The 55,343-nt window shown below is 63.7% G+C and carries 54 protein-coding genes, 2 tRNA genes and 1 riboswitch (2 of these 57 only partly in view); of the genes, 19 read left to right on the forward strand and 37 right to left on the reverse strand.

Features of this window, described 5'->3' with window-relative positions; all coding sequences use genetic code 11:
- Together C2I19_RS09895 and C2I19_RS09900 are read left to right on the forward strand one after the other, a co-directional pair.
- Positions 1-540, forward strand: the 3' portion of a protein-coding gene (locus tag C2I19_RS09895; RefSeq protein WP_103902531.1) for a cation diffusion facilitator family transporter. 399 nt of this gene lie to the left of the window's left edge; the window shows 540 of its 939 coding nt (coding positions 400-939); its start codon lies off the left edge, out of view; the stop codon is at positions 538-540.
- 65 nt (positions 541-605) lie between these two features.
- A complete protein-coding gene (locus C2I19_RS09900) occupies positions 606-890 on the forward strand; it encodes a hypothetical protein (RefSeq protein ID WP_146056774.1) in 285 nt (94 codons plus the stop codon).
- 7 nt (positions 891-897) lie between these two features.
- Here C2I19_RS09900 and C2I19_RS09905 read toward each other — a convergent pair whose 3' ends face one another.
- From C2I19_RS09905 to flgA, 6 genes are all read right to left on the reverse strand, one after another.
- Positions 898-1,167: a hypothetical protein gene (locus C2I19_RS09905; protein ID WP_103902533.1), complete on the reverse strand. Its 270-nt coding sequence runs from the start codon at positions 1,165-1,167 to the stop codon at positions 898-900.
- Positions 1,168-1,261: 94 nt separating this feature from the next.
- On the reverse strand, positions 1,262-2,623 hold the full coding sequence (locus C2I19_RS09910) for a DEAD/DEAH box helicase (protein WP_103902534.1): 1,362 nt from the start codon (positions 2,621-2,623) through the stop codon (positions 1,262-1,264).
- 120 nt (positions 2,624-2,743) lie between these two features.
- Complete coding sequence (locus tag C2I19_RS09915; RefSeq protein ID WP_103902535.1) at positions 2,744-3,664, reverse strand: CobD/CbiB family protein; 921 nt, start codon at positions 3,662-3,664, stop codon at positions 2,744-2,746.
- 144 nt (positions 3,665-3,808) lie between these two features.
- Entirely contained in the window at positions 3,809-4,264 is a 456-nt protein-coding gene (locus C2I19_RS09920) for a flagella synthesis protein FlgN (protein WP_158253683.1), read from the reverse strand.
- A gap of 52 nt (positions 4,265-4,316) precedes the next feature.
- Positions 4,317-4,613, reverse strand: coding sequence for a flagellar biosynthesis anti-sigma factor FlgM (flgM, locus tag C2I19_RS09925; protein ID WP_103902537.1), 297 nt, complete (start codon positions 4,611-4,613; stop codon positions 4,317-4,319).
- An 85-nt stretch (positions 4,614-4,698) separates the two neighbouring features.
- Positions 4,699-5,376 (reverse strand): flagellar basal body P-ring formation chaperone FlgA, encoded by a 678-nt coding sequence (gene flgA, locus C2I19_RS09930; RefSeq protein ID WP_103902538.1) that lies wholly within the window; start codon positions 5,374-5,376, stop codon positions 4,699-4,701.
- Positions 5,377-5,516: 140 nt separating this feature from the next.
- Here flgA and C2I19_RS09935 point away from each other — a divergent pair, with 140 nt between their 5' ends.
- Positions 5,517-7,643 carry an autotransporter outer membrane beta-barrel domain-containing protein gene (locus C2I19_RS09935; protein ID WP_103902539.1) on the forward strand — a complete coding sequence of 709 codons (2,127 nt, stop codon included), beginning with the start codon at positions 5,517-5,519 and terminating at the stop codon, positions 7,641-7,643.
- 270 nt (positions 7,644-7,913) lie between these two features.
- Here the strand turns inward: C2I19_RS09935 and thrC are convergent, their stop codons facing one another.
- The 4 genes from thrC to C2I19_RS09960 all read right to left on the reverse strand — a co-directional run bounded on the left by thrC (position 7,914) and on the right by C2I19_RS09960 (position 12,306).
- Positions 7,914-9,323, reverse strand: a complete 1,410-nt coding sequence (thrC, locus tag C2I19_RS09945; protein WP_103902541.1) for a threonine synthase — start codon at positions 9,321-9,323, stop codon at positions 7,914-7,916.
- Positions 9,320-9,655, reverse strand: a complete 336-nt coding sequence (locus C2I19_RS09950; RefSeq protein ID WP_103902542.1) for a hypothetical protein — start codon at positions 9,653-9,655, stop codon at positions 9,320-9,322. Before C2I19_RS09950 ends, thrC begins: the two co-directional genes overlap by 4 nt.
- Positions 9,648-10,958: a homoserine dehydrogenase gene (locus C2I19_RS09955; RefSeq protein ID WP_103902543.1), complete on the reverse strand. Its 1,311-nt coding sequence runs from the start codon at positions 10,956-10,958 to the stop codon at positions 9,648-9,650. Before C2I19_RS09955 ends, C2I19_RS09950 begins: the two co-directional genes overlap by 8 nt.
- A 115-nt stretch (positions 10,959-11,073) precedes the next feature.
- Positions 11,074-12,306, reverse strand: coding sequence for a pyridoxal phosphate-dependent aminotransferase (locus C2I19_RS09960; RefSeq protein ID WP_103902606.1), 1,233 nt, complete (start codon positions 12,304-12,306; stop codon positions 11,074-11,076).
- 236 nt (positions 12,307-12,542) lie between these two features.
- Here C2I19_RS09960 and C2I19_RS09965 point away from each other — a divergent pair, with 236 nt between their 5' ends.
- Positions 12,543-12,911, forward strand: a complete 369-nt coding sequence (locus C2I19_RS09965) for an Mth938-like domain-containing protein (protein ID WP_103902544.1) — start codon at positions 12,543-12,545, stop codon at positions 12,909-12,911.
- Here C2I19_RS09965 and C2I19_RS09970 read toward each other — a convergent pair.
- The 8 genes from C2I19_RS09970 to queA all read right to left on the reverse strand — a co-directional run bounded on the left by C2I19_RS09970 (position 12,908) and on the right by queA (position 21,347).
- Positions 12,908-14,221 carry an MFS transporter gene (locus C2I19_RS09970; protein WP_103902545.1) on the reverse strand — a complete coding sequence of 438 codons (1,314 nt, stop codon included), beginning with the start codon at positions 14,219-14,221 and terminating at the stop codon, positions 12,908-12,910. The genes C2I19_RS09965 and C2I19_RS09970 overlap by 4 nt on opposite strands.
- 560 nt (positions 14,222-14,781) lie before the next feature.
- Complete coding sequence (locus C2I19_RS09975) at positions 14,782-16,098, reverse strand: NAD(P)/FAD-dependent oxidoreductase (protein WP_103902546.1); 1,317 nt, start codon at positions 16,096-16,098, stop codon at positions 14,782-14,784.
- A gap of 424 nt (positions 16,099-16,522) precedes the next feature.
- Positions 16,523-18,049 (reverse strand): ubiquinone biosynthesis regulatory protein kinase UbiB, encoded by a 1,527-nt coding sequence (gene ubiB, locus C2I19_RS09980; RefSeq protein ID WP_103902547.1) that lies wholly within the window; start codon positions 18,047-18,049, stop codon positions 16,523-16,525.
- An 8-nt stretch (positions 18,050-18,057) separates the two neighbouring features.
- Positions 18,058-18,645, reverse strand: coding sequence for a ubiquinone biosynthesis accessory factor UbiJ (locus tag C2I19_RS09985; RefSeq protein WP_103902548.1), 588 nt, complete (start codon positions 18,643-18,645; stop codon positions 18,058-18,060).
- A gap of 13 nt (positions 18,646-18,658) precedes the next feature.
- Complete coding sequence (locus tag C2I19_RS09990) at positions 18,659-19,174, reverse strand: M15 family metallopeptidase (RefSeq protein WP_103902549.1); 516 nt, start codon at positions 19,172-19,174, stop codon at positions 18,659-18,661.
- Positions 19,174-19,911: a bifunctional demethylmenaquinone methyltransferase/2-methoxy-6-polyprenyl-1,4-benzoquinol methylase UbiE gene (ubiE, locus tag C2I19_RS09995; protein ID WP_103902550.1), complete on the reverse strand. Its 738-nt coding sequence runs from the start codon at positions 19,909-19,911 to the stop codon at positions 19,174-19,176. The genes C2I19_RS09990 and ubiE overlap by 1 nt, the downstream gene beginning before the upstream one ends.
- The gene (locus C2I19_RS10000) at positions 19,911-20,282 is read right to left on the reverse strand and encodes a gamma-butyrobetaine hydroxylase family protein (RefSeq protein ID WP_103902607.1); all 372 of its coding nucleotides are present in this window, start codon (positions 20,280-20,282) and stop codon (positions 19,911-19,913) included. Before C2I19_RS10000 ends, ubiE begins: the two co-directional genes overlap by 1 nt.
- Positions 20,283-20,324: 42 nt before the next feature.
- The gene (gene queA, locus C2I19_RS10005) at positions 20,325-21,347 is read right to left on the reverse strand and encodes a tRNA preQ1(34) S-adenosylmethionine ribosyltransferase-isomerase QueA (RefSeq protein WP_103902551.1); all 1,023 of its coding nucleotides are present in this window, start codon (positions 21,345-21,347) and stop codon (positions 20,325-20,327) included.
- A gap of 271 nt (positions 21,348-21,618) precedes the next feature.
- Between queA and aroQ the strand changes: the two genes are divergently transcribed.
- From aroQ to C2I19_RS10030, 5 genes are all read left to right on the forward strand, one after another.
- Positions 21,619-22,089, forward strand: a complete 471-nt coding sequence (gene aroQ / locus C2I19_RS10010) for a type II 3-dehydroquinate dehydratase (protein ID WP_199181129.1) — start codon at positions 21,619-21,621, stop codon at positions 22,087-22,089.
- 37 nt (positions 22,090-22,126) lie between these two features.
- A complete protein-coding gene (gene accB, locus C2I19_RS10015; protein WP_103902553.1) occupies positions 22,127-22,588 on the forward strand; it encodes an acetyl-CoA carboxylase biotin carboxyl carrier protein in 462 nt (153 codons plus the stop codon).
- A 106-nt stretch (positions 22,589-22,694) separates the two neighbouring features.
- Positions 22,695-24,053 (forward strand): acetyl-CoA carboxylase biotin carboxylase subunit, encoded by a 1,359-nt coding sequence (gene accC / locus C2I19_RS10020; RefSeq protein WP_103902554.1) that lies wholly within the window; start codon positions 22,695-22,697, stop codon positions 24,051-24,053.
- A complete protein-coding gene (prmA, locus tag C2I19_RS10025) occupies positions 24,053-24,949 on the forward strand; it encodes a 50S ribosomal protein L11 methyltransferase (RefSeq protein ID WP_103902555.1) in 897 nt (298 codons plus the stop codon). Before accC ends, prmA begins: the two co-directional genes overlap by 1 nt.
- Positions 24,946-26,055 (forward strand): DUF3426 domain-containing protein, encoded by a 1,110-nt coding sequence (locus C2I19_RS10030; RefSeq protein WP_103902556.1) that lies wholly within the window; start codon positions 24,946-24,948, stop codon positions 26,053-26,055. Before prmA ends, C2I19_RS10030 begins: the two co-directional genes overlap by 4 nt.
- A gap of 379 nt (positions 26,056-26,434) precedes the next feature.
- Here the strand turns inward: C2I19_RS10030 and C2I19_RS10040 are convergent, their stop codons facing one another.
- A complete protein-coding gene (locus tag C2I19_RS10040) occupies positions 26,435-27,322 on the reverse strand; it encodes a LysR family transcriptional regulator (protein ID WP_103902558.1) in 888 nt (295 codons plus the stop codon).
- 103 nt (positions 27,323-27,425) lie between these two features.
- On the opposite strand from C2I19_RS10040, the gene C2I19_RS10045 reads away from it, so the two are divergent.
- The 3 genes from C2I19_RS10045 (at position 27,426) to ptsG (ending at position 32,715) form a co-directional block, all read left to right on the forward strand.
- Positions 27,426-27,815: a DoxX family protein gene (locus C2I19_RS10045; protein ID WP_103902559.1), complete on the forward strand. Its 390-nt coding sequence runs from the start codon at positions 27,426-27,428 to the stop codon at positions 27,813-27,815.
- A gap of 451 nt (positions 27,816-28,266) precedes the next feature.
- On the forward strand, positions 28,267-30,780 hold the full coding sequence (ptsP, locus tag C2I19_RS10050; protein WP_103902560.1) for a phosphoenolpyruvate--protein phosphotransferase: 2,514 nt from the start codon (positions 28,267-28,269) through the stop codon (positions 30,778-30,780).
- Between the two features lie 171 nt (positions 30,781-30,951).
- A complete protein-coding gene (gene ptsG, locus C2I19_RS10055; RefSeq protein ID WP_103902561.1) occupies positions 30,952-32,715 on the forward strand; it encodes a PTS glucose transporter subunit IIBC in 1,764 nt (587 codons plus the stop codon).
- Positions 32,716-32,869: 154 nt separating this feature from the next.
- Here the strand turns inward: ptsG and C2I19_RS10060 are convergent, their stop codons facing one another.
- On the reverse strand, positions 32,870-33,667 hold the full coding sequence (locus C2I19_RS10060) for a Cof-type HAD-IIB family hydrolase (RefSeq protein ID WP_103902562.1): 798 nt from the start codon (positions 33,665-33,667) through the stop codon (positions 32,870-32,872).
- A gap of 138 nt (positions 33,668-33,805) precedes the next feature.
- Here C2I19_RS10060 and C2I19_RS10065 point away from each other — a divergent pair, with 138 nt between their 5' ends.
- Positions 33,806-34,999, forward strand: a complete 1,194-nt coding sequence (locus tag C2I19_RS10065; protein WP_103902563.1) for an MFS transporter — start codon at positions 33,806-33,808, stop codon at positions 34,997-34,999.
- 63 nt (positions 35,000-35,062) lie between these two features.
- On the opposite strand, the gene C2I19_RS10070 is transcribed toward C2I19_RS10065, so the two are convergent.
- From C2I19_RS10070 to hppD, 6 genes are all read right to left on the reverse strand, one after another.
- Positions 35,063-35,138: transfer RNA gene (locus tag C2I19_RS10070), tRNA-Phe, on the reverse strand.
- A 6-nt stretch (positions 35,139-35,144) separates the two neighbouring features.
- Positions 35,145-35,220: transfer RNA gene (locus tag C2I19_RS10075), tRNA-Phe, on the reverse strand.
- 157 nt (positions 35,221-35,377) lie between these two features.
- A complete protein-coding gene (gene maiA / locus C2I19_RS10080; protein ID WP_103902564.1) occupies positions 35,378-36,022 on the reverse strand; it encodes a maleylacetoacetate isomerase in 645 nt (214 codons plus the stop codon).
- Positions 36,015-36,992 (reverse strand): fumarylacetoacetate hydrolase family protein, encoded by a 978-nt coding sequence (locus C2I19_RS10085; RefSeq protein ID WP_103902565.1) that lies wholly within the window; start codon positions 36,990-36,992, stop codon positions 36,015-36,017. The genes maiA and C2I19_RS10085 overlap by 8 nt, the downstream gene beginning before the upstream one ends.
- 175 nt (positions 36,993-37,167) lie before the next feature.
- Complete coding sequence (locus C2I19_RS10090) at positions 37,168-38,301, reverse strand: homogentisate 1,2-dioxygenase (protein ID WP_103902566.1); 1,134 nt, start codon at positions 38,299-38,301, stop codon at positions 37,168-37,170.
- A 128-nt stretch (positions 38,302-38,429) separates the two neighbouring features.
- The gene (gene hppD / locus C2I19_RS10095; RefSeq protein WP_103902567.1) at positions 38,430-39,506 is read right to left on the reverse strand and encodes a 4-hydroxyphenylpyruvate dioxygenase; all 1,077 of its coding nucleotides are present in this window, start codon (positions 39,504-39,506) and stop codon (positions 38,430-38,432) included.
- A gap of 419 nt (positions 39,507-39,925) precedes the next feature.
- Here hppD and C2I19_RS10100 point away from each other — a divergent pair, with 419 nt between their 5' ends.
- Positions 39,926-40,411 (forward strand): Lrp/AsnC family transcriptional regulator, encoded by a 486-nt coding sequence (locus C2I19_RS10100; RefSeq protein WP_103902568.1) that lies wholly within the window; start codon positions 39,926-39,928, stop codon positions 40,409-40,411.
- 51 nt (positions 40,412-40,462) lie between these two features.
- Here C2I19_RS10100 and C2I19_RS10105 read toward each other — a convergent pair whose 3' ends face one another.
- From C2I19_RS10105 to metK, 4 genes are all read right to left on the reverse strand, one after another.
- Positions 40,463-41,008 (reverse strand): TIGR00645 family protein, encoded by a 546-nt coding sequence (locus C2I19_RS10105; protein ID WP_103902569.1) that lies wholly within the window; start codon positions 41,006-41,008, stop codon positions 40,463-40,465.
- A 52-nt stretch (positions 41,009-41,060) separates the two neighbouring features.
- Positions 41,061-41,894: a methylenetetrahydrofolate reductase [NAD(P)H] gene (gene metF, locus C2I19_RS10110; RefSeq protein ID WP_103902570.1), complete on the reverse strand. Its 834-nt coding sequence runs from the start codon at positions 41,892-41,894 to the stop codon at positions 41,061-41,063.
- A 104-nt stretch (positions 41,895-41,998) separates the two neighbouring features.
- Positions 41,999-43,399, reverse strand: coding sequence for an adenosylhomocysteinase (gene ahcY, locus C2I19_RS10115; RefSeq protein ID WP_103902571.1), 1,401 nt, complete (start codon positions 43,397-43,399; stop codon positions 41,999-42,001).
- Between the two features lie 73 nt (positions 43,400-43,472).
- Positions 43,473-43,559: riboswitch (S-adenosyl-L-homocysteine riboswitch) on the reverse strand.
- Positions 43,560-43,680: 121 nt separating this feature from the next.
- A complete protein-coding gene (gene metK / locus C2I19_RS10120) occupies positions 43,681-44,850 on the reverse strand; it encodes a methionine adenosyltransferase (protein WP_103902572.1) in 1,170 nt (389 codons plus the stop codon).
- A gap of 76 nt (positions 44,851-44,926) precedes the next feature.
- Between metK and C2I19_RS10125 the strand changes: the two genes are divergently transcribed.
- The 5 genes from C2I19_RS10125 (at position 44,927) to C2I19_RS10145 (ending at position 48,551) form a co-directional block, all read left to right on the forward strand.
- The gene (locus tag C2I19_RS10125; protein WP_103902573.1) at positions 44,927-45,811 is read left to right on the forward strand and encodes a lysophospholipid acyltransferase family protein; all 885 of its coding nucleotides are present in this window, start codon (positions 44,927-44,929) and stop codon (positions 45,809-45,811) included.
- An 8-nt stretch (positions 45,812-45,819) separates the two neighbouring features.
- A complete protein-coding gene (locus C2I19_RS10130; protein ID WP_103902574.1) occupies positions 45,820-46,686 on the forward strand; it encodes a lipid A biosynthesis lauroyl acyltransferase in 867 nt (288 codons plus the stop codon).
- A gap of 134 nt (positions 46,687-46,820) precedes the next feature.
- The gene (locus C2I19_RS10135) at positions 46,821-47,501 is read left to right on the forward strand and encodes a CsgG/HfaB family protein (protein WP_199181130.1); all 681 of its coding nucleotides are present in this window, start codon (positions 46,821-46,823) and stop codon (positions 47,499-47,501) included.
- A gap of 20 nt (positions 47,502-47,521) precedes the next feature.
- Positions 47,522-47,884, forward strand: coding sequence for a DUF4810 domain-containing protein (locus tag C2I19_RS10140; protein ID WP_199181131.1), 363 nt, complete (start codon positions 47,522-47,524; stop codon positions 47,882-47,884).
- Between the two features lie 10 nt (positions 47,885-47,894).
- Positions 47,895-48,551 (forward strand): DUF799 domain-containing protein, encoded by a 657-nt coding sequence (locus C2I19_RS10145; RefSeq protein WP_103902577.1) that lies wholly within the window; start codon positions 47,895-47,897, stop codon positions 48,549-48,551.
- A gap of 59 nt (positions 48,552-48,610) precedes the next feature.
- Here the strand turns inward: C2I19_RS10145 and C2I19_RS10150 are convergent, their stop codons facing one another.
- The 7 genes from C2I19_RS10150 to C2I19_RS10180 all read right to left on the reverse strand — a co-directional run.
- Entirely contained in the window at positions 48,611-49,345 is a 735-nt protein-coding gene (locus tag C2I19_RS10150; protein WP_158253684.1) for a ribonuclease T2 family protein, read from the reverse strand.
- Positions 49,346-49,496: 151 nt separating this feature from the next.
- Complete coding sequence (locus C2I19_RS10155; RefSeq protein ID WP_103902579.1) at positions 49,497-49,793, reverse strand: DUF2818 family protein; 297 nt, start codon at positions 49,791-49,793, stop codon at positions 49,497-49,499.
- 10 nt (positions 49,794-49,803) lie between these two features.
- Complete coding sequence (gene nuoN / locus C2I19_RS10160; protein WP_103902580.1) at positions 49,804-51,258, reverse strand: NADH-quinone oxidoreductase subunit NuoN; 1,455 nt, start codon at positions 51,256-51,258, stop codon at positions 49,804-49,806.
- Positions 51,259-51,279: 21 nt separating this feature from the next.
- On the reverse strand, positions 51,280-52,779 hold the full coding sequence (locus C2I19_RS10165) for an NADH-quinone oxidoreductase subunit M (RefSeq protein WP_103902608.1): 1,500 nt from the start codon (positions 52,777-52,779) through the stop codon (positions 51,280-51,282).
- A 37-nt stretch (positions 52,780-52,816) separates the two neighbouring features.
- Positions 52,817-54,868: an NADH-quinone oxidoreductase subunit L gene (gene nuoL / locus C2I19_RS10170; RefSeq protein ID WP_103902581.1), complete on the reverse strand. Its 2,052-nt coding sequence runs from the start codon at positions 54,866-54,868 to the stop codon at positions 52,817-52,819.
- Between the two features lie 33 nt (positions 54,869-54,901).
- On the reverse strand, positions 54,902-55,207 hold the full coding sequence (gene nuoK / locus C2I19_RS10175) for an NADH-quinone oxidoreductase subunit NuoK (protein WP_011134506.1): 306 nt from the start codon (positions 55,205-55,207) through the stop codon (positions 54,902-54,904).
- Between the two features lie 28 nt (positions 55,208-55,235).
- Positions 55,236-55,343, reverse strand: the end of a protein-coding gene (locus C2I19_RS10180; protein WP_103902582.1) for an NADH-quinone oxidoreductase subunit J. The gene runs 537 nt beyond the window's last position; the window shows 108 of its 645 coding nt (coding positions 538-645); its start codon lies beyond the right edge, outside the window; the stop codon is at positions 55,236-55,238.

Below are 55,343 nucleotides of genomic sequence, written 5' to 3' on the forward strand. Positions count from 1 at the left end.
GCCGCGCTGGCGCTGATCGCCAAGGAGAGCCTGTTCCGCTACATGCTGGCGGTGGCCAAGCGCGTGCGCTCCGGCATGCTGGTGGCCAATGCCTGGCATGCCCGCTCCGACGCGGCTTCCTCTCTGGTGGTGGCCGCCGGCGTCGCCGGCAATCTGCTGGGTTATCCGATACTGGACCCCGTGGCCGCGCTAGTGGTTGGCCTGCTGGTGGGCAAGATGGGTTGGCGCTTTTCCTGGGACGCGCTGCACGATCTGATGGACCGCGCGGCCAGCGAAGAAGACGTGGCAGCCATCCGCGCCACGCTGCTGGAAACGCCCGGCATTGTCGGCGTGCACGATCTGCGCACGCGCAAAATGGGGGACTTGATCCTGGTGGACGTGCATCTGGAGGTGGATGGCAGCATCAATGTCTACCAGGCGCACGCCATTACCGAAGAAGCCCGGCGCCGGGTGCTGAACGGTCACCCCGTGCTGGACGTGATGACGCACATCGATCCAGCCGAACACTACCGCGCTGGCGGCATGCCCTTGCCCGGCTGAGGTTTTTGTTCTGTATTGACAATTTCAGTGCAACTTTTCGCGTGTCGGCGTAGTCTATACAAACCATGACGACAACATTGCACTTCACTCCGCGCTGGCTGCTGGCGCCGCTGCTTCTGCTGTCCCTGCTCTGGCAATTCGAAGCCCGCGCCATCGGCCACGCCGAACTCGCGCCGGCCGCTGCCGCCCCCGCTATCAGCACCTGGAGCGAACAGCTGCCGGTGGACACGCCCTTCCTGCTGGTGCAAGAGGTGCGCGACAACTTCCGCCGCGCCGACGCCAAACGCGATGCCGGCACCCCGGTGCGCGACATCGCCGCGCTGCCTCCCCGCCCCAACGACGCCGGCTAAGCACTGGCTACAGCGTCGCAGCCGGCAGGCGCTGCGGATGGCAGAGCGGGCAGTTTGGATCGCTGCAATGAATCGAACCGCCATGCACCCATGCCCGCAATTGAGCCAGCCTGCGCTCTTCGCTCAGGCCGCTTCGCTTGTCCTGCGACAAGACGGCGCTACCCTGGCTGGCCAGAGTCGGTTCCGTCGCCAGGAACATGGGTTCCGCTTGGCTGGCCGCCGCCGCGCCCAACATCACTCCGCTTGCGCTCAATACGAAAACCAGACGCTTGCTCATGTTTGACCTCTCATTCGATTCCATCCTGATTCCATCATAGCGCTACCCGGCGTCGCGGACATGACAAACCCCGCCGCAGCGGGGTTTTTCTATATCAGCGTATGATTTCCACTTTGTAGCGTGGCGGCAGCAGCAGGGCCGGTATTTCGCGCTTGCCCTTGCGGCTGCGGCGCGCGCCCTGGCGCGGCTGCTTCAAGCCCTCGCCCTTGCCCGACGAAAACGCCGGAACGGACGGCTCGCGCCGCATGGGTTCGCGCGGCATAGGTTCGCGCTGCATCGGTTCGCGCTGCGCCGACTTCGGCCGCGGCTGCCAGGACGGCCAGAAGCCATCCACGCTCTGCGGCGTCAGCGTCTGCTTGGTCAGTTTCTCGATCGCCTCGTGCTGCTTGCCCTCTTCCGGGCACATCAGCGAAATCGCCACGCCCTTGGCGCCGGCGCGGCCGGTACGGCCAATGCGGTGCACATAGTCTTCCGGCGAAGTCGGCAGTTCGAAGTTCACCACATAGGGCAGCTCGGAAATATCCAGGCCGCGCGCGGCCACATCGGTGGCCACCAGCACGCGCAAGCTGCCTTCCTTGAACGCGGCCAGCGTTTCCAGCCGCGTGCCCTGAGTCTTGTCGCCGTGGATGGCTTCGGCGTCCAGGCCCTCGCGCTTCAGATCGCGCGACAATTGGTCCGCGCTGATCTTGGTCTTGCAGAATACGATGACCTGGCTCATCTCGCGCGAGCGGATCAAGTGGGCCAGCAGCTGACGCTTCTTGAAGCTGTCCACTTGATATACAAGCTGCTCCACCTGGTCGTTAGTCGCGTTTTGACGCGCCACTTCCACCGTTTGCGGCGAGCGCATGAAATCAGAGGCCAAGCGCTTGATCTCCGGCGCGAAGGTGGCCGAGAACAGCAGCGTCTGACGCTCCTTGGGCAACATGCCCATGATCTTGCGGATATCCTGGATGAAGCCCATGTCCAGCATGCGGTCGCCTTCGTCCAGCACCAGCACTTCCACCTTGTTCAGCTGAACGGTCTTCTGCTGGATGTGGTCCAGCAGGCGGCCCGGCGTCGCGATCAGGATTTCCACGCCGCGGCGCAATTCCTGAGTTTGCGGGTCCATATTGACGCCGCCGAAAACGGTGGTGGCGCGCAGCGGCAGATACTTGGTGTAAGTCTGCACATTGACGCCGATCTGGTCAGCCAACTCGCGAGTCGGCGACAACACCAGCGCGCGGATGGGATGCATGGCCGGCGAAACGCTGGTATTGGCGAACTTCTTCAAACGCTCCAATATCGGCAGCATGAAAGCCGCGGTCTTGCCGGTGCCGGTTTGCGCCGCGGCCAGCAAATCGCGGCCGGACAGCACCAGCGGAATCGCCTTTTCCTGGATCGGCGTCGGCTGGCTGTAGCCTTGCTCCTCGATCGCGCGCAGGATCTCAGGCGACAGGCCCAGTTCCGAAAACAACATTTAACACACTCCTGCAATACGGAGGGGCACGTTGCGCCATCGCGCCAACGCGCCCCGATGTTCATCAATCGACCGGCGGCGAAAAAGCAAAAGCCGCCCCCCAGGGGCGGCAACCCGCCGTCAGCCCATATGGCTGGCCACGCTGACCAGCAAAATCACCGCCAACCATAACAAGGCGGTGCGCCACACCAGGCCTACGGCGCTCTTCAAATAGCTGGGGTCGGCCTCGTCGCCCAGGCCCAGCTCCGGCCGGTACTTCATAGAATAATCCTGCCGCAGCGGATCGCCCAAGCGCACGCCCAGCGCGCCGGCGGCAGAAGCCAACAAGATGCCGTTGGCGTAGTTGCCCCAAGTTCGGGCCTGGGAGCGCCAGCAATACACGGCGTCCTCGAAATCGCCCATCACCGCAAAGGCCGCGGCGGTCAAGCGCACCGGCAACCAATCCAGCCAACCGGCCACCCTGGCCGCGAACAGGCCAAAAGCGTCGTCGCCCGCGCTGCGGCTGCCCCACTTATGGTTCAGCATGGAGCACAGCCGATACAGCAACGCCCCGGACGGTCCCGGCAACAACACGAACCAGAACATGGTGCCGAACACATGGCGGTAACTGTCCACCACCCCTTGCTCTATCGCCAGCCGGGAGATTTCCTCCACCGACAATTCAGCGGTCGGCTGGCCGGTCCAGTTGGCCAAGGCAATCCGCGCGTCCAGATCGCGGCCTTCGCCCAGCGCCTGCGATATCTCGGAAAACGCGCTGGAGAAATGGCGGAAACCCATGGTCAGATACAGGATCAACACATTGAAAGCCAGGGCCAACAGCGGGCTGACCGCCTTCAGCGAGTAGAACAGCAGCAGGCTCAACACCATGGCGGGCGCGATGGCGGCCAGCCAAGCCATCACCCCGTGACGTTCAGCCCCGGCGTTCAGGTTGCGCTCGAGATGATTCGCGTAGCGCGTGAACAGCAGCCATACACGGTTGCGGTTGCCAAGCGGTCGCAATTGCTCCAAGGCCAAGGCCAAAATCAGGGAAATCAGGGTCATGGGTTCTGAATGCGCTTTACACGGGACCGCTGGGGAAGATACCACAAAGGAAGCGCCCTCGCCCAGCCGCGATGCGGCGAAGCCCGCTTGCGCGAAAGGCGCCGCGAGGGCGCCTTTCTGTTCGCCGCGGCAGATGGGCGGGACTCAAGCAGAACCCAGCAGGCGACGGCCGGTCACCACATCGGGACGATTGCCCTCCCTATCGTAGCCCAGCGTGGAGACGGCGGCCGCGCGCAAGGATGTCAGCGCGCCCTCCACCTCGGTCAGCCGTTCGGAGACAAAGCCGCCATTGAGCTGGTTGATCCCCTGCGCGCGGCCCACCATATCCTCCAGCGCCAGCCATGCCTGGCAAGCCTCCGGCTTGTCGGCCAGCCAGATGTACAAAGTGTCTTTATCCTGCACGCCCAATCCGACCAGCAACTTGCCGCGCAGCGCGGACTGCTGCGCCAGCTGGTCCAGCACCGCGCTTTTTTCATCCGCCAACGCTTCCAGCTTGTTTTCCTGCCGCTGGATCAACCACTGTTGTTCCTGCTCCAACAACGCAACCAGCCGGGTCGCGAGATCGGTCTCGGCCCGGCACAATGCGGCAAATTCTTCCATTACAGACATTCCGTCGCCTCTTCACGCTACTGGCGATTCACTCCATGCAGCCTCAGCCGTTCAACAACTCTCGCGCAGACGTGATCAAACCATCGGCGATCTTGTCGGGATTGATGTTGAAGCTGCCGTTGGCGATGGCGGACTTGATCGACTCCACCTTGGCGGCATCGAACGAAGGCTGCTGGGTGCTCGGATCATTGCCGATGGCGCTGAGACGGCTGGCCACCGAATTGATCTGCACATTGTCGCTGCTGGCGCTGCTGCTGCTGGAACTGGACGGCGCACGGGCTGTGGTCTTGCCCTGGGTGCTGTACGTGCCCGTCAGCTTGCCCGAATTGTCGATTTTCATGGCCTGGCCTTCCCGTTGCTAAACTCAACTGACTCTATTATCGACCGAAAAAACAATCTCTTGAACAAATTTTAGGACTCTGCGATCAAAAAACCACCGCCACGCTGCCATCCTCCTGCACCGTGCCGCGCACCACCCGGCCATTGGCCAAACGGACGTTCACTTGCTCGCCCCGCGCCGCGTTGCTCATCGCCATGCCCTCCGCCTCTGCGGAAAAGCCATCGCCCTGCGCCAGCACCTTGACCTGCTGGTTGACGCGAACCAGATACGGCGCGCGCACCATGAAGCCGCGCAGCCAGGCGCCGGCCGGCGCGCCGGAACGCATGACCTGCCCCACCGCCTGGCTGGCGTCGGTCAGCACATTGCTGGCCAGCGCCGGATTGCTGATCTCCACCATCCGTATATCGGCCGCGTTCAGCTGTTCTCCAGGCGCCACCGCGCGGCTCAACGCCACGCCCAAGCGCTTCTCGTCGACCATCACCGGCAAACGCAAGGCCCAGCCCAGCTCCGGGCAGGACAGGGAAACCGCCGTCGCCCCGGTTGTTTCGGACGGATTCGCCCACTCGGCCTTGGGCTTGTCGCAGGCCGGCACCACCAATCGCCTATCCAGCCGCCCCAGCTTCCAGCTTGCCTCGCGCAAACCCAGCTCGCGCTTCAGAAACAGCCCCGCCAGTTTTTCCAGCTGCCCCAAATCCTGATTTCCGCCCGCCCAGGCCGGCAGCGCCAACAGCAGGCACAGGCAACTCAAAAATAATCTTCGCATGGCCGCATTTTAGCGCAAGCGCTTGCCGGCATGGGATGTCGTTGACAAGACGGGCGCATATTCGAATAATCGTTTGAATAGAGCTTAGACTCTTAATTCAAATACAACACCAACATGCTCGTTTCAACGAGGAGGAAACAATGTCCAAACGCCTGACCGCTATCGCCCTGGCCACCGCGCTGGCTCTGCCCGCCGCGGCTAACGCCTACAGCAACCTCTATTTCTTCGGCGACAGTCTGTCCGACGTCGGCGCCTTTGGCGGCTTGAGCACCACGGGCGGCGGCACCTTGCAGCCGGGCGCCCGCTGGACCACCGGCTACCAGAACAACTGGACCAATATCCTGGCCGGCTACTATGGTTTGAATTCGGTCGCCAACAATCCCAGCAACAGCAAGACCAGCGGCAGCGGCAATAACTTCGCCCAGGGCGGCGCCATCGCCCTGGACTATACCCATGCCACAACCACGCCCGCCTATGCCGGCGCCACCATTGAAAAAACCGGCGTGGACAACGCCACCAGCACCGCCATCTTGGAATTGCCCACCCAGCTTGGCAATTACCTGGCGGCGACCGGCGGCAAAGCGGACCCCAATGCCGTTTACTCGGTCTGGATAGGCGGCAATGACGTGATCGCCGCCTTGGGCATTGCCGGCGCAAACGTCAATAAACAGGGCTCGCAAAATGCCCAAGCCTTCCTGGCCGACTCGGCGGCCACCGCGGCCGGCCTGGTGCAAAAGCTGCAGGCGGCCGGCGCCCGCACCATCATCGTGCCCAATCTGCCCGACATGTCCGCGGCGCCGCTAGCCGTTTTAGCATCGCTGCAGGCTGTGCAACAACAAATCAAAACCACGGTAGTCACCGATGCCCAAGTAGGCTTGGCCTGGGTCGCAGCCTGGAAAGTCCTGGCGCAACCATCATCGGCCTCAAACTCCAACGCCATCGTCACCGCAGCCCTCAGCGCAGCCGATGCCGCGCTGACACAGCAGAACGCCAAGGTTCCTTTAGGCAGCGTCAGCCAAGCCTATAACGCCGGGGGCATAGCTTCGGGCCTTCAGCAGCTCTCAACCGGCTACAATCAGCTGCAGGACATCAGCCTGCAAGCTGCGGGCGTGCAACATAACATCGTCCGCGCCAACATCAATCTGCTGTTCCAGGAAATCCTGGCCAATCCGGGCAAATACGGCTTCACCAGCGTAACCGGCTCCGATTGCTACACCAGCGCCATCCAATGCTCGTCCGCGCAGAACAGCCAAAAGAATGTGTTCAGCGACTATCTGCATCCGACGCCGGCCGCCCACCAGATCATGGGCGACTACGTCTACGGCCTGCTGCAAGCGCCGCAATTCGCCGCCGCCCTGCCGGATTCCGCGCTGAACAACGCCCGCCAGCTGGGCGGCGCGCTGGACGCCCGCTACCAATCCATCCGCTCGCAACAGCGCGCAGTCGGCACGGTCAGCGCCTTTGTCGATGGCGCGTTCAACCAGGACAAGAACAACTACAACGGCCTGCAAGACAAGCCCAAGGGCCAGCTGTACACGCTGGGCCTGGACTTCCAAGCCACGCAGGCGCTGAGCGTCGGCCTTTCCATGTCGCAGCAGCAGGGCAAGACCGATGTCAGCGACGCCGGCGCCCCGGGCAGCATCAATGACCGCAGCACCCTGATGGCCGGCTTCGTCAGCTACAACCAGGACAAGTTCTGGGTGGATGGCGACGCGCATGTCGGCGTGGGCGACGTCGACACCAACCGCGTCACCACTCTGGGTCCGACCAGCGTCAGCAACGGCGGCACCACCCGCCAGACCCAATACGGCCTGCGCGTAAGCGGCGGTTACCGTCTGCAGTACCGCGGCGTGACCACCGGCCCGGTGGCCGGCCTGGACTACGCCCGCGCCAAGGTGCAGGGTTTCACCGAGCAAGGCGGCAACAGCAGCAGCATGTACTACGGCTCGCAGAACCAGAGCGCGCTGATCGGCCGCGTGGGCTGGCAACTGGACGCCACCGTCGGCCAGTTCAGCCCCTACGCCAAGGTCAGCTACGCCCACGCCTTCCAGCAGGACGACCGCACGGTGACCTCCGGCCTCGCCACCGCCCAGGGCGACTGGACCACCAATCTGGGCAAGCCTTCCAGCAACTGGGTGGAATGGACCGCCGGCGTCAGCGCCAACTTCAACAAGAGCGTCAGCGTCTTCGGCCAGCTGACCGCAAGCAGCGGCAAGAGCAGCGGCAACCAAACCGGCGGCAATATCGGCGTGGCTGTGTCGTTCTGATAGTCTCGCGCCAAATGAAACAGGCTCCGCGAGCGGAGCCTGTTTTTCATTCCTATGGCCGTCTAGCGACGGCGTTTACGCAACACCAGCCAGACGAGCAGAATGGGGACGGCAGTCACGAAGGTGTTCCTCAACCAGGGCTCAAGCCCTGACAGCCAAGGCTGCCAGCGCTGCCTGGTATCCGCCAGCGCCAGCACGGCAAGAAACACCAGCAGCCAGCCTAGCGCCACTCGCCACAGCTCTCCCCGCATGTCTCGCCCCTTCGCTGGATCAGGCCAGCGCGTTCTCGATATAAGCCTTCACCTCGCCGGCATCCGCCGGCAGCGCCGTCACGCGCTGCGGCAGCGCCTCCAGATGCTCGAAACCGGCCGGGCGCGGCGGTTCGCGATGCAGCGCCTCGCGTATGGTTTCGGCGAACTTGGCCGGCAGCGCGGTTTCCAGGCAGATGACGGTCTCGCCGCCGCGGCGCAGCTCGCGCGCCACCTTGATGCCGTCGGCAGTGTGGGTGTCCACCACCACGCCGTCCTCAGCATCCACCTGGCGGATGGTGGCGATGCGGTCCGCGTGCGCGCTCTTGCCGGAGACGAAGCCGAAGTCGTCGCGCACGCTACGCATGGCCTCGGCATCCAGTTGGAAGCCGCCGCCGGCGTCCACTTCGGACCATAGCCGCTTCACCTCGGCGCCGTCGCGGCCGACCAAGTCGAACACGAAACGCTCGAAGTTTGACGCCTTGGAGATGTCCATGGACGGGCTGGAAGTGACGTAAGTGCGCTCGCTGCCGCGCGGCGCGTAGCGGCCGCTGCGGAAGAACTCGTCCAGCACGTCGTTTTCATTGGTGGCGACGATCAGGCGCGCCACCGGCAAGCCCATCTGCCGCGCCACGTGGCCGGCGCAAACGTTGCCGAAGTTGCCGGACGGCACGCAGAAGCTGACCTTTTCGTCATTGCTCGCCGTGGCGCGGAAATAACCGTGGAAGTAATACACCACCTGGGCGACGACGCGGGCCCAGTTGATCGAGTTGACGGTGCCTATTTTGTAGCGCGCCTTGAAGGCGTGGTCGTTCTGCACCGCCTTCACGATGTCCTGGCAGTCGTCGAACATGCCCTGAACCGCGATATTGTGGATGTTTTCGTCCTGCAGGCTGTACATCTGCGCGCGCTGGAAGGCGCTCATCTTGCCGTCCGGGCTCAGCATGAACACATTGACGCCGCGCTTGCCGCGCATCGCGTACTCGGCGGCGGAGCCGGTATCACCGGAGGTGGCGCCCAGAATGTTCAGCGTCTCGCCGCGCTTATCCAGCACGTATTCGAACAACTGGCCGAGGAACTGCATCGCCATGTCCTTGAAGGCCAGCGTCGGACCGTTGGACAGTTCCAGGATGGCCAGGCCGTCATGCAGGCGCTTGATCGGCGTGATGGCTTCGCTGCCGAACACTTCGGCGCGGTAGGCGCGCGCGGCGATGCCCCGCAGATCGTCCGCCGGAATGTCGTCGGCGAATAGCTGGATGATCTCGAACGCCAGCTCGGCGTAGCTCAGGGTGCGCCAGGCATCCAGCGTGGCGCGGTCGATTTTGGGGTAGCGCTCCGGCAGCAGCAGGCCGCCATCCGGCGCCAGGCCCATCAATACGGTGTCGCAAAACGGCAGCGGCGCCATGCCGCCGCGGGTACTGACATATTTCATTGCGATGTTTCCAGATATTGGCCGCAAGCGGCCGAGGCTTCTTTCAGCCGCTTCTTGCCGCGCGGATCGTCTTTCTTGATCTGGCCGGACAGCACGCCCATCACTTCCTCGGTGCTGAAGGTGCCGGCCAGCTTCTCGCTGGCGCACTGGCAGTAGCGCTGCACCTGTTCGTTGCCGGGCAGGCCCACGCCGTCTGACGCCGGCGTGCGCTTCAGGCAGCCGCGCATCAGAAAGCCCTGCAGCAGCTGGTGCTGGCCCGGACTGAGCGGCGTGGCCGCGGCCACGCCGGTAAACAGCGCGGCGTACAGGCCTGCTTGCAGCGACTTAGTCATTCAACTCTTCCATGCGCAAACGCACCACCTTGCCGGCCACGCTGTCCAGCGCCTCGATGCCGGCGATGGCGCGGTTGATCGCCTTTTCCTGCACGCGGTGGGTCAGGATCACCACCTCGGCGGTGCCGTCGGATACCGAGCCCTTCTGGATGAGCGCCTCGATCGAGATGCCGTTCTCCGCCAGCAAGCGCGTGATATTGGCCAGCACGCCGGCGCGGTCCACCGCGCCGATGCGCAGATAATAAGAGCTGACCACCTCCTCCATCGACAGGATGGTCAAATCCTGCAGCTGGTCCGGCTGGAAGGCCAGATGCGGCACGCGGTGTTCCGGGTCCGAAGTCAGCAGCCGGGTCACGTCGACAATGTCCGCCACCACGGCCGAGGCGGTGGGCAAGGCGCCTGCGCCAGCGCCGTAATACAGCGTCGGCCCCAGCACGTCGCCCTTCACCAGCACGGCGTTCATCACGCCGTTGACGTTGGCGATCAGCCGGCCTTCCGGAATCAGCGTCGGGTGCACGCGCAGCTCCACGCCGGCGTCGGTGCGGCGGGTCAGGCCCAGCAGCTTGACGCGATAGCCCAGTTCCTCGGCGTAGCGGATGTCGCGGCCGTCCAGCTTGCTGATGCCTTCCAGATAGCACTTGTCGAACTGCATGGGGATGCCGAAGGCCAGCGCCGCCATGATGGTCAGCTTGTGGCCGGCGTCATGGCCTTCGATGTCGAACGTGGGGTCCGCCTCGGCGTAGCCCAGTTGTTGCGCCTCGGCCAGCACTTCGGCGAAGCTGGCGCCCTTTTCGCGCATCTCGGTCAGAATGAAATTGGAGGTGCCGTTGATGATGCCGGCTATCCACTCGATGCGGTTGGCCGCCAGGCCCTCGCGCAAGGTCTTGATGATGGGGATGCCGCCGGCCACCGCCGCCTCGAACGCCACCATCACGCCCTTTTCCTGGGCGCGCGCGAAAATCTCGGTGCCGTGCAGCGCCAGCAGCTTCTTGTTGGCGGTGACTACATGCTTGCCGTTTTCAATGGCCTTGAGCACCAGCTCCTTGGCCACGGTGTCGCCGCCGATCAGTTCAACCACGATGTCGACGTCCGGGTTGTTGACGATCTGCATGGCGTCGTCCACTACCGACACATCCGGCCCCAGCGCGGCCCGGGCCTTGGCCACGTCGCGGTTGGCCGCCTGGATCAGGCGGATTTCGCGGCCGGCGCGGCGGGTGATCTCGCCGGCGTTCCGTTTCAACACGGTGGCGGTGCCGCCGCCGACAGTGCCTACGCCCATCAGGCCGATATTGATCGGTTTCATATATATCTCCATTCAGTCCCTGGTTTTTATTTCGGCTCAAGGCCGTCTGGACAGCGTGGGCTATCCGCACGGTCCTGCCGGCGGCGGATGTCTCCGCCGCCTCTTCAAACTACGATCAAACCTCGCTGCCGTGACGCTTGCGGTAGCGCTCCAGGAAGCGGGCGACACGGCCAATGGCCTCGATCAGATCGTCCGAGTTGGGAAGGAATACCACGCGGAAGTGATCCGGCGCAATCCAGTTGAAACCGCTGCCCTGCACCAGCAGCACCTTCTCCTGCTGCAGCAGTTCCAGGATGAATTGCTGGTCGTCGGCGATCGGGTAAACCTTGGGATCCAGCTTGGGGAACAGATACAGCGCGCCCTGCGGCTTGACGCAGGAGACCCCCGGGATCTCGGTCAACAGCTTGTGCGCCAGATCGCGCTGGCGCGCCAGCCGGCCGCTAGGCGCCACCAAGTCGTCTATGCTCTGGTAGCCGCCCAGCGCGGTCTGGATGGCGTACTGGGAAGGCACGTTGGCGCACAAGCGCATCGAGGCCAGCATGTTCAGGCCCTCGATATAATCCTTGGCGTGCGTCTTCTCGCCGGACAGCACCATCCAGCCGGCGCGGTAGCCGCAGGCGCGGTAGTTCTTGGACAGGCCGTTCAGGGTCACCACGAACAGGTCCGGCGCCAAAGACGCGATGGATGTGTGCTTGACCTCGTCGTACAGCACCTTGTCGTAGATTTCGTCGGCGTAGATGATCAGCTGGTGCTGGCGCGCCACTTCGACGATCTGCTTGAGCAGCGCCGGCGGATACACCGCGCCGGTGGGATTGTTCGGGTTGATGATGACGATGGCGCGCGTGGAAGGCGTGATCTTGGCGCGGATGTCGTCGATGCTGGGGAACCAGCCTTGCTCCTCGTCGCATACGTAGTGCACCGCGCGGCCGCCGGCCAGGCTCACCGCGGCCGTCCACAGCGGATAGTCCGGCGCCGGCACCAGCACTTCGTCGCCATTGTCCAGCAAGGCCTGCATCGCCATCACGATCAGCTCGGACACGCCGTTGCCGATGATGATGTCGTCCATCGCCACATTGGGCAGACTCTTCTGCTGCGCGTAATGCATGATGGCCTTGCGCGCGGCGAACAGGCCCTTGGAGTCCGAATAACCCGACGCCGCCGGCAGGTTGACGATCACATCCTCGATGATCTCGTCCGGCGCGAAGAAGCCGAACGGCGCCGGATTGCCGATGTTCAGCTTGATGATGCGGTGGCCTTCGTCTTCCATCTTCTTGGCGTGCTCGAGCACCGGGCCGCGGATGTCGTAACAGACGTTGGCGAGTTTCTGCGATTTATGGACTGGCTGCATGGCGGCGGCGACTTCCGTTTCAGGCCGCCCGCCGGACGGAGCGGCCTTGCGTTGGCGGTGTGGTTTCATAGGATCTCTTGTTCTATACCGGCCGGCGGGGCGAAAACCGCGCGCACTGCAGGGTCGCGCCGGTCCGGGGTCTGGGTATAATCCTATCCCAATCTTTGGTGCACTGCACGAGGGCCGCCGCACGCCCGCGCAGTGCCGTCCAATCGCCGCTTCTTGGAGTGATTCCGATGAAAATGCATCAGGCCTCGGGCCAAGGCAAAAACCTGTTCACCGGCTATGGCGAAGGCCATGTGCTGATCAATGCCCAACGCCACGACGGCAATCTGATCGTCAGCGCCGACAAGATCGTCGCCTGGGCCCCGCCCGACTTCTCCAGCCTGGCCGTAGAGCACTTCGAGGCGCTGTTGGCCTATAAGCCGGAAGTGGTGCTGTTCGGCTCCGGCAAGAACCAGCGCTTCGCCCATCCGCGGCTGTACGCGGCGCTGACCCAAGCCGGCATAGGCATGGAGTGCATGGACACCCAGGCCGCCTGCCGCACCTTCAATATCCTGCTGGCGGAAGACCGCCGCGTGCTCGCCGCGCTGCTGGCGATCTAAGCCGCCTCTTCGGCCGGGCGTCGCCGCGGCTCGCGGTGATAGGCCCACACCACGGCGGCGGAGCCCAAGGCCAGCAGCGCCAGCAAGGCGAACAAGGCTGCCTGGCTCCACGCCAGGCCGATCAACACGCCGCCCAGCCACGGCCCCAGCACCGAGCCGATGCGGCCGATGCCCAGACTCCAGCCCACGCCGGTGGCGCGCAGACTGGTGGGATAGGCGCTGGCCGCCAGCGCGTTGACCGCCGGCTGGACGCCGATGACGCAGAAGCCGGCGCAGAACAGCAGGACATACAGCCACACCGCTTCGCCCCGCATGCCGCCCAAAGCCCACAGCCCCAGAGCCGCCAATAGAAAGCAGCTCAGCAGGACATTGCGAAACCCCGCGCGATCTATCCAGCGGCCGAAGGACAGCGTTCCCACCACGCCCCCCAGCTGCAGCATGCTGCCCGCCAGCAAAGCATGCCGCATGTCCAGGCCCTGCGCGCGCAATAGCGAGGGCATCCAGTTGGACAGGAAATACAGCACGATCAGGTTGAGGAAGCTCAGCAGCCACAACAGCAGCGTGCGCCGGGCCAGTCCGCGGCGGAATAACTCGGCCACTGGATTGTTTTGAGACGGCCGCTCGGCCAGATGGAAACGCGCGCCGGCCGGCAAGGACGGCTCCATGCGGCGCAGCCAGAGCAAGGCCTGCTCCGCCTTGCCGCGCAGCAGCAGGAATTTGGCCGACTCCGGCAAACCGCGCAGCATGGGCAGCCACAGCAGCAAGGGCGCGACGCCGCCCAGCAGGAATACCGAACGCCAGCCGTGGGCCGGAATCAGCCAGGCCGCCAGCAGGCCGCCCAGCAAGGCCCCGGCGGTAAAGCCGCAGGAGATGAGCATCATCAGGCTGGCGCGCCGCCGCGCCGGGCTGTACTCGCCGGCCAGCGCCATCGCGTTGGGCATGATGCCGCCCAGGCCCACGCCGGTGAAGAAGCGCAGCGCGATCAGCTGCGGCAGCGTGGCCGCGCCAGCCGTCGCCAGCATGCCGGCGGAAAACAGCAGCGTGCAGGCCAGCAGCACTGGGCGGCGGCCTATCCGGTCCGCCAGCGCGCCGAACAATAAGGCCCCCAGCATCAGCCCCAGCAAGCCCGCGCCGAACACCGGCCCCAGGGCCGACTTGGCGATGCCCCAATCCTCCAGCAAGGCCGGCGCGACATAGCCCATGGCCTGCACGTCGAAACCGTCCAGTATCATGCACAACCCGCACAAGAGCAGCAGCCTGTGCTGAAACCTGCCCAGTTGCCGCTCGTCCAGCCATTTACCCAACTCCATGCCCGCCCCTTCGATATGCAAATGTCAAAGCAGCATCGAAGAAAGGCGCGGATGGGTCAAGTTGCGGCGCAGCACATACCATTCATGAGACTGGCCGCAAGCCGCCGTCGCCTGCGCGGCGCGGATAAAAGATTTCGAAAATCAGGAATGGAGTCCGCTGCGCGGACGATGATTCGCTTGCCGGTTCCGCCCGGCGAACGGGCAAGGGAACTGTCCCGCCAGTTCCCTTGCAACCCTAGGCGGCCCCAACGGCCCGAGAAACCCCGACAAAACAGCCTTGCTCCAGGAAGCCGCCGATCAAAAAAGCGGCGGCTTAAAGCCCCTGGCCCAAGGCTGTTTTGCCGGCACGGGCCGACGGGGAATGGGATGGCTGCCGATGCGCCATGCAAATCGTTAAGGCTAGAAAAGCCGCAGCCAAGTAGGGCGGGCAGGCCATCAGGCCTTGCCCGCGCTGCGCAGCCACGCCCTTCCCACTACCAAACCAAAATGCCACTGTCCACGCTAAGGCGACAGCATTTATCAGCACGTCCTCGGCAGGGCCGCAACAGCCTGCCCAGCCATCAATGCAGCTTCAACGCCGGCCGGGCCGCGCGCCGCAGCTTGTCGCCTACGAACAGCAGGATGGCCAGCGCCCAACCATGCACCGCCGCCTGATGCATGCGGTACAACGAAGCGTAGATCAGCTTCGCGCCGCGACCCTCAACGTGATAGTCGCGCTTGGGCCCCACCACCGCCGCCAAGCTGCCCACCGCGGTATGCTTGCCCAACGACACCATCATGCCCTGCGGCTTGAACGCGAAAGCCCGGGCAGGCTTATCTTCCAAACGGCGCGCCAGCTCATCGGCCAGATAGCGCGCCTGCTGGTGCGCGACTTGGGCGGTGGCGGACAGCATGCGGCCGCTGTCGCCATCCGGCGCGGCGGCGCAATCGCCCATGGCGTAGACGCAGTCGCCGCCGGCGCAATGCAGCCGGGTATCCACCACCAACTGGTTGACGCGGTTGACCTCCAAGCCATCCAGCGTGGCCAGCCAGGCCGGCGCCTTGACCCCGGCCGCCCATACCGTGATGTCGGCCTCCACCTTGCGGCCATCGGCCAAGGCCACGCCGTCGGCTTCCACCGCCGCCACCCGGCTGTTGGTCAACACCTGAATGCGCTTGCCGGCCAATTGCTCCTCGGCATAGGCCGACAAAGACGGCGGCGCGGCGGCCAGGATGCGGTCCGCGCCCTCTATCACGCTGATCTTCACCCGCTCCGGCTGCAGCCGCGCGCCGTAGTGGTGCAATTCGCACATGGTGTGGTTCAGTTCCGCCGCCAGCTCCACCCCGGTTGCGCCGCCGCCGACGATGGCGATGGACAGCGCGCGAGAGGGCGCCGCGCCGCCGCTGGCTCGGAAGGCCTGCTCCAGCACGCGGTGGCGCAGCGCTTCGGCATCCGCCGGCGTGTTCAGGAACATGGCGTGCTCGGCCACGCCGGGCGTTCCGAAATCATTGGCCTGCGCGCCGACGGCGATCACTAGCCAGTCATAGGAAACTTCGCGCTCCGGACTCAGCTCGCTGCCGTCTTGCGCCTGGATGGCAGCCAGCCTTATCGCGCGCTTGGTCTGATCGAGGCCGGTCATATAGCCGAATTCAAAGTCATAGCCGTTGCGGTAGCCATGCGCGAAGTAATTGACCTCGTCCTCGCCGGTATTCAGCGCGCCGGTGGCCACTTCGTGCAACAGCGGTTTCCAGATATGAGTAGGCGAGCCGTCCACCAGCACGATCTGGGCGCGGTGGCGCGCGCCCAGCGTGCGGCCCAGCCGGGTGGCCAGCTCCAGCCCTCCGGCCCCTCCTCCTACGATGACGATGCGCGGCAGCGCGGCGTTGCGGCTCAGCATAAGCAGCTCCTGATGAGTGGAATTTTTTGCCAAGGTTACCGCATTTTTCACGCTATCAACGGCGTACGGAGAAAATTAGCCGGCGTCATGGGCGCTTCATGCCAATTGCGCGTCAACGCTGCGGATAATCGCGCAGCGATGCGGCACTTATCCACAACCATCCTTGATTTTGATTTTTATCCACAGAGCATGCGCAGGCTCCATGCCTGCGCCAAAGGAAGTTTAGTAGGGCGGGCAGGCCTTCAGGCCTTGCCCGCGCAACACATCCGCGCGGCCTCATTCCCATAAGCCACGTAGGGCGGGCAGGCCCCCAGGCCTTGCCCGCGCGACGCATCCGCGCGAACTCTTTTCCTTGAGAGGTCCGGCCTCTCCCGGCCAACGATGCCACGGCCTGGCGGATCGCCCCGCAAGCGGGACATCCGCCCTACAGCAGGTTTTTGGCCAACAAACCGGCCAGCAGGATAGCGATCAGCAGCAGCAAGAAGTTCTGCCGCTTCTGTTCGCGCATCAAGTGGATATATCCCTCCACCAGCAGGTCGGTCTTGGCCGAGTTCAGCGTGTCGTGCAGCTTGCGCGGCAGCGTGGGCAGGGTGGTGGCCCATTGCGGCGCTTCGTTTTTCAGCGTGCGCAGCAGGCCGCGCCAGCCTATCTGCTCGTTCATCCACTTGGTCAGGAAAGGCTTGGCGGTGTCCCACAGATCCAGTTCCGGGTCCAGCTGGCGGCCAAGGCCCTCGATATTGAGCAAGGTCTTCTGCAACAACACCAGCTGCGGCTGGATTTCCACATTGAAGCGGCGGCTGGTTTCGAACAGGCGCAGCAGCACCATGCCGAACGAGATCTGGCTCAGCGGCTTTTCGAAGATAGGCTCGCACACGGTGCGCACCGCGGCCTCCAGCTCCTCGGCGCGGGTGTCTTTCGGCACCCAGCCCGACTCGATGTGAGCAGTGGCTACGCGGTGGTAGTCGCGGTTGAAGAAAGCCAGGAAGTTGACGGCCAGGTAGTGCTTGTCGGTCTCAGTCAGGCTGCCGACGATGCCGAAATCCAGCGCGATGTAGCGGCCGTCCGCGGCGACGAAGATATTGCCCGGATGCATGTCGGCGTGGAAGAAGCCGTGGCGGAACACCTGGGTGAAGAAGATTTCCACGCCGAAGCGGCTGAGCTTCTTCAAGTCCACGCCGGCCTCGCGCAGCCGGTCTATCTGCCCCACCGGGATGCCGTGCATCCACTCCAGCGTCAGCACCTCGCGGCTGGAGTAGTCATAGAACACTTCGGGCACGATCAGCATGTCCGAGCCCTTGAAATTGCGCCGCAGCTGCGAGGCGTTGGCCGCCTCGTGCATCAGGTCCAGCTCGTCGTGCAGGTATTTGTCGAACTCCGCCACCACCTCGCGCGGCTTCAGCCGCTTGCCGTCGGCGAACAGCTTTTCCACCCAGCCTGCCAGCGCGCGCATCAAGGATAAATCCTGCTCTATCACCGGCAGGATGGCGGGCCGCAATACCTTGACCGCCACCTCGCGGCCCTTGCCGCCGTCCGGCCGGCGCAGCCAGGCCTTGTGCACCTGGGCGACCGAAGCGCTGGCCACCGGCTTGAGATCGAAATCGACGAACAGCTCTTCAATCTTGCGCCCCAGGCTGCGCTCCACCACCTGGCGGGCGATCTCGCCGTCGAACGGCGGCACCCGGTCCTGCAACAGCGCCAGCTCTTCGGCGTATTCAGGCGGCAGCAGGTCGCGGCGGGTGGACAGCACCTGGCCGAACTTGACGAAGATGGGCCCCAGGCTTTCCAGCGCCAGCCGCATGCGCATGGGCAGCGGCGAGACGGTGTCGCGACGGATGGGGCACAAGCGGAACAGCGTGCGCAGGAGGGCGAGCTTGGAGTGTCCGGCCAGGAAATCGTCCAGACCGTAGCGGTACAGGGTGGCAACTATCTTCAGCGAGCGCGATATCGACATACGGTCCGTCAGGTCTGGGAATGCTGTTTAGGGTTGAGCGCGGCTTCCAGCCGCTCGAGCCGCTTGTCCAGCCGGCTGGCGTCGTCGCGCAACTGGTCCACCTCGTCGACGAAGCGCCCGACTTGGTGGCGGCCGGCCAGCAGCGCGCCGTCCTCGCGCAGATGTTCTATCCAATTGTCCGCCAGGCGGAAAGCCAACTGGCCCTTGAAGCCGAACAAGCCGCGCGCCAGCGTTTCGATGCGCTGCGCCGCCACATCGCCGAACACGCGCGACAGGTCTTCGCCGGCGTGCCATTGCAACTGGCCTATGATGCGGCCCAGCGCCGTCGCCAGCTCGGCGTCGCCTTCCAGCGCGATGTCAGACAACTGCGGCGCTTGGCCGGACAGATGCGAGAACAGCACGCCGTGGCGCAGGCGCAGCCCCGCCTCCGGCTCGCCCTCGCAGGCCGCCAGCCAGCCCTCGTCCGTGATCACGCCGGCCACATGCAAGGGCGGCAGCGCGATGGCCACGCGACGGCCGGCGAAGCCCGCCAGCTCGGCGCGGCGCGCCGGATGCTGGTTCAGCAAATGATTGAATGCGGCGATGGTCAGGGCCATGAGTCTGCTCCCGCTATGCCCGCCAGCGCCAATGCCAGGGCTCGTACAAATAGCCGCTGGCATTGCCGCGCGGGTAGCTCAGATGAAAACCGAAAGCCGCGGCGCGGCGGCTCAGCCAGCCGAAAGCCGCAGTGGCTTCGAACGCTTCCCCCAGCGGCGGCGAATCGGGCGCGCCGATGTCTACGGCGCAGCCAGTGTGATGCTCGCTGAATCCCGGCGCGGCGCTGACACGAAGTATCTCGTCCAGGCTCTGGCCGCGCGCGAGCTTGGCGGCGACGATCTCATGCTGGCGCGCCACGCTGCGGAAGGCGGACAACAGGAAAATCTCCACGCCCTCTTCCGCCGCGGCCGCGCGCATGGCCCGCCAGGCGGCCGATGCGGCCGGGACGAGATGAAACTCGCGCCCTTCGGCATTGGTTTCCGCCAGCGCCAGCTCGGCCGGCTCGGCATGGATTTCCAGCCCGCGAGCGAGCAAGTCAGCCGGAGCGATGCCCAGCTCGGCCAAACGCGCCGCCAACTCGGCCTGCATCAGAACTTGACGCCCTTGTGCAACGCAACAACGCCGCCGGTGAGGTTATGGTAGTCCACCTTGCCGAAACCCGCGTCCAGCATCATCTGCTTCAGCGTTTCCTGATCCGGATGCATGCGGATGGATTCGGCCAGATATTGGTAGCTGTCGGCGTCGTTCGCCACCAATTTGCCCATGATGGGCAGCGCCTTGAAGGAGTAGAAATCGTAGAACGGCGACAGCGGCTTCCACACCTTGGAAAACTCCAGCACGAACAGCTTGCCGCCCGGCTTCAGCACCCGGCACATTTCCTTCAGCGCCGCGTCCTTGTGCGTCATATTGCGCAGGCCGAAAGCCACCGACACCGCGTCGAAGTAATTGTCAGGGAACGGCAGTTTCTCGGCGTCGGCCAGCGATACCGGCAGGATCACGCCTTCGTCCAGCAGGCGGTCGCGGCCCACGGTCAGCATGGAGCTGTTGATGTCGGTCAGCCACACTTCGCCGGTCTTGCCGACGCGCTTGGCCCAGCCGCGCGACAGGTCGCCGGTGCCGCCGGCGATGTCCAGCACCTTGTCGCCGGCGCGCACGCCGGACGTCGTCAGCGTGAAATGCTTCCACACCCGGTGCAGGCCGCCGGACATCAGATCATTCATCACATCGTACTTGCTGGCCACCGAGTGGAAGACTTCGGCCACCTTGCCGGCCTTGTCGCTCTCCGCCACGGTCTTGTAACCGAAATGCGTGGTCTTATCCATCATCACTCCCTGCCCGCGCCGGCGGCGGCGAGCTTGTCGAGGTATTGCTGCCAATACTGGCCGCGCTTGGCGCCCAGCTCGTATAGGTAAGTCCAGCTGTAAAGGCCGCTGTCGTGGCCATCGTCGAAAGTGATCTTCAACGCGTAATGGCCCACCGGCTCCAGCGCCGTGATGCCCACATGCCTCTTGCCGGTCTGCAGCGTCTCCTGGCCGACGCCGTGGCCGCGCACCTCCGCCGACGGCGAGTAAACGCGCAGGTATTCGCACGGCAACTCGTAGCGGGCGCCATCGTCGAAGGCGATTTCCAATATCTTGGACACCTGGTGCAGCTGGATTTCCACCGGCTGGGCGGCGTCGGGCGCGAGTCCGGACATGGGCATGATCCCTCTATATCTGGTTGGACCGCGACGGCGCGGTCAGGCCTTCTTTTCCAGCAGCATGGCATCGCCGTAGCTGAAGAAACGATACTCCTGCTCCACCGCGTGGCGGTAAGCCTGGAAAATCTCTTCGTAGCCGGCGAAGGCGGACACCAGCATCAGCAGCGTGGATTTGGGCAGATGGAAATTGGTCAGCAGGCGGTCTACCACGCGGAACGTATAACCTGGCGTGATGAAGATGTCGGTCTCGCCGCGGCCGGCCTTCAGCTCGCCGCCGCGGGCGGCCGATTCCAGCGCGCGCACGCTGGTGGTGCCTATGGCCACCACGCGGCCGCCGCGGGCGCGGGCGGCGGCGATGGCGTCCACCGTGGCCTGCGGCATGTCGTAGATCTCGCTGTGCATCTTGTGCTCGGCCACATTGTCCACCTTCACCGGCTGGAAAGTGCCGGCGCCGACGTGCAGCGTGACGAAGGCGGTTTCGACGCCCTGCGCCTTCAGTCCGGCCAGCATGTCGTCGGTGAAGTGCAGGCCGGCGGTCGGCGCCGCCACCGCGCCCTGCTCGCGGGCGTAGACGGTCTGGTAGCGCTCGTCGTCGTCATGCTCCGCGCTGCGCTCGATATACGGCGGCAGCGGCAGCTTGCCGGACGCTTCCAGGATGTCGTAGACGTCTTCTTCGGCCAGAAAACGCAGTTTGAACAGCGAGTCCTGGCGCTCCACCATCTCCGCCTCCCAGCGGCCGGCGAAGATCAGCCGGCTTCCCGGCTTGGGCGACTTGGACGCGCGGACATGGGCCAGCGCGGTGTGGTCGTCCAGCACGCGCTCGATCAAGGCCTCCACTTTGCCGCCGCTGGCTTTTTCGCCGAACAGGCGCGCGCGGATGACACGGGTGTCGTTGAACACCAGCAGGTCGCCCGCTTGCAAACGGGAGGGAAAATCGGCGAAAGTGAGGTCGGACAGCGCCATGCCGTCTACATGCAGCAGGCGGCTGGCGCCGCGCACGGCCGGCGGATGCTGGGCGATCAGCGCCTCAGGCAGGTGGTAATCGAAATCAGAGAGCTGCATCGCGGAAACTATCGTTCGGAATCGGCGGATTATACCCGCGCCCAGCCGGCGGGCACAGAGGCGGCTGCGCCAATATGCGGCCCCCGCCGTCATCTCTCGGCAAAATAGTTCCCCGGCATATTGCGGATACGCTACACTGCGCCGCTTGCGGAAATTAAGGGTTTTACTCTAAAACCAAGCATTTGACCGCGGCCTGCGCGGCTAAACAATTGTTTTAATTTCCGCAAACTCTGGACATCTTGCCGCGAAGTGCGGCAAACTCGCGGCCAAGATGAAAAACAGGAGTCAGGCCTTGAGCCGATCCATCCTCGTGCTGCACGGCCCCAACCTCAATTTGCTGGGGGTAAGGGAACCGCGACACTACGGCCGGGACACCCTTGACGACATCAATCAGCGGCTGGCCGAACAGGCCAAGGCCGCCGGCTTCGCTTTGACAGCATTGCAAAGCAACGCCGAGCATGTACTGATTGAACGCATACATCAATGTCTGGATGACGGCACCGGCTTCATCCTGATCAATCCAGCGGCTTTCACCCACACCAGCGTCGCGCTGCGCGATGCCCTGGCGGCGGTGAAAGTGCCGTTTATCGAAGTGCATCTATCCAACGTCCACGCCCGCGAGCCGTTCCGCCAGCATTCGTATTTTTCCGATCTGGCGCTCGGCGTGATCTGCGGACTGGGCTCCCACGGCTATGAGCTGGCCCTGGCGCACGCGCTGCGGCATCTGTCCCAGCAGCCTTGAGCCGCCTTGGCTGAACACCCCATTCGAAGGATCAATAATGGACCTGCGTAAACTGAAAAAACTGATCGACCTGGTCGAAGAGTCCGGCATCGCCGAACTGGAAGTGACCGAGGGCGAAGAGAAAGTCCGCATCACCCGCGTGTCCGCCGCCCAGGCGCAAGCCTTTGTCCAGCCGGTGGCCCAGATGTACGCCGCGCCCGCCGCCGCTCCGGCGCCCGTTGCCGCCGCGCCCGCCGCAGAAGCCGCGCCGGCCGCCGCCAACGACAAGAATGCCATGAAGTCGCCCATGGTCGGCACCTTCTACCGTTCGCCCAGCCCCGGCGCCAAGTCCTTCGTCGAAGTGGGCCAGAGCGTCAATGCCGGCGACACGCTGTGCATCATCGAAGCCATGAAGCTGATGAACGAGATCGAAGCCGACCGCTCCGGCGTGATCAAGGCCATCCTGGCCGAAGACGGCCAGCCGGTGGAATACGGCGAGCCGCTGTTCGTCATCGAGTAAGACGCTTCGGCGACCTCGCAAGATTCAGGGCACGGCCAAGGTCTGTGCCCTTGTCGTTTGACGTGACAGCAAGGCCGGCCGCTCCGGCCGCTTTGTGGAGAATTCCATGTTTGAGAAAATTCTGATCGCCAACCGCGGCGAAATCGCGCTGCGCATTCAGCGCGCCTGCCGCGAAATGGGCATCAAAACCGTGGTCGTGCACTCCGAGGCCGATCGCGAAGCCAAATACGTCAAGCTGGCCGATGAGTCGGTCTGCATCGGCCCCGCCCCGTCCGCCAAGAGCTACCTCAACGTGCCGGCGCTGATCGCAGCCGCCGAAGTCACCGACGCCCAGGCCATCCACCCCGGCTACGGCTTCCTGTCGGAAAACGCCGACTTCGCCGAGCGCGTCGAGCAATCCGGCTTCGTCTTCATCGGCCCGCGTCCGGACACCATCCGCCTGATGGGCGACAAGGTGTCAGCCAAGAACGCCATGATAGAAGCCGGCGTCCCTTGCGTGCCCGGCTCCGAGGGCGCGCTGCCCGACGATCCGGTTGAAATTGCCAAGATCGCCAAGAAGATAGGCTATCCGGTCATCATCAAGGCCGCCGGCGGCGGCGGCGGACGCGGCATGCGCGTGGTGCATACCGAAGGCGCGCTGATCAACTCGGTGCAGATGACGCGCACCGAAGCCGGCGCGGCCTTCGGCAATCCGACCGTCTACATGGAAAAGTTCCTGGAGCACCCGCGCCACATTGAAATCCAGATTCTGGCCGACGAATACAGCAACGCCATCTACCTGGGCGAGCGCGACTGCTCCATGCAGCGCCGCCACCAGAAGGTGATCGAGGAGGCCCCGGCCCCCGGCATCACCGAGAAACAGCGCCAGAAGATAGGCGAGGCCTGCGCCGAAGCCTGCCGCCGCATCGGCTACCGCGGCGCCGGCACTTTTGAATTCCTGTTCGAGAACGGCGAGTTCTACTTCATCGAGATGAACACCCGCGTGCAGGTGGAGCATCCGGTGACCGAAATGATCACCGGCGTGGACATCGTGCAGGAGCAGATCCGCATCGCCGCCGGCGAGAAACTGCGCTATAAGCAAAAAGACATCGTGATCGCCGGTCATGCCATGGAATGCCGCATCAATGCCGAGGACCCGTTCACCTTCGTGCCCTCCCCGGGCAAGATCGAGAGCTACCACCCGGCCGGCGGTCCCGGCATCCGCATCGACTCGCACATCTATCAAGGCTACACCGTGCCGCCGCACTACGACTCCATGGTGGGCAAGCTGATCGCTTACGGCGACACCCGCGAACAAGCCATGGCCCGCATGCGCGTAGCGCTGTCCGAGATGGCGATCTCCGGCATCAAGACCAATATCCCGCTGCACCAGGAACTGTTCATGGACGCGGCCTTCCAGCGCGGCGGCACCAGCATCCACTATCTGGAGCACCGCCTGTCCGAAAAGAAGAAGGGGGAACACTGATGGCCTGGTTGCAAGCCACCATAGATTCTGACTCCACCGTCGCCGAACGCTTCGCCGACGCGCTGATGGACGCCGGCGCGCTGTCCACGGCGATCGAAGACGCCTGGGCCGGCACCGACAAGGAGCAGCCCATTTTCGGCGAGCCGGGCGAGCCGGTAGAACAGATGTGGTGCCAGAGCCGCATCATCACGCTGTTCGATGAAAACGACGACCCGGCGCTCTTGATCGCCGCAGCCGCCACCGCCTGCCAGCTGGCCATGCCGACGTATAAGATCGAGCGCGTGGAAGAGCAGGACTGGGTGCGGCTGACGCAATCGCAGTTCGACCCCATCCGCATCTCGGACCGGCTGTGGATCACCCCAACCTGGCACGAAGCGCCGGCGCCTGACGCTGTCAATCTGCAACTGGACCCGGGCCTGGCCTTCGGCACCGGCAGCCATCCCACCACGCGGCTGTGCCTGCAATGGCTGGACAAGCAGCTGCAAGGCAAGGAGAGCGTGCTCGACTACGGCTGCGGCTCCGGCATCCTGGCCATCGCCGCGCTGAAGCTGGGCGCGGCCTCCGCCGTCGGCATCGACATCGATCCGCAAGCGGTGCGCTCGAGCAAGGACAACGCCGAGCAGAACGGCGTGCAGGCCGACTTCTTCCTGCCCGACGCCAATCCGCAGGCCCAATACGACGTGGTGCTGGCCAACATCCTGGCCAATCCGCTGCGCATGTTGGGCGACTTGCTGGCAAGCCATGTGAAAACCGGTGGTAGAATCGTGCTTTCCGGCATCCTCGCCGAACAAGCCGACGAATTGTCCGCCATCTACAACCAGTGGTTCGAGATGGATGCGCCGGTGTTCGACGAAGGGTGGACACGATTGACAGGAACCCGACGCGCCCAGGTATGACATATACGACACAGTGCCCAAGTTGCCAGACCCGCTTCAAGGTCAATGACGCCCAGCTCGCCGTAGCCGAGGGACTGGTGCGTTGCGGGCGCTGTTCGCATGTGTTCAAGGCGCCGGATTACTTCGTCGCTCAGCAGCCGGCGCCCGCGCCGGCCGCCGCCCCGCCGCTCCAGCCGCCCCAAGCCGCGGCGGAGCGCGACCCGATGGACGATTTCGAGCTGGAAGTGCCCGCCGATTTCGATCCTCAGGCCCACCCCGAGACGGAACTGCCTGCTTTCCACGCGGAAGAACCGCCAGTGGAAGTGGCATCCGCCCCGGAACAACCGCCCGCTCAGCCGGCCGAAAACGCCGCGCCGCAGCCGGAAATGGCAGAATTCCAGCGCGCGCTGGCCGAGGCGATGCAGCACCGCCACGTCACCGCGCCGATAGGCAATCCCTTCGACGAGCCCGAACCGGCGCCCGCGGCGCTGGCCGAGCCGGAAGTGTTCGGCAGCCGCCGCCGCTCCGAGCCGCAGGCGGAACCGGAGGCGCCCAAGCCCGTCTTCCAGGCGGAGCCGGACGAAACGCCGTTCACCGACGCCGACGCCGAAGAAGAAGCGGAAGCCCGCAGCCAAAAGCCCGCCGCGCCCTGGGTCAACGGCCTGCTGGCGCTGCTGGCCACGCTGGGCCTGTTGTTTCTGGCCTCCCAGCTCATCTACCTCAACCGCACCCGCATCGCCGCGGAAGCGCCGGAAACCCGTCCCGCGCTGGAAAAGCTATGCCGCGCCCTGTCCTGCGACGTGCCATGGCCGACCGATATCGCGCTGATCCGCACCGAGTGGTCCGAGCTGGCCTTCGTGCCGGACTACCCCAATCTGATCCAACTGTCCGCCACGCTGAAAAACCACGCGCAGTACGCCCAGGCTTACCCCATGCTGGAAGTCACGCTGAAAGACAGCGACGACCAGGTGCTGATCCGCAAGGTGTTCACGCCCAAGGAATATCTGAAGGCGGACGACTTCAAGCTATCCCGCTTCAACGGCAACAGCGAGGTCAAGGTCACCATGCGGCTGGACGCCGGCAAGGTGCATGCGATGGGCTACAGCCTGTATTGGTTTTATCCCTGAGCGCGCGCCCCGCCACACCCATCAATCAAATGCGAAGTTAAACCACTGCTTGAGATGCGAGTTGGGATCGCACTTATACTCCTTCAGCGCAGTTTCGATTGATGCCTTAAATGCGTCCCGATCCGTCTCATCCATGGCATTACTGAAATCCAGACGGACCAACCGGCTTACCAATCCATCCTCTCCCGTATCGAAATACGCGGTCACCTTGACCTTGATCGGGTGAGCCGCCAAGACGCTAGGCGGATATTCAGGTGAAACCGCTTTTTCACAAGCCGCCCACGCGGGAAATGCCGTGCACAATACCCCCCGCCGCCATTAACCATTTCTTCAACATGACAACCACCTTCGCCGCAAAACCGAACATCATATCACCACGTCATGTTTCAAAAAACTCCTCCAGATACTCGACGAATACCCTGACCTTGCCCGGCACATGGCGGCGCACCGGATAGACCACGGACAAGTCCAGGCAGTGCCAGTCGTAGTCCTGCAGAACGGCCACCAGGCGGCCCTCGTCCAGCGCCTTGTCCACCAGGAAGCGCGGTTGCAGCACGATGCCCATGCCTTGCGCGGCGGCCTCGGTCAGCACGTCGCCGTTATTGGCCCTGAGCGGCCCCTTGACCCTGACCTTGCCGTGCTCGCCGTCCGGCGATTGGTAATCCCAGACATTCGGCTGCGCGGTCAGCGCGTACAGCAGGCACTGGTGCTCGGCCAATTCCGCCGGGTGGCCCGGCTCACCATGCCTGGCAAGGTAGTCCGGCGAGGCCACCACCAGATCGCGGATCTGCGCCAGCCGCTTCGCCACCAGGGTGGAATCGGCCAGATTGGAGACCCGCAGCGCCAGATCGAACCCCTCCTCCACCAGGTCCACCCGCCGGTCGTTCAGGTTCAGCTCCACCTCTATGCGCGGATGGCGCTGGTGGAAGCCGCCGATGATGGCGCCCAGGTAACGCATGCCGAACGAGACCGGCGCCGATACTCTGAGCCTGCCCACCGGCTCGCTGGCGCCGTGCGACAGCCGCGCATCCAGCTCGTCCAGCTCCGCCAGCAGGCTGCCGGCCTGGGCCAGATAGGTTTCGCCGGCCTCGGTCAGCGACAGCTTGCGCGTGGTGCGATGCATCAGCCGCGCGCCCAGCCGATTCTCCAACGCCGCCACCAGCTTGGTCACCATGGCTCGGGACAGCTCCAGCCTGTCCGCCGCCGCCACGAAGCTGCCCAGCTCCGCCACGGCCACGAAAGCGCGTATCTCTGAAAAACGGTCCATACAGTTTCTTAACAGTAAATAATTATTTCAATAATAGCGTATTTATTGAATGCAAAGCCGATGGTCAAATAGCGCCATCGCCACTTTTCTGGAACCACCCGCCATGAACCGTCTGCACAACCCCTATCTCGCCGCTTTGTTGCTGCGCCTGTCGCTGGGCCTGATGTATTTGTCCCACGGCGCGCTGAAGCTGTTCGTCTTCGGCCCTGCCGGCACTGCCGGCTACTTCGCCAGCCTGGGCCTGCCCGGCTTCTTCGGCTATGTCGCCATCGCCATCGAAATCGGCGGCGGCCTGCTGCTTTTGGCCGGCGTCCAGGCCCGCTGGGTTGCCCTGCTGCTGATCCCGCAGTTGCTGGGCGCCATCGCCCTGGTGCATGCCGCCAACGGCTGGATGTTCGCCAATCCGGGCGGCGGCTGGGAGTATCCGGCATTTCTGATCGCCGTCTCGCTGGCGCTGTTCCTGCAGGGCGATGGCAAACCCGCCTCAGCCTGATGCCCTTGCGCCGGCCCTCCCCGGGTCGGCGCGCTCCCACGCCCTTCCCCCTCTCCGCCGTTTTTAGAGTTCCCATACAAAAATGCAACAGGCCGCCGCCGCCCTCGCATGCCGCAAGTCCGCAACAGACAAGCCCAATTCCCCGCCAAAGCCCGTCCCTGCTGCATTGCAGCATGAAATTCGAACAATTCCGACTTGCACATTTTCTTGATTGCCATCAAGCTGCTGCGTAATTTGCGTGTAGTTTAACTACAAACCTTGGCAAGATATCACTCGACCAAGTCGTCGATGCTTGCCGATGGCCGCCTGTATATAATTGCCGAAAGCCAGCCAGGACAAGACAAGCCAATCAGGCGCGTCAAGATGCGTCTTGAGCTGGCGCAAAAGAAATCGGCTTGATTGACGCTCGTAATAAAACGACTGGAATTATCCACGAATTGAGGAGTTTCACATGGGCACCTCCGCACCAAGACTAGACATCCTGGCCCCCCTTTCCGGATGGCTGGTCCCCTTGGACAGCGTTCCGGACCCGGTATTCGCCGGCAAAATGGTAGGCGACGGCATTTCGCTCGATCCCACCTCAGGCAGCCTGCTGGCGCCGGTCAGCGGCGTGGTCAGCAATCTGCACTCCGCCCATCACGCGCTCACCATCACCACCGCGGAAGGCGTGGAAGTCATGGTGCACATCGGCATCGACACCGTGATGCTGAAGGGCGACGGCTTCTTCCCGCTGGTCCAGCAAGGCCAGCAAGTCAGCGTCGGCCAGCCGGTCATCGACTTCGATCTCGACCTGGTCGGCCGCAAGGCCGCCAGCCTGCTGACCCAGATCATCGTCACCAATGGCGAAACCGTGGCCCGCATGAGCCCGTCCGAAGGCATGGTCAATGCCGGCCGCGACGTGGTGCTGTCGCTGCAACTGGCCAATGGCAAGGACGTGCTGCAAGCCGCAGTCGGCGAGCCGCAATTGTCCACAGACATCGCCATCGGCAACCCGGCCGGCCTGCACGCCCGCCCGGCCGCCGTATTCGCCAGCAAGGCCAAGAGCTTCTCTTCCGACATCCAGCTGATCCTGGCCGACAAGGAAGCCAACGCCAAGTCCGTAGTCGCCATCATGGGCCTGGCCACCAAGCTGGGCGACCTGGTGCGCATCCGCGCCCAAGGCGCCGACGCCTCCGCCGCCGTCGCCGAGCTGACCCAGCTCTTGAACGACCGTTGCGGCGAGAAGGCGGATGAAGCGCCGATTGCGCCGGCCGTCGCCCCGGTTTCCATCCAGCAACAAGACAGCGATAGCCAGTTGGCCGGCGTGGGCGCTTCGCCCGGCATCGCCATCGGCCGCATCGTGCATCACCGCCTGCAGGAATTCGACGTGGCGGAACAGGGCAAGGGCGCCAATGTGGAGCAGCAGGCCTTCGCCCGCGCCACTGAGGAAGCCGCCGCCCAGCTGGACCTGGTCAAGGCCCAACTGACCGACCCGGCCAAGCAGGCCATCCTGTCCATGCACCAGGAACTGCTGCAAGACCCGGACCTGCTGGCCCAGACCTACGCCGGCCTGGCCGAGGGCAAGTCCGCGGCCTGGTCCTGGCGCGCCGCGTTCAGTGCCTACTCCGCCCGTCTGGAGGCGCAAGACAATCCGCTGCTGCGCGAACGCGCCAACGACATCCGCGACGTGGGCCGCCGCGTGCTGGCCTTGCTGGCCGGCGTCAAGCAAGCCGCGCTGGTGCTGCCGGCCGGCTCCATCCTGATCGCTGAAGACCTGGCCCCGTCCGATACCGCCTCGCTGGACCCGTCCAAAGTCATGGGTTTCTGTACCCGCACCGGCGGCGCCACCAGCCACGTGGCCATCCTGGCTCGTTCGCTGGGCATTCCGGCCATCTGCGGCATCTCCCAAACCGCGCTGAAGCTGCCGGAAGGCCTGCAGGTGATCCTGAACGGCAATGAAGGCACGCTGGCCATCGCCCCGAGCGCCGCCGACCTGGCCGCGGCCGAGCAGGAAATCGCCCGCCTGGCCGAACGCCGCGCCACTGAAGCCAAGAGCTCGATGCAGCCCGCGCAAACCAGCGACGGCGTGCGCATCGACGTAGTGGCCAATATCCGCAACGCCGCCGACGCGCGCGAAGCGGTGGCCAAGGGCGCCGAGGGCGTAGGCCTCCTGCGCTCGGAATTCCTGTTCGACAACCGCGACACCGCGCCGACCGAACAAGAGCAAGCCGCGGAATACTGCGCCGTGGCAGAAGCCCTGGGCAAGGACCGCCCGCTGGTGGTGCGCACGCTGGACGTGGGCGGCGACAAGCCCCTGTCCTACCTGCCGCTGCCCAAGGAAGACAACCCCTTCCTCGGCCTGCGCGGCATCCGCGTGAGCCTGGACCGCCCGGACCTGCTGCGCACCCAGCTGCGCGCCATTCTGCAAGCCGCGCCGCTGACCCGTCTGCACATCATGTTCCCGATGGTGGCTTCGCTGGAAGAGCTGCGCGCCGCCCGCGCCATCCTGGCGGAAGAGCAGGCCGCCGCCGGCGTGACCGACGTCAAGGTGGGCATCATGGTGGAAGTGCCGTCGGCCGCCGTGCTGGCCGCGCGCTTCGCGCCGGAAGTGGACTTCTTCTCCATCGGCACCAATGACCTGACCCAGTACGTGCTGGCGATGGACCGCGGCCACCCGCAACTGGCCAAGCAGGCCGACGCGCTGCACCCGGCAGTGCTGGCGATGATCGCGCTGACCTGCGAAGGCGCGCGCGCCTACGGCAAGTGGGTGGGCGTCTGCGGCGGCCTTGCCTCGGACGAACGCGCCGCGCCGCTGCTGGTGGGCATGGGCGTGCAGGAGCTGTCGGCCAGCACCCCGGCCGTCGCCTCGGTCAAGGCTACGCTGGCCCGCTGGAGTCTGGCGGAATGCCAGCAGCTGGCCCAAGAAGTGCTGGCGCTGTCCACCGCGACTGACGTCCGCCACCATTTGAATCAACACGCTCGTTAATAGGATAAGCGCCGACGCGGCGGGGACCGCGGCGCCGGACGGGGAGACCGCCAGGGCAACCTGGCGCCGTCCGACGCCGATCAGCGGTTCCGGCGCGCGCAGGCGCTCATAGAGGGGACGGCCTCACAGCCGCTCGACATTCCATAAGCATGTCAAAGCAGGATAATAATCATGTTTAGTCAATCATTCGCTTTTCTGCAGAAGATAGGCAAATCGCTGATGCTGCCGGTGTCGGTATTGCCGGTCGCGGGTCTGCTGCTGGGCATCGGCGCCACCGATTTCCACACCACGAATAGCATCGTCCTGGCGATTCTGTCGCTGATGAAACACTCCGGCGACGTGATCTTCGGCAACTTGCCGTTGATCTTCGCCGTAGGCGTGGCGCTCGGCTTCACCGAAAACGACGGCGTAGCCGCCATCGCCGCCGTGATCGGCCACCTGGTCACCACCGTCACCCTGGGCGTGATGGCCGGCCTGATGGGCGTGGAAACCGCCACCATCATGGGCCTGCCGTCGATTCAGACCGGCGTGTTCGGCGGCATTCTCGCCGGTTGCCTGGCGGCCTATATGTTCAACCGCTTCTACCGGATCAGCCTGCCTGAGTACCTGGGCTTCTTCGCCGGCAAGCGCTTTGTGCCCATCATCACCGCCATCAGCGCCATCGTGCTGGGCGTGGTGCTGTCTTTCATCTGGCCCCCGATCGGCAACGCCATCAAGGCCTTCTCGCAATGGGCCGCCGTAAGCGATCCGCGCACCGCCGCCACCGTGTACGGCTTCTTCGAGCGCATGCTGATTCCGTTCGGCCTGCACCACATCTGGAACGTGCCCTTCTTCTTTGAAATCGGCAACTTCCCGGATCCGAGCACCGGCAAGATCATCCACGGCGACATCGCCCGCTTCTTCGCCGGCGACCCGACTGCAGGCATTCTGTCCGGCGCTTTCCTGTTCAAGATGTTCGGCCTGCCGGCCGCCGCCATCGCCATCTGGCATTCGGCCAAGCCGGAAAACCGCGCCAAGGTCGGCGGCATCATGATTTCCGCCGCGCTGACCTCCTTCCTGACCGGCATCACCGAACCGATCGAATTTTCCTTCCTGTTCGTCGCTCCTGTGCTGTACCTGATCCACGCCGTGCTGGCCGCCTCCACCCAATTCGTGGCCAATACGCTGGACATGCACATGGGCTTCACCTTCTCGCAAGGCGGCATCGACTTCCTGATGTTCAACCTGATCGGCGACAAGGCCAAGCACGCAGCCTATGTGTTCATCCTCGGCCCGATCTACGCCGTGGTTTACTACAGCGTGTTCCGCTTCGTGATCGCCAAGTTCAACCTGAAAACGCCGGGCCGCGAAGATGAAAGCGTGGAAACCGTCGGCGCCATCAGCGAAGACCAACGCGCCCGCCAACTGGTGCTGGCCTTCGGCGGCCGCTCCAACATCCGCAGCCTGGACGCTTGCATCACCCGTCTGCGCATCGCGGTGCAAGACACGGCCAAGGTTGACCAGGCCAAGCTGAAAGCCATGGGCGCTTCCGGCGTGGTGGTGGTGGGCAGCGGCATTCAGGCCATCTTCGGACCGCTGTCCGAAAACATGAAGACCGATATGGAAATCTACCTGCGCAGCGCCGGCAGCGACGCCGAACTGTCCGCCGCGCCCGCAGCCGCCCCGGCGCAAGCCGCAGCGGCAGCCGCTCCGGCCGCCGCAGCCAAGGCAGACGTCGCCGCGCTGAAGCAAGCGCTGGGCGGCAACGCCAACGTGGCCAAGGTGGAAGCCATCGCCCACACCCGCCTGCGCGTGGAGCTGAAGGACCCCAGCCGCTTCAATGAAGCCGCGGCTCGCGCCGCCGGCGTCAGCGCCGTGACGCAAGTGTCTCCGGGCACCCTGCACCTGATCGTAGGCGACCAAGCCGCGGCCCTCGCCGCCGCGCTGCAAGCCTGATAGGCCCCGTCTCCGGCCAAAAAGAAACGCCAGCGCTACCCCGCTGGCGTTTTACTTTATCCCGCAGTCCGCCCAGCTCGTCAGCGCAGGCCAATCACCCAGGCGCTCATGGCGCGCCGCAGGAACGGCCCATTCCCTGCGCCTGGCTAGCCTCCTATAGCGCGAACGCCTCGCGCAAATGCCGAGCCATGCCCGAGTCGGCGTGGTGGTATATCCGCTCAGCCTCCGGCAAAGCCTGGCGCAGCCTGGCATGCGCATTGCCCATCAGCCGCGGATGGCCGGCGGCCTGCAGCAACTCGATATCGTTTTGCCCATCGCCGAAGGCGATGCAGGCTCGGGCGTCCAGCCCCAGCCGCGCCAACACCAGCTTGAGCGCCTCGCCCTTGGACACGTCGGCGGCCATCACCTCCAGGCAGAAATCCAGTGAGAAGGTGATATACAGCCTGTCGCCGAAACGTTGCCGCAAAGATCGCTCCAGCTCCAGCAAATGCTCATGCGGCGCGACGTACAGCACCTTGTAGACGCCCGCGCCGTCATGCCGGCTCAGATCAGCCAGGCGATACGGCGGCTCATCGGCCTGGATCAGCGCATCCAGCAAAGCCGAGCGGCGATTGGCCAGCCAACCCTCGTCCAGGAAATAATGCATGGCCGCGCCGTCGGAAAAAACCGGCCGGGAGATTTCCCGCACCAGCTCCGCCGCTATGTCCAGGCCGAAGATCAACTCATCATCCAGCCCATGCACGCGCGCGCCGTTTGAGCTGATCAGATAGGCCGGCACCGCCAGCGCCTCCCTCACCTCGCGCGCGTCGCTGTAATGCCGCCCGGTGGCCAGCGCCAGCGCGACGCCGCGCGCCTGCAAGGCTTGCAAGGTCTGGGCGGTCAAGGGCGTTACGGCATGATGCTGGTCCAGCAAGGTACCATCGAGGTCAGTGGCGATCAGGCGATAGGGCATGGGGGGCTTTCAAGGCGAAACAGCGGATTATAGCCGCGCTCTGCCGACTATCCGCAAATTGACAAAGCCACAAGCCATAAATAGATTGACCTATTGGCAGGAAGTTGCCGCAACCCCATCACTCGAGGATATGCCGATATGGCCAACCGATACGGACAACTGTTCCGCACGCCCGGGGTCGCGACGCTCGCGCTGGCCAGCTGGATCGCCCGCCTGCCCGGCGCGATGATAGGCATAGGCGTCATCACCATGCTGTCGCTGACCCAAGGCAGCTACGGCCTGGCCGGCGCGGTGGCCGCCACCATGACCGTGGCCACCGGCCTATTGTCGCCGCAGATCTCCCGTCTGGCCGACCGCTACGGCCAGAGCCGCGTGCTGCCGCCGGCCGCCGGCATCGCCGCGCTGGCCCTGCTGTCGCTGGCGCTGTGCAGCTGGCTGGGCGCGCCAAGCTGGCTGCTGTTCGTCTGCGCCGCGCTGGCGGGCTGCCTGCCCAGCATACCGGCGATGACCCGCGCGCGCTGGGCGCGCCTGCTGGATGGCCAAACGCTGCTGCCTACGGCCTTCGCCATGGATAGCGTGCTCAGCGAAATCGCCTTCGTCATCGGCCCGCCGCTGGCCATCGCCCTGTGCATGAGCGGCTGGCCACAGGCCGGCCCGGTGAGCGCGGCGCTGATGATGCTGTGCGGCGTCGCCGTGCTGCTGCGCCAGAAGGCCACCGAGCCGCCGGCGCATCCCGACTCCCAGCGCGGCGGCCGCCCTGCCCTCTTCCTGATGCCGGTACCGACGCTGGCGCTGCTGCTCTGCACTCTGGGCGCGATCAATGGCGCGATCGACGTCAGCGCCGTCGCCATCGCCAAGGCCGAAGGCGCGCCGTCCGCAGCCAGTTGGGTGCTGGCCCTGTACGCGCTGGGCTCGGGCATAGGCGGACTGACCTTCGGCGCGCTCAAGCCGGCCTTGCCGCTAGGCCGCCTGCTGCTGTATTGCTGCGCCGCCACCGCGGCCAGCTCCGCGCTCATCGCGCTGGCGCCTGGCAGCGCCTGGCTGGCGGCCGCCATGCTGTTGTCCGGCCTGTCCTTCGCGCCCACGCTGATCGTGGCCATGGAAATGGTGGAGAAGGCGGTGCCGCGCGCGCGGCTGACGGAAAGCCTGACCTGGCTGGTCACCGGCATTTACTTCGGCGTGGCCGGCGGCGCCTCGGCCAGCGGCCTGCTGACCGACGCCTACGGCGCGCGCGCCGGACTGGGCCTGGAGCTGGCGGCCGGACTGGCCTCGCTACTGATCGCCGCCCTGCAGCCGCGCGCGCCTCACCCCAAAGAGGCGGAGGCCTCCTGATTTCGCTGATGAGGCTTGCCAATGCAAAAAGCCGAACCCTTGCGGATTCGGCTTTTTGAATTCTGGTGGCCAGTCGCGGAATCGAACCACGGACACGCGGATTTTCAATCCGCTGCTCTACCAACTGAGCTAACTGGCCTTGCTGTGGTGGCCAGTCGCGGAATCGAACCACGGACACGCGGATTTTCAATCCGCTGCTCTACCAACTGAGCTAACTGGCCACTTCTACCAACCGCGCTGTCGCGCCGTCAGAGCCATGCATTTAATCAGAGGACTCCCCTGCCGTCAAGCATGAATTGCGAAAAAAACGAAGCCTGCCAGCCTGAAAACAAACAAACGGCCGGGCCGCCCAAGCGCTCCGGCCGTTGAATCAAACACTTACACCGCGTCCGGCTGCTTGGATGGGTGCGCGTCGGCAAACGCCGGAATCGCTTCCAGCGCCTCCGCGATGCGGACCAGGGTCGGGTACGGTCCCAGATCCACGCCGAAACGGCGCGCGCTGAATACCTGCGGCAACAAGCAGATATCGGCCAAAGACGGTTCGTCTCCCACCGCGTAGCGGCCGGCGCTCCGCGCCAGCTGCTGCTCCAGCGCGTCGAAACCGGTGCGAATCCAGTAGCGTATCCACTCGATCTTGCCTTCTTCGCTCGCGCCGAACTCCGCCTGCAGATACTTGCCCACGCGCGGGTTCTGCAAGGGGTGAACGTCCGCAGCGATGGCCAGCGCGATGGAACGCGCCTGCGCGCGCGCCGCCGGAGCCGCAGGCAACAGCTTGGCGCCGTCCGGGTAGGCTTCGTCCAGATATTCGCAGATGGCCAGCGACTGCGCGATTTGCGCACCGCCATCATCCAGCAGCGGCACCAGGCCCTGCGGGTTGATCGCCAGATACTCTGGGCTCTTCTGCTCGCCCTTGAGCAGGTTCACCGCGCGGTACTGGTAAGCCAACCCCTTCAGATTCAGCGCGATGCGCACGCGGTAGGCCGCGCTGGAGCGGTAATAGCCGTATAGGACGCGCTCAGCCATGTTTAACCACGGTCTGGGCAATGGCGCCGAAAATGCTCTGGCCGGCGGCATTCTTCATCTCGATGCGCACGGTGTCGCCAGCCTTCATGAACGGCGTCTTGGGCGCGCCCTGCTCTATGGTTTCTATCATGCGTTGCTCCGCCAGGCAGCAGGAGCCGACCGAACGATCCTTATTGGAGATGGTGCCTGAGCCGACGATGGAGCCCGCCGCCAGTTCGCGCGTCTTCGATACGTGGGCCACCAGTTGCGGGAAGTTGAATTGCATTTCCACGCCGCAGTTGGGCTTGCCGTAGAAAGCGCCGTTGTAGTCCACCAATAGCGGCAGATGCACCTTGCCGCCTTGCCAGGCATCGCCCAACTCGTCCGGCGTGACGGCGACCGGCGAGAAGGCGGTGGCCGGCTTGCTCTGGAAGAAGCCGAAGCCCTTGGCCAGCTCGCCCGGGATCAGCCCGCGCAAGGTCACGTCATTCACCAGCATCAAGAGGCGGATGTGCTTCTCATCGGCCGGCGCGCCCAGCGGCACGTCGCCGGTGATCACCGCCACCTCGCCCTCGAAGTCCAGGCCCCAGGCCTCGTCGCGCAGCGGGATGTCGGCCGTCGGCGCTAGGAAGGCGTCGGAGCCGCCCTGGTACATCAGCGGGTCGGAGTAGAAGCTCTCCGGCACCTCGGCGCCGCGCGCCTTGCGCACCAGTTCCACGTGGGTCAGGTAGGCGCTGCCGTCGGCCCACTGGTAGGCGCGCGGCAGAGGGCTCATGCAGCGATGGCTGTCGAAAGGCACTTCGTCCGGCGCCTGGCCGTGGTTGATCGCGTTGTAGACTTCTTTCAGACGCGGCTCGGCCTGGGCCCAGTTGTCCAGCGCGGCCTGCAGCGTGGCGGCGATGGCGGGCACCGCCACGGCGCGGGTCAGATCGCGGCTGACCACCATCAATTGGCCATCGCGGGTGTGGTTGTGATAAGTGGCTAATTTCATCTTGATGTTCTTTCTGCTAGCGGCCGCTGCGGGCCGTTCCTCTATATCAATTTTTCAGCTTGGCCTGAACGCGATTGCGTCGCGAGCGGGCCGAGGTCGACGGGAGAAGCCCTGCGGTACACATCGTACCGCGAGCATCGCAACGCTGAGATCGGCTCGCGCAGCAGCAATGGCGTCAGGCCTGCTTGGGCTTCCAGCTGTCCACGTAACCCTGCCACTCGACGGCGGCCAGGCCTGGCCCCTGCTCCAGCGCGTCGCGGGTGTCTATCATCACGGCCACTTCGTCGGTGAACTTCTTCGGGTCCGTCATCGCCTTGGCGAAGGCCTTGGGGTGCGGACCGTGGGTGAAGCCGGCCGGGTGGAAGGTCAGCATGCCCGGTTTGATATTGTCGCGGCTGAAGAAGTCGCCGGCGTGGTAGAAGATCACCTCGTCGTAGTCGTCGTTGTTGTGATAGAACGGGACTTTCAGCGCGCCCGGGTCGGATTCGATGGGCCGCGGCACGAAGGTGCAGATCACGAAGCCGTCGGCGACGAAGGTGGTGTGGGCCGACGGCGGCAGGTGGTAGCGGTGGCTCATCAGCGGACGGATATCGCGCCAATTGACGCGCGCCACCGACAGATTGCCGTGCCAGCCTATGGCGTCCAGCGGGTTGAAGGGGTAGGTGACGGTGGACAGCGCGCCGCGGCGCTTGATCACCACCTGCCATTCGTCTTCGGTTTGCTGGGCGCGGAAGGCGTCGTCTATGGCCGGCACATCCAGCACCGCCTCGTCGAAGATGGCGTGCGGGCCGACCAGGCCCTTTTCCGGCAGCTGGTAGGCGCCGTTGCTGGTTTCTATCATCAGCATGGTGGTGGCTTCGGCCGGCTCGATGCGCCAGCTGGTGGAGCGCGGCACCAGGATGTAATCGCCGTCGCGATAGCTCAGATGGCCGTAATCGCAGAACAGCTCGCCGCTGCCGGCGTGGATGAACAAGAGGTCGTCGCCGTCCGCGTTGCGGAACAGCTGGGTCATCGCCTTGTCGCAGCGCCAGATGCGCACTTTGCACTGGGCATTATGCAACACCAGCGGCGCGTCCCACGGCGCCGGCGCGCCGTGCGGAAGCTCGTTCAGATCGAAGGCGCGCGGACGCAACGGGCCTTCCCAATCGCTCCAGCCGGTGGGCGGATGCTTGTGGTGCAGGTGGGTGGCCGGGCCGAAGAAGCCGCTGCGGCCCACTTCGCGCTCGTAGATGCCTTCGGCCGGAAAGTCGGCGTGGGCCTGGCGCGAGATGGTGCCTTCGCGGTGCGGGTAACTGATCCATTTACGCATGTTTGATGTCCTGTCCGCCCGGCGGCCGTCTGGACGCCGGGCCATTGCAAGGTGGGCGCGAAACGAGGCCGCGCCGCCGCCATTCCTGCTCGGAATGTCGGAATGGAGGCCGGCGCGGCAAGAGAGGATCAGTCGGCCTTCAGCACGCCGCGGCGGATCTGGTCTTCCTCGATGGACTCGAATAGGGCCTTGAAGTTGCCCTCGCCGAAGCCCTCATTGCCCTTGCGCTGGATGATCTCGAAGAAGATCGGGCCGATCACGGTTTCGGTGAAGATCTGCAGCAGAATGCCTTCCACCGGCGCGCCGTCGATCAGGATGCTGTTCTTCTTCAGACGGGCCACGTCCTCGCCGTGCCCCGGCACGCGGGTGTCCACCTTTTCGTAGTAGGTGTCCGGAGTATCCAGGAAGCGGGTGCCGCGCGCCTTCAGCGTTTCCACCGTGGCGTAGATGTCATCGGTGGTCAGCGCGATGTGCTGGATGCCCTCGCCGTTGTACTGGCGCAGGAACTCCTCGATCTGGCTCTTGTCGTCGGACGATTCATTGATCGGGATGCGGATCTTGCCGCAGGGGCTGGTCATCGCCTTGGACACCAGGCCGGTCAGCTTGCCTTCGATGTCGAAGTAGCGGATTTCGCGGAAGTTGGCGATGTCGGTGTAGAAGTCCGCCCACTTGGCCATATTGCCGCGCGCCACGTTGTGGGTCAGGTGGTCGATCTCGGTCAGGCCGACGCCGAACGGACGCTGCTCCACGCCGTCCAGCGGCACGAAGTCCACGTCGTAGATATTGTGTTCCGGGCCGTAGCGGTCAACGAAGTACAGCGCGGAGCCGCCTATGCCCTGCACCGCCGGAATGTTCAGCTCCATGAAACCGATCGGGCGCTGATAAGGCTGCGCGCCATGCGCCAGCGCGTACTCATAAGCCTTGGCCGCATCCTTGACCCGCCAGGCCATCGCGCAAGCGGACGGACCGTGCGCGTGGGCGAACTCGCTGGCCGGCTGGTTGGTTTCGGCGTTCAGGATGAAGTTGATGTCGCCCTGGCGGAACAGGCTGACATTCTTGCTGCGATGGCGGGACACTTCGACGAAGCCCAGCGACAGGAATAATTGGCGCAGTTTCTCCACGCCGGCCGCGTCGGGCGCGGTGTATTCGACAAACTCGAAGCCGTCGGTGGCGAGCGGGTTTTGCAGCATGGCTTCCATTTTCATCTGTTTCTCCTCTGTTATATAGATCGCGTACAAATAGTACGCGAAGCAATAATTCGCTCGTTTGAGCGCTGCGTGTAAACGTTTGTAGGCTATTCGCGTTTATGTAAGCAGACCGGTTGCCCATCCAAACAAGGAGGAAACCGGCAGCTCGACAGGGGAAGAAAGCAGAAGGAGGATGGCTCGCGCATCGGGACATGCGCACCGCGCGGACCGCCAATGGCGGCACGGCAAGCTCTCCTCCGAACGAATCGTTTTCTGCTGTCACACCCCATCGACATGCTTCGGCAGTCTCATGCTGCCGTTGGCGATTTAGGCTTTTTATTCTATGGAAACCGCATGGCAATTTTCTTGCTAAATTGCTTTTGTTTGCTAAAATTTCAGAATAAAATGCCTCAACAAACCGATTAACAGGAGAAAATATGCCAAGTCTTACATTAGATAAGACAGACTTGCGTATTCTGGCCGAATTGCAGCTGGATGGCCGCTTGACCAACGTCGAGCTGGCCGAGCGCGTGGCGCTGTCGCCCTCGCCCTGCCTGCGCCGACTCAAGCAGCTGGAAGAGTCCGGCGTGATTCGCCAGTACGTCGCTCTGCTCGATCCTGCGCATATCGGTCTGGGTCTGCAGGCCTGGGTGCGGGTGACCTTGGAGAAACGCGGCAATATGCATCTGCAAAGCTTCATCGAAGCGGTGCAGAGCTGGCCGGAAGTGATCAACTGTTTCGCCATGACCGGCGAAATGGACTATTTGCTGCAGGTGTATTTCGAAGACATGGAGCACTTCTCGCGCTTCGTGATGGACGAGCTGCTGCAGCATCCGGGCGTGGAGGACGTCAAGTCCAGCTTCGTGCTGAAGGAAATCAAGCGCACCACCTCGCTGCCGCTGGGGCAGATGCGCGGCATGTAAGCCAAGCCCTTCGCAGCATGCAAAACGGCCCTTCACGGGCCGTTTTCATTTTCAATGCCGCTGATGCGCCGAGGCGGCGCCGGCCAGCAGCTTGTCGGTGTAGGCGATGGCCGCCGCCGACAGCAGGAAGGCCAGGTGCAGGAACAGTTGCCACTTGATGGTGTGCTCGTCGATGCGGCTGGCGTTGATGAAAGTTTGCAGCAGGTGGATGGACGAGATGCTGATGATGGCCATCGACAGCTTCACCTTCAGCACCGAGGCGTTGACATGGTCCAGCCATTCCGGCTGGTCCGGGTGGCTGTCTATGCGCAGCCGGGAGACGAAAGTCTCGTAGCCGCCCACCGTCACCATCACCAGCAGGTTGGCGATCATCACCACGTCGATCAGGCCCAGCACCGCCAGCATGATGTCGGTTTCGGTCAGGTGGTTCAGCCCTTCCAGCAGCTCCCATAACTGCGCGAGAAACTTCCACGCGTAGACCCCCTGCACCACGATCAGGCCCAGATAAATGGGCAGCTGCAGCCAGCGGCTGCTGAAAATCACTTGGCCCAGCAAAGATTTGCGGGGCTCGATCTGGACTGCTTGTTGCTCTTGCATAGACCTTCCTGTTGTTCGCGGCCGCGGGCGGCGCCACGCCGCCCGCGCGTCGTCACAGGCCCAGCCTCTGCCAGATGGTGGAGACCAGGCCCGCCTGGTTCAATGTGTAAAAATGCAGTCCCGGCGCGCCGCCCTGCAGCAGCCGGTCGCACAGTTCGGTCACCACGTCCAGTCCCAGCGCGCGGATGGACGCGGCGTCGTCGTAGTAGGCCTGCATGCGCAGCCTCAGCCAGCGCGGCACTTCCGCCCCGCACATGTCGGAGAAGCGGCAGAGCTGGCCGAAATTGGAAATCGGCATGATACCGGGCACGATGGGGATGTCCACCCCGCGCGCGCGGATTTCATCGACGAAACGGAAATAGCTGTCAGCGTTGAAGAAGTACTGGGTCATCGCGGAGTCCGCCCCGGCCCGCACCTTGCGCACGAAATTGGCGAGGTCGTCTTCGGCCGAGCGCGCCTGCGGATGGAACTCCGGATAGGCCGCCACCTCGATGTGGAAGTGGTCGCCATGCTCGGCGCGGATGAACTCCACCAGCTCGTTGGCGTAGCGGAACTCGCCGGCGGCGACCATGCCGGACGGGATGTCGCCGCGCAGCGCCACCAGGTGGCGGATGCCGTTGGAACGGTACTCATTGAGGATGGCGGCGATATTCTCGCGGGTGGAGCCGATGCAGGACAAGTGCGGCGCGGCGGCCTGCCCCTCGCTGCGGATTTCCAGCACGGTAGACAAGGTGCCGTCGCGGGTGGTTCCGCCGGCGCCGAAGGTCACCGAGAAGAATTGCGGCTTGAACTGGGCCAGCTGCTGGCGCGTGGTGCGCAGCTTGGCGATGCCTTCCGGCGTTTTCGGCGGAAAGAATTCGAAACTGAAGGTACGCGGCTGCGTCATGGATGATCCCCTTGTCTGCTGTCGTTTGTTGTTATGGCACAGTCGTAAAAAAAAACGGACAGCACCATTCTAGGGGGGCTGTCCGTTTCGTCTTGGTTCAATAATCAATAACGATAGTGATCGGGCTTATAAGGACCTTGCTTGGGCACGCTGATATAGGCGGCCTGCTGGTCCGAAAGCTCGGTCAGCCGCGCGCCTATGCGCGCCAGGTGCAGACGCGCCACCTTCTCGTCCAGATGCTTGGGCAGCACGTACACTTTCTGCTCATACTTGTGGCCGTTGGCGAACAGTTCGATCTGCGCCAGCACCTGGTTGGTGAAGCTGTTGGACATCACGAAGCTCGGGTGGCCGGTGCCGCAACCCAGGTTCACCAGGCGGCCTTCGGCCAGCAGGATCACGCGCTTGCCGTCTGGGAAGATGATGTGGTCGACCTGCGGCTTGATGTTCTCCCACTGATGCTGGCGCAGCGACGCGACTTCGATCTCGCTGTCGAAGTGGCCGATATTGCAGACGATGGCATTGTTGCGCATCTTCTTCATGTGCTCATGGGTAATCACGCCCACATTGCCGGTGGCGGTGACGAAGATGTCGGCCTGGTCGGCCACTTCGTCCATCCGCACCACGCGGTAGCCTTCCATCGCCGCCTGCAGCGCGCAGATCGGGTCGATCTCGGTTACCCACACCGTGGCGCCCAAGCCGCGCAGGCTCTGCGCGCAGCCCTTGCCCACGTCGCCGTAGCCCAGCACCACGGCCACCTTGCCGGCCACCATCACATCGGTGGCGCGCTTGATGCCGTCCACCAGCGACTCGCGGCAGCCGTACAGATTATCGAACTTGGACTTGGTGACGGAATCGTTGACGTTGATCGCCGGGAAAGGCAGATGGCCGTCCTTCTCCATCTGGTACAGGCGATGCACGCCGGTGGTGGTTTCCTCGGTCACGCCCTGGATGGGTTCGAGGCGCTTGGAATACCAGTGCGGATCGAGAGCCAGGTGGCGTTTGATCGAGGCGAACAGCGCGGTCTCTTCCTCATTGGTCGGGTGGGCCAGCACGCCGATGTCCTTCTCCGCCTTGCTGCCCAGCATCAGCAGCAGAGTGGCGTCGCCGCCGTCGTCCAGGATCATGTTGGCGGGCGTGCCTTCCGGCCATTCGAAGATCTTGTGGCTGAACTCCCAGTACTCGTCCAGGCTCTCGCCCTTGAATGCGAACACCGGAATGCCGGCGGCCGCGATGGCGGCGGCGGCGTGGTCCTGGGTGGAGAAGATGTTGCACGAGGCCCAGCGCACTTCGGCGCCCAAGGCGATCAGCGTTTCGATCAGCACGGCGGTCTGTACCGTCATGTGCAGGCTGCCGGCGATGCGGGCGCCGCGCAGCGGCTGGCTGGCGCGGTATTCGTCGCGCGTCGCCATCAGGCCCGGCATTTCGGTTTCGGCGATATTCAGCTCCTTGCGGCCCCAGGCGGCAAGGGAAATGTCTGCTACGTGATAATCGGTGAAATCAGCCATCGTGAAGCATCCTTGTTCACGCGGCCAGGCAGGATGCGGCCCACCCGTCATCCCGTGCCTGCCACGGTCATGAGTCAGGTGGGCGCCGTTGGATCGCCCGCAAGGGCGGCGGCACGCCGAGCCTGGGGAGGCAGTCCTCCTCGCAGCGCCCCTCGGCATGCCGGGTAATTATACCTAGTCCGCGCGGAAAATATAGCCGCATCCATGCCATGGCCATGGCCAGCCGCCAAACGAAAAAAACCGCCAGCGCAGGCTGGCGGTTTGGATGCGCTGACTGGCGCTTACAGGCCGGCGTCGGCGCGCAGCGCCTGCACCTTGTCTGTGCGCTCCCAGGTGAACTCCGGCTCTTCGCGGCCGAAGTGGCCGTAGGCGGCGGTTTTGCCGTAGATCGGGCGCAGCAGGTCCAGCATCTGGATGATGCCCTTCGGACGCAGGTCGAAGTGCTTTTTCACCAGTTCCACGATCTTGTCGTTCGGAATGGTGTTGGTGCCGAAGGTGTCGACGGCGATCGAGGTCGGCTCGGCCACGCCGATGGCGTAAGAAACCTGGATCTGGCACTGGCGCGCCAGGCCGGCGGCGACGATGTTCTTCGCCACATAACGGCCGGCATAAGCCGCGGAGCGGTCAACCTTGGACGGATCCTTGCCAGAGAAGGCGCCGCCGCCATGCGGCGCCGCGCCGCCGTAGGTGTCGACGATGATCTTGCGGCCGGTCAGGCCGCAATCGCCCATCGGGCCGCCGATGACGAAGCGGCCGGTCGGGTTGATCAGGAACTTCGTTTCCGGGGTGATCATCTCCGGCGGCAGCACCGGCTTGATGATGTCCTCGATCACCGCCTCGGTCAGCGTCTGGTGGTCGATGTCCGGGCTATGCTGGGTGGACAGCACCACGGTGTCGATGCGCTTGGGCAGGCCGGTGGCGCTGTCATAGACGCAGGTGATCTGACTCTTGGCGTCCGGACGCAGCCACGGCAGACGGCCGTCCTTGCGCAGCTCGGCCTGACGCTGCACCAGGCGGTGCGCGTAGTAGATCGGGAACGGCATCAGCGTCGGGGTTTCGTCGCAGGCGTAGCCGAACATCAAACCCTGATCGCCAGCGCCCTGGTTCAGATCCAGGCCTTCGCCTTCGTTGACGCCTTGAGCGATGTCCGGGGATTGCTTGTCATAGCAGGCCATCACCGCGCAGCCGCGGTAATCGAAGCCCAGCTCGGAATCGTCATAGCCGATGCGCTTGATGGTGTCGCGCGCGACCTTGATGTAGTCGATGTTGGCGGTGGTGGTGATTTCGCCGGCCAGCACGACCAGGCCGGTATTCACCAGCGTTTCGGCGGCCACGCGCGCGTACTTGTCTTCGCGCAGGATGGCGTCCAGAATCGCATCGGAAATCTGGTCGGCGACTTTGTCCGGATGGCCTTCGGAGACGGACTCCGAGGTAAACAGGTATTCACTCATTTATTCTGCGTTCCCAAAAAATACAAAACCCTGTGATGATAAAATAGGCCGCTTTCAGACCAAGACTGCTGAAATCATGTCCAAGCTAGTCCATTTGCTGCTGTCTGTCCTGGCGCACCTTCCCTTATCCTGGCTACAAGGTTTGGGTGCCGCTCTGGGGCAACTGACTTATCGTGCTTCCCCCGGTTTTGCCGCTAGGCTGCGGGAGAATCTAAGTTCTAGTAAAATCTTCGAAAATTATCAGGTTTTACCACGTGAAGTCAAACGGAGCGCGGCGGAAACTGGCAAAGGCGCGCTTGAGCTGGCCATTGCCTGGTGTCGCAGCCCGGAAGACATTGCCGCCATGGTCAAACGATGCGAAGGCTGGGTCCATGTGGAGCAGGCCCTCGCTAGCGGCAACGGTATTATATTCGTAACTCCGCACTTAGGCAGCTACGATATCGCCGGTCGTTATATTAGTTCGCGCCTGCCCTTCCCGCTGACCGCCATGTACCGGCCGCCCAAACTGCAGTGGCTGGAACCGGTGATGCAGGCCGGACGCGCCCGCGGCAAGGGCAAGACCGCGCCCGCCACCGCGGCCGGCGTGCGCGTGCTGATGAAGGCGCTGAAATCGGGCGAAGCCACCATCATCCTGCCGGACCAGGCGCCAGCCAACGGCGAAGGCGTCTGGGCGCCGTTCTTCGGCCGCCCGGCTTACACCATGACGCTGGTGCCGCGCCTGGCTCAGATGAGCGGCGTGACCATGCTGTTCTTCGTCGGCGAACGGCTGCCTGGCGGCCAAGGCTTCGTCGTGCACATCGAACCGCTGGAGCAGCCGTTCTCCGGGGACAAGGAAGCCGACTGCGCGCAGATGAACCGCCAGGTGGAAAACCTGATCCGCCGCTTCCCCAGCCAATATCTGTGGAGCTACAACCGTTATAAATGCCCGCCCGGCGCCAGCCGGCCGGATGCGCAATCCTAAGGACAACCATGAAATTCGCTTTCGCCCTGCTGTGGCTGATCCGGCTGCTGCCTATGCCAGCCATCGGCCTCCTCGCCCGCGGCCTGGGCAATATCGCCTATCTGCTGGCCGGCAGCCGCCGCCGCGTCGGCCTGATCAATTTGCGCCTGTGTTTCCCGGACATGCCCATCGCCGAGCGCAAGCGGCTGATCCGCAAGAACTGCCAGCACATGATACGGATGGTGCTGGAGTACGGCGTGTGCTGGTGGAGTTCAGCCAAGCGCATCGACAAGCTGGTCGACATCAAGAATTTGCATTACGTCACGGATCTGCGCGAACAGGGAGAAGACGTGATCCTGTTCTACCCGCATTTCGTCGGCTTCGAGATGTGCGTCTACGCGCTGAACCAATACATCCCGCTGGTCAGCGTCTACTCGCACCAGAAGAACGAGGCGCTGGACCAGCAGATCTACGCCGGCCGCCAGCGTTACGACAATGCCTACATCGTGTCGCGCCAGGAAGGCCTGCGCCCCATCATCAAGGCCATGCGCAAGGATCACGCGCCCTTCCTGTATCTGCCGGACCAGGACTTCGGCGTGCGCGACTCGCTGTTCGTCGATTTCTTCGGCGTCAAGGCCGCCACCATCACCGGCCTGTCGCGCATCGCCAAGCTGGCCCGCGCCAAAGTGGTGCCCGCCATCGCCCGCCGCGTCGGCGACCGTTTCGAACTGGAGTTCTACCCTGCCTGGGACGGCTATCCCAGCGAAGACATCGAGGCCGATACCCGCCGCATGAACGCCTTCCTGGAAGACCGCGTCCGCGAAATTCCAGACCAGTACTTCTGGCTGCACAAACGCTTCAAGAACCGTCCGCAGGGCGAGGCGCGTTTCTACTGACACTCGGCCGGCTGGGCCGCGTCCGATCGCCACGCTATGCCATTGAGCTAAATCAATGGCCTGCTCTAGCGTCGTGCTGTATATTGTTAAACTTTTTTACAATTCGAAAACAAACTTTTAATTTTAGGAATAAGATGATGCGGAGTCCTGCCCTGTTCGCCCTGTCCGCCGCGGCCATCGCGCTGACCGGCTTGTCCGGCTGCGCCACCGAAAGCTCCCAAGCCCTGGCCGTGCAGCAAGTGGCCAGCGCCAACAAACCCTATGCCGGCGCGCGCGCGCCCATCTCCGTGGGCAAGTTCGATAACCGTTCCAGCTATATGCGCGGCATCTTCTCCGACGGCGCCGACCAGCTGGGCGGCCAGGCCAAGACCATCCTGATCACCCATCTGCAGCAAAGCAATCGCTTCAATGTGCTCGATCGCGCCAATCTGGAAGAGATCAAGCAGGAGGCCGGCCTGAAGAAGCAAGCGCAAAACCTGAAGGGCGCGGACTATGTCGTCACCGGCGACGTCACCGAGTTCGGCCGCAAGGAAGTGGGCGACCAACAGCTGTTCGGCATCCTCGGCCGCGGCAAGGAGCAAATCGCTTATGCCAAGGTCAATCTGAACATCGTCAACACTCTGACCTCCGAAGTGGTGTATTCCGCCCAGGGCGCCGGCGAATACAAGCTGTCCAATCGCGAAATCGTCGGCTTTGGCGGCACCGCCAGCTATGACTCCACGCTGAACGGCAAAGTGCTGGATCTGGCCATCCGCGAAGCGGTCAACAACCTCGTCAATGGCATCGACGCCGGCGCCTGGAAGCCCGCCAAGTAACTCCCCTATCCGTGAAGACAATGAATACGAAGAAGAAATCAGGCGGCATCGCAGCCGCCATCGCCAGCGCGCTGCTGCTGTCCGCCTGCGCAGGCGGCCCGCCCCATCTGTACCAATGGGAAGGCTATCAGCCGCAAGTCTATGCCTACCTGAAGGGCGATGCGCAGGATGCGCAGCAGCAAATTTCCGTCCTGGAAGAAGGCTTGCAGAAAATCCGCGCCAACGGCAATCACGAACCTCCTGGCTATCATGCCCAACTGGGCATGCTGTATGCGTCGAGCGGCCGCCTGGACCGCATGCAGAGCGAGTTCCTGACCGAGAAGAAACTGTTCCCGGAGTCAACCGCCTATATCGACTTCCTGCTGTCCAAGCAGAAGCCATAAGGAGCCCGCCATGCTGAAAACCCTATCCAAGATGGCCTGCATCGCCGCGCTGGCCGCGCTGGCGACCGGTTGCGCCGCGCCGGTGAAGCGCGACTACACCGCCTACAAGCAAAGCAAGCCGCGCGCCATCCTGATCCTGCCGCCGGTCAACGATTCGCCGGACGTCAACGCCACCAACGGCGTGCTGTCCCAGATGACCTATCCGCTGGCGGAAGCCGGCTATTACGTGCTGCCGGTGGCCCTGGTCAGCGAGACATTCAAGCAGAACGGCGTAAGCACGCCCAATGACATGCAAGCGCTGCCCATCGCCAAGCTGCGTCAGATCTTCGGCGCCGACGCCGCGCTGTACACCACGATCAAGCGTTATGGCGTGCACTATAGCGTGCTGGACAGCGTGGCCGAGGTATCGGTCACCGCCAAACTGCTGGACTTGAAAACCGGCCAGGAATTGTGGGAAGGCAGCGCCAGCGGCAACAATGCCAACAACAATAACGCCGGCGGCGGTCTGATCGGCATGCTGGTCAGCGCGGCGATCAAGCAGATCGTCAACAATGTGAGCGATGCCACTTATCCGGTAGCCGGCATGACCAGCAATATGCTGCTGTCCGCCGGCCATCCGAACGGCGTGCTCTACGGCCCGCGCTCCCCCAGCTACGGCACCGACTGATCAAGTCGTCGCGCAACCAGTCAATCGCCCGCCATGCAGCGGGCGATTTTTTTTTGACCTTACCAGTCAGGCAGCAGGAAAGGCTGCGCGCAGGAGTCTTCGTACTCGCCGTCCGGCGTATTCACGAAACTCTCCGCCGCCGGGAAAGCGGCCAGCTTATCCGCCTGCAGCGTGAACCAGAACTGGGTCAGCACATTGCGGCCCTGGGCATCCTTGCCGCATTGCAGCTGCAAGGAACGGCGCTGATCCGTGCCGAAGGTTTTGGCGAATGCGTCTTGCAGGTCTTCGCGGCTGCGGGTTTGTCCGGCCTGTTCGAGCAAGTAATGACCGAAGCCGCTGTCGGCCGCCGCCTGACGCATGCTTAACGCCGTCGCAAAGAATTGTTGCGCCGGAAAGCCGAAACACTGGGCATGTTTGACGTATTCGTGCAACTGCAGATCATCCTGCAATTGCGGCATGAACTGGCGCAGCTGTTGTTGCAGTGCGTCCGGCAACGCCGGCACCATGGTCACATGCGGGAAAGACGAGCAGCCCTGCGCCCACCACTGCCGCACCGGCACGTTCTGGTCTATCAGGCTCTGTGGTTCGGATGCCCAGAGGCCATGCAGGCCTATCTTGACTTCGTGCGACTGCCCGGGCAGGCAACCGCCCCCCGTCGAACAGAAGCCGGGTTGCCAGGTCAGCGCGTAGGTATAGCGCGGAAAATCGGCGTGACGCGCCGGCTTCAACTCGCCGGCATGGGCGATGCCGACTAGCGCCAGCGCGGAAATCAGACAAGAAAAGACATTTTTCATAAGGACTCGCTGCTGTGGGCGGCCCGCACAGCGCGGGCGGCGACAAGACATGCAAATGTCAATTTTTTGCCTGCCGATTGCAAGCGCCGGCAACGCAACTTAACAAAAAAGCACCGCCTGGGCGGTGCTTTCTTGCGATGCGGCTGCCGGCTCAATGCGCCGGCTTGCGCCAGAAGTATCGGTAGACATAGCCGGGGAAGGCCGCCACCAGGAACAGCGCGAATGTGGTGACATAGAACTGCCAATGCTGTTCTTGCGCCGGCATGTCCCTCGTCTCCAACAAGTGGGCCAGTCCGCCGATCAGCGCGTACAGCGCCACCAGTTCCAGCGCCTGCCAGCCGAAATGCTTGCGCGCCACCTGGATGAAGCCCGCCACGCGGTTGGTGGCGAACGGCAAGTTGGCGGCAAGCGCGGCCAGCAACAGCAGAATGGTGATGCTGCTATCCATGGCCGCTTCCTTACATCATGCCCAGAGACTGGCGCATGGCTTGCGCGCACAGCTCAAGCAGAGACTGCGGCAGCATGCCCACCACCAGCAGCGCCAGCGCGTTCAGCGACAGCACCAGCTTCATGTCGGCGCGCACCGCGATCGGCGCAGTGTCCTGCGCTTCGTCGAAGTAGATGGCCTTCACTACGCGCAGGTAGTAGAAGGCGCCGATCACCGACATCAGGACCGAGAACACGGCCAGCTTGACCATGCCGATGTCCAGAATGGCCTTGATCACCGCGAACTTGGCGTAGAAGCCCAGCAGCGGCGGGATGCCCGCCATCGAGAACATGGCCAGCAGCATCAGCAGCGCGTACCAGCTGTTGCGGCTGTTCAGGCCCTTCAGGTCGTCGATCTTCTCGCACTCGAAACCCTTGCGGGACAGCGCCAGGATGATGCCGAAGCCCACCATGGACATGGCCACGTACACCACGGCGTAGAACAGCGCGGCGGTGTAGCCCTGCTGGGTGCCGGACAGCACGCCCAGCAGCAGGAAGCCCATGTGCGAAATCGTGGAGTAAGCCAGCATGCGCTTGATATTGGTCTGCACGATGGCGGTGATGTTGCCGATGGCCATGGACAATACGGCCACGATGATCAGCATCGCCTGCCAATCGCCCACCAGCACGTCCAGGCCTTGGGCCAGGATGCGCAGCACGAAGACGAAGGCGGCCAGCTTGGGCGCGGCGCCAACCATCAGCGTCACGGAAGTCGGCGCGCCTTGGTACACGTCCGGCACCCACATGTGGAACGGCACGGCGCCCAGCTTGAAGCTCAGGCCGGCCACGATGAACACCAGACCGAAGATCAGCAACAGCGGGTTGGCGGAGTGCGTCTTGATGGACTTGGCGACGGCGGCCAGTTCCAGCGAGCCGGTGGCGCCGTAGATCATCGAGATGCCGTACAGCAGCAGGCCGGAAGCCAGCGCGCCCAGCACGAAGTACTTCATCGCCGACTCGGTGGCCGGGACGGAGTCGCGTTGCAGCGCGATCAGCGAGTACAGCGCCAGCGACAGCAGCTCCAGGCCCATGTACAGGGTCAGGAAGTGCGAGGCGGACACCATCAGGTTCATGCCCAACAGCGCGAACAAGGACAGCGAGAAGTACTCGCCCTTGAACAGGCCGCGGTCAGCGGTGTACTGACGGCTGTACACCAGCACCACGGCGGTGGCGGCGTACATCGCCAGCTTGACCAGAGATGCCAGCGGATCGGCCACGTACATGCCGGAGAAAGTGATCACCGGGTACGGGGTAAAAGTGCTTACCTGGACAATGGCGGTGCCGGCCAGCGTCAGCAGCGTCAGGCCGTAGGTGATGCAGCGCTTTTCATCGGGGATGAAAAGATCCAGCATCAGCACCACCAGCAAGGCGCCGATCAGGAACAGCTCCGGCATCGCGGGTATCAGGTTGAGATCAGCCCAATTCATTTGTGTGTATTCCTTCCGCGCTTACAGCTTGCTCTGCGCAACATGCGTGATCAGGTCGTTCACCGCCAGGTGCATCTTGGCGACGAAAGCCTGCGGGTACAGGCCCATGCCCAGCACCATCACAGCCAGGATGGCCAGCACCAGGAACTCGCGCTTGTTCACGTCGGACAGTGCCGCCACGTGCTCGTTGGCCACATCGCCGAAGATCACGCGCTTGTACATCCACAGGGTGTAGGCGGCGCCGAAGATCAGCGTGGTGGCGGCCAGGGCGGCGTACCAGAAGTTCACTTGCACCGAACCCATGATGACCATGAATTCGCCGACGAAGCCGGAGGTGGCCGGCAGGCCGGAGTTGGCCATCGCGAACAGCATCATGAAGGCGGCGAAGATAGGCATCTTGTTGGCCACGCCGCCGTAGTCGGCGATGTTGCGGCTGTGCACGCGGTCGTACATGACGCCGATGCAGAAGAACATCGCGGCGGACACGAAGCCGTGGGACACCATCTGCACCAGCGCGCCCTCAACCGCCCACTGGTTCATCTCGTTGCCGGTGAACATGAACATGCCCAGGGTCACGAAGCCCATGTGGGAGATGGACGAGTAAGCCACCAGCTTCTTCATGTCGGACTGCACCAGCGCCACCAGGCCGATGTAGACCACCGCGACCAGCGACAGGCCGACGATGATCGGACCCAGCGTGCGCGAGGCGTCAGGCAGGATGGGCAGCGCGAACCGCAGGAAACCGTAAGCGCCGATCTTCAGCGTGATCGCGGCCAGCACCATGGAGCCGCCGGTCGGCGCTTCCACGTGGGCGTCCGGCAACCAAGTGTGGACCGGCCACATCGGCACCTTCACCGCGAAGGACAGGAAGAAGGCGATGAACAGCAGGATCTGCACGGTCAGCGGGATCTTGGCGATCTGATGGAAAGCCTGGATGTCGAAGTTCTTGCCAGCCTGGAAGTACAGGTAGATCAGCGCCACCAGCATCAGCAGCGAGCCGAGCAGGGTGTACAGGAAGAACTTGATCGAAGCGTAAACGCGACGCGGACCGCCCCAGACGCCGATGATCAGATACATCGGAATCAGCATGCCTTCGAAGAAGACATAGAACAGGATCGCATCCAGCGCGGCGAACGCGCCGTTGATCAGGCCGGACATGATCAGGAAGGCGGCCATGTACTGCGACACGCGCTTCTGGATCACTTCCCAGCCAGCAATCACCACCAACAAGGTGGTGAAGCTGTTCAACACGACGAACAGCATGGAGATGCCATCCACGCCCAGGTGGTAATTGATGTTGAACGCGGCAATCCACGGCTTCAGCTCTTCGAACTGCATGCCGCCGTTAAGGTTGTTGAACTCGGTGAACAGCGGCACCGACAGCAGGAAGCCCGCGAGGGCCCCCGCTAAGGCGAGCCAGCGCGCCAGCGGCGCGCGCTGGTCGCCGCCGGTGGCCAGCACCACGAGGCCGGCCAGGATCGGCGTCCAGATCACCAGACTTAGCAGATTTGTGGACATAATCAAACCTATATTGTTATTTCAATCCCGAAGGCCGGACTCAGCGCATGATCAGCGGCAGGAACCACCAGGTCATCAGACCCAGCACGCCGATAATCATTGCGGTTGCGTAGCTGTAGATGAAACCGGTCTGCAGACGACGAGTCACAGTCGAGAACCATCCCACCAGCTTGGCGGTGCCGTTTACCATCAGGCCGTCGATCAGCAGCATGTCGCCCACCTTCCAGAAGAAGGTGCCGAGAGCGCGCGAGCCCTTGGCGAACACGGCGAAGTAGATCTCGTCCAGGTAGTACTTGTTTTCCAGCAGCTTGTGCAGCGGAGCGCACTTCTCCTTGATGGCGGCCGGAATGTGCGGCGCCTTCATGTAGAAGTACCAAGCCACCACCACGCCGGCCAAGGCCAGCAGGAAAGGCAGGCTGGTGAACGCATGCAGGCCCATGCCCACGGCGCCGTGGAACTCATGCGCCAGCTCTTCCATGGCCGGATGCGCTTCGTTGTTGACCGCGATCACGCCCTTGAAGAAGTCGCCGTAGACCAGTTTGTCTATGCCGAAGAAACCCACCAGCACGGACGGAATGGCCAGCAGCACCAGCGGCAGGGTCACTACCCACGGGCTTTCATGCGGCTTGTCGTTCGGGCCCAGGCCATGATGATGGTCATGAGACACTTCTTCCTCATCGCTGTCGCCATGGTGCTCGTGGTGCGAGCCATGGTTCTGCATCCAGCGTTCCTTGCCGTGGAAGACCAGGAAGTACATGCGGAAGGAGTAGAAGGCAGTCACGAACACGCCGGCGATCACGGCGAAGTAGGCGAAGCCGGCCGCGGACAGATGCGAAGCGGCGACCGCCTCGATGATCGAGTCCTTGGAGTAGAAGCCGGAGAAGAACGGCGTGCCGATCAGCGCCAGCGAGCCCAGCAGCGAGGTTATCCAGGTGATGGGCATGTACTTGCGCAGGCCGCCCATATTGCGCATGTCCTGGTCATGGTGCATGCCCATGATCACGGAACCGGCGCCCAGGAACAGCAGGGCCTTGAAGAAGGCGTGGGTCATCACGTGGAACATCGCCACCGAGTACGCCGAAGCGCCCAGCGCCACGGTCATGTAGCCCAGCTGAGACAGCGTGGAGTAAGCCACCACGCGCTTGATGTCGTTCTGCACGATGCCGAGGAAACCCATGAACAGCGCGGTGATCGCGCCGGCCACCAGGATCACGTTCAGCGCGGTGTCGGACAGCTCGAACAGCGGGCTCATGCGCGACACCATGAAGATGCCGGCCGTCACCATGGTGGCGGCGTGGATCAGCGCGGAGATCGGGGTCGGGCCTTCCATCGAGTCCGGCAGCCACACGTGCAGCGGGAACTGCGCGGACTTGCCCATCGCGCCGATGAACAGCAGGATGCAGGTGACGGTCATCAGCGACCACTCATGGCCCGGGATGATTTCGATGGTCTTCTGCGCCAGCACCGGAGCGGCGGCGAACACGTCGCTGTAGTTCAGCGAGCCGCCGAAGTAGGCCAGCACCATGCCGATGCCCAACAGGAAGCCGAAGTCGCCCACGCGGTTGACCAGGAAGGCCTTCAGGTTGGCAAACACCGCGGTCGGGCGCTTGAACCAGAAGCCGATCAGCAGGTAGGACACCAGACCCACCGCTTCCCAACCGAAGAACAGCTGGATGAAGTTGTTGCTCATCACCAGCATCAGCATCGAGAAGGTAAACAGCGAGATGTAGCTGAAGAAGCGCTGATAGCCCGGATCATCCTGCATGTAGCCGATGGTGTAGATATGCACCATCAGCGACACGAAGGTGACCACCACCAGCATCATCGCGGTCAGCGAGTCCACCAGGAAGCCGACCACGAACTCGTGGCCGCCTACGGTCAGCCAGGTGTAGACCGGGCCGTTGAACACCTCCGCGCTTCCGTTCAGGAAGCCCAGGAGCACCTTGAGCGACAGCGCGGCGGAGACCGCCACGCCGGCTATCGTGACGACGTGCGAGGCGCGCCGTCCGATCGCCCATCCAAAAAGGCCTGCAATGATGGAACCCGCCAGCGGAGCGAGTGCAATCAGCAGGTATAAGCTCTTCATATCCATGCTTTTGTGCTTTAGTTGTGGTTCCGGTTTGCCTTAGCCCTTGAGGCTGCCCAAGTCTTCAACATTGATGCTCTGCAGGTTGCGGAACAGCACCACCAGAATCGCCAGACCAATGGCGGACTCGGCGGCGGCAACCGTCAGGATGAAGAACACGAAGATCTGCCCAGCAGAATCCGACAGATAGTGCGAGAACGCGATGAAGTTGAAATTCACCGCCAGCAGCATCAGTTCGATGGCCATCAGCAGGATGATCAGGTTTTTCCGGTTCAGGAAAATCCCAAGCACGCTGATGGCGAACAGGATGGCGGCCAGCACCAGAAAGTGAGTCAGTGTCAGCACGTTTCCTCCCTTATTGGTTGATTGGCCGTCAGGCCTGTTGCTCACCGGAATCGGCCGTTTCGGCTTCATCCACTTTTTTCACGGCTGCCATCTTGACGATGCGGACGCGGTCTTCGCGGCGCACCTTCACCTGGAT

This window comes from Chromobacterium alticapitis (genome assembly GCF_002924365.1).
GTDB classification, from domain to species: Bacteria; Pseudomonadota; Gammaproteobacteria; order Burkholderiales; family Chromobacteriaceae; genus Chromobacterium; species Chromobacterium alticapitis.

What these genes read in the sequence shown, in the direction of transcription:
- C2I19_RS09900 (WP_146056774.1), top strand. Translation starts at nt 606, where the DNA reads ATGACGACAACATTGCACTTCACTCCGCGCTGGCTGCTGGCGCCGCTG.
- C2I19_RS09905 (WP_103902533.1), bottom strand. Translation starts at nt 1,167, where the DNA reads ATGAGCAAGCGTCTGGTTTTCGTATTGAGCGCAAGCGGAGTGATGTTG.
- C2I19_RS09910 (WP_103902534.1), bottom strand. Translation starts at nt 2,623, where the DNA reads ATGTTGTTTTCGGAACTGGGCCTGTCGCCTGAGATCCTGCGCGCGATC.
- C2I19_RS09915 (WP_103902535.1), bottom strand. Translation starts at nt 3,664, where the DNA reads ATGACCCTGATTTCCCTGATTTTGGCCTTGGCCTTGGAGCAATTGCGA.
- C2I19_RS09920 (WP_158253683.1), bottom strand. Translation starts at nt 4,264, where the DNA reads ATGGAAGAATTTGCCGCATTGTGCCGGGCCGAGACCGATCTCGCGACC.
- flgM (WP_103902537.1), bottom strand. Translation starts at nt 4,613, where the DNA reads ATGAAAATCGACAATTCGGGCAAGCTGACGGGCACGTACAGCACCCAG.
- flgA (WP_103902538.1), bottom strand. Translation starts at nt 5,376, where the DNA reads ATGCGAAGATTATTTTTGAGTTGCCTGTGCCTGCTGTTGGCGCTGCCG.
- C2I19_RS09935 (WP_103902539.1), top strand. Translation starts at nt 5,517, where the DNA reads ATGTCCAAACGCCTGACCGCTATCGCCCTGGCCACCGCGCTGGCTCTG.
- thrC (WP_103902541.1), bottom strand. Translation starts at nt 9,323, where the DNA reads ATGAAATATGTCAGTACCCGCGGCGGCATGGCGCCGCTGCCGTTTTGC.
- C2I19_RS09950 (WP_103902542.1), bottom strand. Translation starts at nt 9,655, where the DNA reads ATGACTAAGTCGCTGCAAGCAGGCCTGTACGCCGCGCTGTTTACCGGC.
- C2I19_RS09955 (WP_103902543.1), bottom strand. Translation starts at nt 10,958, where the DNA reads ATGAAACCGATCAATATCGGCCTGATGGGCGTAGGCACTGTCGGCGGC.
- C2I19_RS09960 (WP_103902606.1), bottom strand. Translation starts at nt 12,306, where the DNA reads ATGCAGCCAGTCCATAAATCGCAGAAACTCGCCAACGTCTGTTACGAC.
- C2I19_RS09965 (WP_103902544.1), top strand. Translation starts at nt 12,543, where the DNA reads ATGAAAATGCATCAGGCCTCGGGCCAAGGCAAAAACCTGTTCACCGGC.
- C2I19_RS09970 (WP_103902545.1), bottom strand. Translation starts at nt 14,221, where the DNA reads ATGGAGTTGGGTAAATGGCTGGACGAGCGGCAACTGGGCAGGTTTCAG.
- C2I19_RS09975 (WP_103902546.1), bottom strand. Translation starts at nt 16,098, where the DNA reads ATGCTGAGCCGCAACGCCGCGCTGCCGCGCATCGTCATCGTAGGAGGA.
- ubiB (WP_103902547.1), bottom strand. Translation starts at nt 18,049, where the DNA reads ATGTCGATATCGCGCTCGCTGAAGATAGTTGCCACCCTGTACCGCTAC.
- C2I19_RS09985 (WP_103902548.1), bottom strand. Translation starts at nt 18,645, where the DNA reads ATGGCCCTGACCATCGCCGCATTCAATCATTTGCTGAACCAGCATCCG.
- C2I19_RS09990 (WP_103902549.1), bottom strand. Translation starts at nt 19,174, where the DNA reads ATGCAGGCCGAGTTGGCGGCGCGTTTGGCCGAGCTGGGCATCGCTCCG.
- ubiE (WP_103902550.1), bottom strand. Translation starts at nt 19,911, where the DNA reads ATGATGGATAAGACCACGCATTTCGGTTACAAGACCGTGGCGGAGAGC.
- C2I19_RS10000 (WP_103902607.1), bottom strand. Translation starts at nt 20,282, where the DNA reads ATGTCCGGACTCGCGCCCGACGCCGCCCAGCCGGTGGAAATCCAGCTG.
- queA (WP_103902551.1), bottom strand. Translation starts at nt 21,347, where the DNA reads ATGCAGCTCTCTGATTTCGATTACCACCTGCCTGAGGCGCTGATCGCC.
- aroQ (WP_199181129.1), top strand. Translation starts at nt 21,619, where the DNA reads ATGAAAAACAGGAGTCAGGCCTTGAGCCGATCCATCCTCGTGCTGCAC.
- accB (WP_103902553.1), top strand. Translation starts at nt 22,127, where the DNA reads ATGGACCTGCGTAAACTGAAAAAACTGATCGACCTGGTCGAAGAGTCC.
- accC (WP_103902554.1), top strand. Translation starts at nt 22,695, where the DNA reads ATGTTTGAGAAAATTCTGATCGCCAACCGCGGCGAAATCGCGCTGCGC.
- prmA (WP_103902555.1), top strand. Translation starts at nt 24,053, where the DNA reads ATGGCCTGGTTGCAAGCCACCATAGATTCTGACTCCACCGTCGCCGAA.
- C2I19_RS10030 (WP_103902556.1), top strand. Translation starts at nt 24,946, where the DNA reads ATGACATATACGACACAGTGCCCAAGTTGCCAGACCCGCTTCAAGGTC.
- C2I19_RS10040 (WP_103902558.1), bottom strand. Translation starts at nt 27,322, where the DNA reads ATGGACCGTTTTTCAGAGATACGCGCTTTCGTGGCCGTGGCGGAGCTG.
- C2I19_RS10045 (WP_103902559.1), top strand. Translation starts at nt 27,426, where the DNA reads ATGAACCGTCTGCACAACCCCTATCTCGCCGCTTTGTTGCTGCGCCTG.
- ptsP (WP_103902560.1), top strand. Translation starts at nt 28,267, where the DNA reads ATGGGCACCTCCGCACCAAGACTAGACATCCTGGCCCCCCTTTCCGGA.
- ptsG (WP_103902561.1), top strand. Translation starts at nt 30,952, where the DNA reads ATGTTTAGTCAATCATTCGCTTTTCTGCAGAAGATAGGCAAATCGCTG.
- C2I19_RS10060 (WP_103902562.1), bottom strand. Translation starts at nt 33,667, where the DNA reads ATGCCCTATCGCCTGATCGCCACTGACCTCGATGGTACCTTGCTGGAC.
- C2I19_RS10065 (WP_103902563.1), top strand. Translation starts at nt 33,806, where the DNA reads ATGGCCAACCGATACGGACAACTGTTCCGCACGCCCGGGGTCGCGACG.
- maiA (WP_103902564.1), bottom strand. Translation starts at nt 36,022, where the DNA reads ATGGCTGAGCGCGTCCTATACGGCTATTACCGCTCCAGCGCGGCCTAC.
- C2I19_RS10085 (WP_103902565.1), bottom strand. Translation starts at nt 36,992, where the DNA reads ATGAAATTAGCCACTTATCACAACCACACCCGCGATGGCCAATTGATG.
- C2I19_RS10090 (WP_103902566.1), bottom strand. Translation starts at nt 38,301, where the DNA reads ATGCGTAAATGGATCAGTTACCCGCACCGCGAAGGCACCATCTCGCGC.
- hppD (WP_103902567.1), bottom strand. Translation starts at nt 39,506, where the DNA reads ATGAAAATGGAAGCCATGCTGCAAAACCCGCTCGCCACCGACGGCTTC.
- C2I19_RS10100 (WP_103902568.1), top strand. Translation starts at nt 39,926, where the DNA reads ATGCCAAGTCTTACATTAGATAAGACAGACTTGCGTATTCTGGCCGAA.
- C2I19_RS10105 (WP_103902569.1), bottom strand. Translation starts at nt 41,008, where the DNA reads ATGCAAGAGCAACAAGCAGTCCAGATCGAGCCCCGCAAATCTTTGCTG.
- metF (WP_103902570.1), bottom strand. Translation starts at nt 41,894, where the DNA reads ATGACGCAGCCGCGTACCTTCAGTTTCGAATTCTTTCCGCCGAAAACG.
- ahcY (WP_103902571.1), bottom strand. Translation starts at nt 43,399, where the DNA reads ATGGCTGATTTCACCGATTATCACGTAGCAGACATTTCCCTTGCCGCC.
- metK (WP_103902572.1), bottom strand. Translation starts at nt 44,850, where the DNA reads ATGAGTGAATACCTGTTTACCTCGGAGTCCGTCTCCGAAGGCCATCCG.
- C2I19_RS10125 (WP_103902573.1), top strand. Translation starts at nt 44,927, where the DNA reads ATGTCCAAGCTAGTCCATTTGCTGCTGTCTGTCCTGGCGCACCTTCCC.
- C2I19_RS10130 (WP_103902574.1), top strand. Translation starts at nt 45,820, where the DNA reads ATGAAATTCGCTTTCGCCCTGCTGTGGCTGATCCGGCTGCTGCCTATG.
- C2I19_RS10135 (WP_199181130.1), top strand. Translation starts at nt 46,821, where the DNA reads ATGATGCGGAGTCCTGCCCTGTTCGCCCTGTCCGCCGCGGCCATCGCG.
- C2I19_RS10140 (WP_199181131.1), top strand. Translation starts at nt 47,522, where the DNA reads ATGAATACGAAGAAGAAATCAGGCGGCATCGCAGCCGCCATCGCCAGC.
- C2I19_RS10145 (WP_103902577.1), top strand. Translation starts at nt 47,895, where the DNA reads ATGCTGAAAACCCTATCCAAGATGGCCTGCATCGCCGCGCTGGCCGCG.
- C2I19_RS10150 (WP_158253684.1), bottom strand. Translation starts at nt 49,345, where the DNA reads ATGAAAAATGTCTTTTCTTGTCTGATTTCCGCGCTGGCGCTAGTCGGC.
- C2I19_RS10155 (WP_103902579.1), bottom strand. Translation starts at nt 49,793, where the DNA reads ATGGATAGCAGCATCACCATTCTGCTGTTGCTGGCCGCGCTTGCCGCC.
- nuoN (WP_103902580.1), bottom strand. Translation starts at nt 51,258, where the DNA reads ATGAATTGGGCTGATCTCAACCTGATACCCGCGATGCCGGAGCTGTTC.
- nuoL (WP_103902581.1), bottom strand. Translation starts at nt 54,868, where the DNA reads ATGGATATGAAGAGCTTATACCTGCTGATTGCACTCGCTCCGCTGGCG.